The 57,671-nt window shown below is 47.4% G+C and carries 45 protein-coding genes, 2 tRNA genes and 2 rRNA genes (1 of these 49 cut by a window edge); 33 read left to right on the top strand and 16 right to left on the bottom strand.

From position 1 onward, the window contains the following. The first annotated feature begins 203 nt into the window (after positions 1–203). The 7 genes from B5G04_RS20135 to B5G04_RS02425 all read left to right on the top strand — a co-directional run bounded on the left by B5G04_RS20135 (position 204) and on the right by B5G04_RS02425 (position 7,244). On the top strand, positions 204–398 hold the full coding sequence (locus B5G04_RS20135) for a hypothetical protein (RefSeq protein ID WP_087395584.1): 195 nt from the start codon (positions 204–206) through the stop codon (positions 396–398). 105 nt (positions 399–503) lie between these two features. Further along, positions 504–2,837 (top strand): type I DNA topoisomerase, encoded by a 2,334-nt coding sequence (topA, locus tag B5G04_RS02450; RefSeq protein ID WP_087395833.1) that lies wholly within the window; start codon positions 504–506, stop codon positions 2,835–2,837. Further along, on the top strand, positions 2,834–3,367 hold the full coding sequence (locus B5G04_RS02445; protein WP_087212034.1) for a shikimate kinase: 534 nt from the start codon (positions 2,834–2,836) through the stop codon (positions 3,365–3,367). Before topA ends, B5G04_RS02445 begins: the two co-directional genes overlap by 4 nt. A gap of 91 nt (positions 3,368–3,458) precedes the next feature. Further along, the gene (speA, locus tag B5G04_RS02440) at positions 3,459–5,351 is read left to right on the top strand and encodes a biosynthetic arginine decarboxylase (RefSeq protein WP_087212031.1); all 1,893 of its coding nucleotides are present in this window, start codon (positions 3,459–3,461) and stop codon (positions 5,349–5,351) included. Between the two features lie 91 nt (positions 5,352–5,442). Continuing rightward, on the top strand, positions 5,443–6,216 hold the full coding sequence (gene argB, locus B5G04_RS02435) for an acetylglutamate kinase (protein ID WP_022038899.1): 774 nt from the start codon (positions 5,443–5,445) through the stop codon (positions 6,214–6,216). A gap of 64 nt (positions 6,217–6,280) precedes the next feature. Beyond that, positions 6,281–6,790 (top strand): RNA polymerase sigma factor, encoded by a 510-nt coding sequence (locus B5G04_RS02430; RefSeq protein ID WP_087395581.1) that lies wholly within the window; start codon positions 6,281–6,283, stop codon positions 6,788–6,790. Further along, positions 6,780–7,244 carry a hypothetical protein gene (locus B5G04_RS02425; RefSeq protein WP_022038897.1) on the top strand — a complete coding sequence of 155 codons (465 nt, stop codon included), beginning with the start codon at positions 6,780–6,782 and terminating at the stop codon, positions 7,242–7,244. The genes B5G04_RS02430 and B5G04_RS02425 overlap by 11 nt, the downstream gene beginning before the upstream one ends. 194 nt (positions 7,245–7,438) lie before the next feature. On the opposite strand, the gene B5G04_RS02420 is transcribed toward B5G04_RS02425, so the two are convergent. From B5G04_RS02420 to B5G04_RS02395, 7 genes are all read right to left on the bottom strand, one after another. Next, on the bottom strand, positions 7,439–8,578 hold the full coding sequence (locus B5G04_RS02420) for a dTDP-glucose 4,6-dehydratase (RefSeq protein ID WP_022038896.1): 1,140 nt from the start codon (positions 8,576–8,578) through the stop codon (positions 7,439–7,441). Between the two features lie 21 nt (positions 8,579–8,599). Continuing rightward, complete coding sequence (rfbD, locus tag B5G04_RS02415) at positions 8,600–9,514, bottom strand: dTDP-4-dehydrorhamnose reductase (protein ID WP_087212020.1); 915 nt, start codon at positions 9,512–9,514, stop codon at positions 8,600–8,602. Positions 9,515–9,681: 167 nt separating this feature from the next. After that, positions 9,682–10,236 carry a dTDP-4-dehydrorhamnose 3,5-epimerase gene (rfbC, locus tag B5G04_RS02410; protein ID WP_022038894.1) on the bottom strand — a complete coding sequence of 185 codons (555 nt, stop codon included), beginning with the start codon at positions 10,234–10,236 and terminating at the stop codon, positions 9,682–9,684. 107 nt (positions 10,237–10,343) lie between these two features. After that, positions 10,344–11,249, bottom strand: a complete 906-nt coding sequence (rfbA, locus tag B5G04_RS02405) for a glucose-1-phosphate thymidylyltransferase RfbA (protein WP_022038893.1) — start codon at positions 11,247–11,249, stop codon at positions 10,344–10,346. Positions 11,250–11,271: 22 nt separating this feature from the next. Then, on the bottom strand, positions 11,272–11,457 hold the full coding sequence (locus B5G04_RS19590) for a hypothetical protein (protein ID WP_158100018.1): 186 nt from the start codon (positions 11,455–11,457) through the stop codon (positions 11,272–11,274). A gap of 12 nt (positions 11,458–11,469) precedes the next feature. Then, positions 11,470–11,760 (bottom strand): hypothetical protein, encoded by a 291-nt coding sequence (locus B5G04_RS02400; RefSeq protein WP_022038618.1) that lies wholly within the window; start codon positions 11,758–11,760, stop codon positions 11,470–11,472. Between the two features lie 568 nt (positions 11,761–12,328). After that, entirely contained in the window at positions 12,329–13,552 is a 1,224-nt protein-coding gene (locus B5G04_RS02395) for an S-adenosylmethionine:tRNA ribosyltransferase-isomerase (RefSeq protein ID WP_087395831.1), read from the bottom strand. 361 nt (positions 13,553–13,913) lie between these two features. Here B5G04_RS02395 and B5G04_RS20360 point away from each other — a divergent pair, with 361 nt between their 5' ends. From B5G04_RS20360 to B5G04_RS02380, 3 genes are read left to right on the top strand one after another with little or no spacing between them, the layout of a single operon-like run. Further along, the gene (locus B5G04_RS20360) at positions 13,914–14,930 is read left to right on the top strand and encodes a glycoside hydrolase family 43 protein (protein ID WP_087407168.1); all 1,017 of its coding nucleotides are present in this window, start codon (positions 13,914–13,916) and stop codon (positions 14,928–14,930) included. A gap of 9 nt (positions 14,931–14,939) precedes the next feature. Next, entirely contained in the window at positions 14,940–16,097 is a 1,158-nt protein-coding gene (locus B5G04_RS20355) for an alpha/beta hydrolase-fold protein (protein WP_239414009.1), read from the top strand. Next, positions 16,094–17,203, top strand: a complete 1,110-nt coding sequence (locus B5G04_RS02380; protein ID WP_087395575.1) for an alpha/beta hydrolase-fold protein — start codon at positions 16,094–16,096, stop codon at positions 17,201–17,203. Before B5G04_RS20355 ends, B5G04_RS02380 begins: the two co-directional genes overlap by 4 nt. 452 nt (positions 17,204–17,655) lie before the next feature. Here B5G04_RS02380 and B5G04_RS02375 read toward each other — a convergent pair whose 3' ends face one another. From B5G04_RS02375 to B5G04_RS02370, 3 genes are all read right to left on the bottom strand, one after another. Then, positions 17,656–17,838 (bottom strand): hypothetical protein, encoded by a 183-nt coding sequence (locus B5G04_RS02375; RefSeq protein ID WP_158100017.1) that lies wholly within the window; start codon positions 17,836–17,838, stop codon positions 17,656–17,658. Continuing rightward, complete coding sequence (locus B5G04_RS19585; protein ID WP_158100016.1) at positions 17,835–18,020, bottom strand: hypothetical protein; 186 nt, start codon at positions 18,018–18,020, stop codon at positions 17,835–17,837. The genes B5G04_RS02375 and B5G04_RS19585 overlap by 4 nt, the downstream gene beginning before the upstream one ends. 144 nt (positions 18,021–18,164) lie before the next feature. Next, positions 18,165–18,527 carry a hypothetical protein gene (locus tag B5G04_RS02370; protein WP_158100015.1) on the bottom strand — a complete coding sequence of 121 codons (363 nt, stop codon included), beginning with the start codon at positions 18,525–18,527 and terminating at the stop codon, positions 18,165–18,167. Positions 18,528–18,927: 400 nt separating this feature from the next. Here B5G04_RS02370 and B5G04_RS02365 point away from each other — a divergent pair, with 400 nt between their 5' ends. The 9 genes from B5G04_RS02365 (at position 18,928) to B5G04_RS02325 (ending at position 37,450) form a co-directional block, all read left to right on the top strand. Then, positions 18,928–22,074 (top strand): TonB-dependent receptor, encoded by a 3,147-nt coding sequence (locus B5G04_RS02365; protein ID WP_239414026.1) that lies wholly within the window; start codon positions 18,928–18,930, stop codon positions 22,072–22,074. Positions 22,075–22,086: 12 nt separating this feature from the next. Then, positions 22,087–24,027, top strand: a complete 1,941-nt coding sequence (locus tag B5G04_RS02360) for a RagB/SusD family nutrient uptake outer membrane protein (protein WP_087395567.1) — start codon at positions 22,087–22,089, stop codon at positions 24,025–24,027. 42 nt (positions 24,028–24,069) lie between these two features. Then, positions 24,070–26,949 (top strand): SusC/RagA family TonB-linked outer membrane protein, encoded by a 2,880-nt coding sequence (locus B5G04_RS02355; protein WP_087395563.1) that lies wholly within the window; start codon positions 24,070–24,072, stop codon positions 26,947–26,949. Between the two features lie 21 nt (positions 26,950–26,970). Beyond that, the gene (locus B5G04_RS02350; protein ID WP_087210302.1) at positions 26,971–28,746 is read left to right on the top strand and encodes a RagB/SusD family nutrient uptake outer membrane protein; all 1,776 of its coding nucleotides are present in this window, start codon (positions 26,971–26,973) and stop codon (positions 28,744–28,746) included. Between the two features lie 166 nt (positions 28,747–28,912). Then, positions 28,913–29,944 (top strand): DUF5627 domain-containing protein, encoded by a 1,032-nt coding sequence (locus B5G04_RS02345; protein ID WP_087210299.1) that lies wholly within the window; start codon positions 28,913–28,915, stop codon positions 29,942–29,944. Between the two features lie 15 nt (positions 29,945–29,959). Next, positions 29,960–30,358, top strand: a complete 399-nt coding sequence (locus B5G04_RS02340) for a hypothetical protein (protein WP_143270417.1) — start codon at positions 29,960–29,962, stop codon at positions 30,356–30,358. Between the two features lie 15 nt (positions 30,359–30,373). Beyond that, positions 30,374–32,662 (top strand): endo-1,4-beta-xylanase, encoded by a 2,289-nt coding sequence (locus tag B5G04_RS02335; protein ID WP_239414008.1) that lies wholly within the window; start codon positions 30,374–30,376, stop codon positions 32,660–32,662. A gap of 622 nt (positions 32,663–33,284) precedes the next feature. Then, a complete protein-coding gene (locus tag B5G04_RS02330; protein ID WP_087210294.1) occupies positions 33,285–34,613 on the top strand; it encodes an AAA family ATPase in 1,329 nt (442 codons plus the stop codon). Between the two features lie 269 nt (positions 34,614–34,882). Further along, positions 34,883–37,450 (top strand): glycosyl hydrolase 115 family protein, encoded by a 2,568-nt coding sequence (locus B5G04_RS02325; protein WP_087395558.1) that lies wholly within the window; start codon positions 34,883–34,885, stop codon positions 37,448–37,450. Positions 37,451–37,589: 139 nt separating this feature from the next. Here B5G04_RS02325 and B5G04_RS02320 read toward each other — a convergent pair whose 3' ends face one another. The 5 genes from B5G04_RS02320 to B5G04_RS02300 form a co-directional block, all read right to left on the bottom strand. After that, positions 37,590–39,299, bottom strand: a complete 1,710-nt coding sequence (locus tag B5G04_RS02320; RefSeq protein WP_087395555.1) for an acyl-CoA dehydrogenase family protein — start codon at positions 39,297–39,299, stop codon at positions 37,590–37,592. A 67-nt stretch (positions 39,300–39,366) separates the two neighbouring features. Next, on the bottom strand, positions 39,367–39,738 hold the full coding sequence (locus B5G04_RS02315; protein WP_087395825.1) for a four helix bundle protein: 372 nt from the start codon (positions 39,736–39,738) through the stop codon (positions 39,367–39,369). Between the two features lie 60 nt (positions 39,739–39,798). Then, positions 39,799–40,818: an electron transfer flavoprotein subunit alpha/FixB family protein gene (locus B5G04_RS02310; protein ID WP_087395553.1), complete on the bottom strand. Its 1,020-nt coding sequence runs from the start codon at positions 40,816–40,818 to the stop codon at positions 39,799–39,801. A 4-nt stretch (positions 40,819–40,822) separates the two neighbouring features. Further along, positions 40,823–41,710 (bottom strand): electron transfer flavoprotein subunit beta/FixA family protein, encoded by an 888-nt coding sequence (locus B5G04_RS02305; protein ID WP_087210282.1) that lies wholly within the window; start codon positions 41,708–41,710, stop codon positions 40,823–40,825. Between the two features lie 152 nt (positions 41,711–41,862). Beyond that, positions 41,863–42,393 carry a redoxin family protein gene (locus tag B5G04_RS02300; protein ID WP_087395550.1) on the bottom strand — a complete coding sequence of 177 codons (531 nt, stop codon included), beginning with the start codon at positions 42,391–42,393 and terminating at the stop codon, positions 41,863–41,865. Between the two features lie 226 nt (positions 42,394–42,619). Between B5G04_RS02300 and B5G04_RS02295 the strand changes: the two genes are divergently transcribed. Together B5G04_RS02295 and B5G04_RS02290 are read left to right on the top strand one after the other, a co-directional pair. Further along, positions 42,620–43,822, top strand: coding sequence for a mechanosensitive ion channel domain-containing protein (locus B5G04_RS02295; RefSeq protein ID WP_022040097.1), 1,203 nt, complete (start codon positions 42,620–42,622; stop codon positions 43,820–43,822). A 250-nt stretch (positions 43,823–44,072) separates the two neighbouring features. Next, positions 44,073–44,441 carry a thioesterase family protein gene (locus tag B5G04_RS02290; RefSeq protein ID WP_022040096.1) on the top strand — a complete coding sequence of 123 codons (369 nt, stop codon included), beginning with the start codon at positions 44,073–44,075 and terminating at the stop codon, positions 44,439–44,441. A 234-nt stretch (positions 44,442–44,675) separates the two neighbouring features. On the opposite strand, the gene B5G04_RS02285 is transcribed toward B5G04_RS02290, so the two are convergent. Then, positions 44,676–45,353, bottom strand: a complete 678-nt coding sequence (locus tag B5G04_RS02285) for a hypothetical protein (protein WP_239414007.1) — start codon at positions 45,351–45,353, stop codon at positions 44,676–44,678. A gap of 130 nt (positions 45,354–45,483) precedes the next feature. Here B5G04_RS02285 and B5G04_RS02280 point away from each other — a divergent pair, with 130 nt between their 5' ends. The 12 genes from B5G04_RS02280 to B5G04_RS02225 all read left to right on the top strand — a co-directional run. Continuing rightward, entirely contained in the window at positions 45,484–46,944 is a 1,461-nt protein-coding gene (locus B5G04_RS02280) for a rhamnulokinase family protein (protein ID WP_087395821.1), read from the top strand. Positions 46,945–47,129: 185 nt separating this feature from the next. Next, on the top strand, positions 47,130–48,389 hold the full coding sequence (locus B5G04_RS02275) for an L-rhamnose isomerase (RefSeq protein ID WP_191762892.1): 1,260 nt from the start codon (positions 47,130–47,132) through the stop codon (positions 48,387–48,389). Positions 48,390–48,602: 213 nt separating this feature from the next. Beyond that, positions 48,603–49,637 carry an L-rhamnose/proton symporter RhaT gene (gene rhaT / locus B5G04_RS02270; protein WP_013618543.1) on the top strand — a complete coding sequence of 345 codons (1,035 nt, stop codon included), beginning with the start codon at positions 48,603–48,605 and terminating at the stop codon, positions 49,635–49,637. A 115-nt stretch (positions 49,638–49,752) separates the two neighbouring features. Then, positions 49,753–50,562: a rhamnulose-1-phosphate aldolase gene (rhaD, locus tag B5G04_RS02265; RefSeq protein WP_013618544.1), complete on the top strand. Its 810-nt coding sequence runs from the start codon at positions 49,753–49,755 to the stop codon at positions 50,560–50,562. Between the two features lie 97 nt (positions 50,563–50,659). Then, positions 50,660–51,814: a lactaldehyde reductase gene (gene fucO, locus B5G04_RS02260; RefSeq protein ID WP_013618545.1), complete on the top strand. Its 1,155-nt coding sequence runs from the start codon at positions 50,660–50,662 to the stop codon at positions 51,812–51,814. A 94-nt stretch (positions 51,815–51,908) separates the two neighbouring features. After that, the gene (locus B5G04_RS02255) at positions 51,909–52,814 is read left to right on the top strand and encodes an AraC family transcriptional regulator (RefSeq protein WP_087250127.1); all 906 of its coding nucleotides are present in this window, start codon (positions 51,909–51,911) and stop codon (positions 52,812–52,814) included. A gap of 392 nt (positions 52,815–53,206) precedes the next feature. Continuing rightward, positions 53,207–53,494, top strand: a complete 288-nt coding sequence (locus B5G04_RS02250) for a LysO family transporter (protein WP_022038609.1) — start codon at positions 53,207–53,209, stop codon at positions 53,492–53,494. After that, a complete protein-coding gene (locus B5G04_RS02245; RefSeq protein WP_022038608.1) occupies positions 53,484–54,107 on the top strand; it encodes a lysine exporter LysO family protein in 624 nt (207 codons plus the stop codon). Before B5G04_RS02250 ends, B5G04_RS02245 begins: the two co-directional genes overlap by 11 nt. A 660-nt stretch (positions 54,108–54,767) precedes the next feature. Next, positions 54,768–56,295, top strand: a 16S ribosomal RNA gene (locus B5G04_RS02240). Between the two features lie 108 nt (positions 56,296–56,403). Beyond that, a tRNA-Ile gene (locus B5G04_RS02235) sits at positions 56,404–56,477 on the top strand. 7 nt (positions 56,478–56,484) lie between these two features. Then, a tRNA-Ala gene (locus B5G04_RS02230) sits at positions 56,485–56,558 on the top strand. An 83-nt stretch (positions 56,559–56,641) separates the two neighbouring features. Then, positions 56,642–57,671 (top strand): 23S ribosomal RNA (locus B5G04_RS02225); it runs 1,855 nt beyond the window's last position. Together the 16S and 23S rRNA genes with 2 tRNA genes alongside form the textbook arrangement of a ribosomal RNA operon.

The raw sequence follows: 57,671 nt of genomic DNA, 5'->3' as shown, positions 1-57,671 counted from the left end.
AACCGTATGTTTTCGATATGGAAACCGTACGGTTTCCATATGGAGAACGTAAAAGGAAGACAGCTTGAAACAGAAACTGAACCTTTCAATCATACATTGATTCGTTTCTGCCAAACAAAATTATCGGAGAAATTAAGACACTGTTTTGAATTATCGTGCGATGATTTGGAATGAGTAAAGACGCAAAATCTTGCGTCTTTACTATGAGGAAGATAGCCGGGCTATCTGACGAAGAAGAGAAGCGGAAAGGGTCCAAAAATCGCTCAAAGCACACACGCAAACGAATACATCAAGACGAGAAAAACTTTTTTGAGAAATTCAAAACAGTTTCTTCTATGTTCCGTTACAGGTTTGCATCGGTCTTTGTGAGGTTTCAGATACATGTTTCTGCTTGCTGAACACTAAAAATGAAGAATTTTTTCAAGAAACCCACCTTATTATATCGTTTTACTTCAGGTTTTTTCATACATTTGTCCCGAAAACTTTAATAGGAATACGGAATGATGCAAAATAATCTGGTTATAGTGGAGTCTCCGGCAAAAGCTAAGACGATTGAGAAATTCCTGGGAAACGGCTATAAAGTGCTTTCCAGTTACGGCCATATCCGTGACTTGAAGGAAAAGTCGTTCAGCGTTGATGTGAAAAATCATTTCGCCCCGATATACGAGGTGCCGGCAGACAAGGTGAAACTGGTCAATGACCTGAAGAAAGAAGCTAAAAAGGCGGACATGGTGTGGCTGGCTTCCGATGAAGACCGCGAAGGAGAAGCCATATCGTGGCATCTGTATGAAGTGCTGCAATTGCAGCCGGAGCACACGAAACGGATTGTATTCCATGAAATTACTAAAACTGCCATATTGAAGGCTATCGAACATCCACGCCACATCGATATCAATCTGGTAAATGCCCAGCAGGCACGCCGGGTGCTCGATCGTATTGTGGGGTTCGAGTTGTCGCCCATTTTATGGAAGAAAATTAAGCCATCGCTTTCTGCAGGTCGTGTGCAGTCGGTGGCTGTTCGTCTCATCGTGGAGCGCGAACGTGAAGTGCAGGCCTTTGTGAGTGAGGCGTCCTATAAGGTTACGGCAATTTTTACCAATGCCGGAGGGGCAGAAATCCGTGCAGAACTGGGGCGGCGGTTTAAGACCGAAGCCGAAGCACAGGTTTTTCTCCAGTCGTGTGGGCAGGCTGTGTTTGCTATCGAAGACATTACCACCCGTCCGATGAAGAAATCGCCGGCACCTCCGTTTACCACTTCTACTCTCCAGCAGGAAGCGGCACGTAAGCTGGGGTATACGGTAGCACAGACGATGATGCTTGCCCAGCGGTTGTACGAAAACGGGTTGATAACCTATATGCGTACCGACTCGGTCAACCTGTCGGACCTGGCGTTGAGCACCAGTCAAGAAGCCATCGTATCCCGGATGGGTGAGAAGTACGTGCATATCCGCCATTTTACGACTAAGACTAAAGGTGCACAAGAAGCACATGAAGCCATCCGCCCCACCTATATGTCGAATGAGACTATAGAAGGTACGGCTCAGGAACGCCGCTTGTATGAATTGATATGGAAACGTACGTTAGCTTCGCAGATGGCGGATGCCGAGTTGGAAAAAACTACTGCCACTATCTCTATCAGCGGGCACGAAGATAAATTCATAGCAGTGGGTGAAGTGTTGACATTCGACGGATTCTTACGGGTATATAAAGAGTCGTACGATGATGAGGTGGAGCCGGAAGGTGAGATGCGTCTGCCTTCTACTCTTGAAGTGGGGCAGTCGCTTGAATACAAGGAAATTACCGCTACCGAACGTTTCACGCAGGCTCCTTTCCGTTACACTGAGGCTAGTTTGGTGCGTAAACTTGAAGAACTGGGCATTGGCCGTCCTTCCACATATGCACCTACCATATCCACCATTCAGCAGCGTGGGTATGTAGAGAAAGGCAATCGTGAGGGTACAGAGCGTCAGTATAAGATTCTTTCGTTGCAAGGTGGAAAAATGTCAGAAAGCACTAAGGTGGAATTGACCGGAAGCGAGAAGGCGAAACTTTTGCCTACGGATGTCGGCATCGTAGTGAATGATTTCTTGAAAGAATACTTTCCTCAGATCATGGACTACAATTTCACGGCAAATGTCGAAAAACAGTTCGATGAGATAGCCGAGGGAGAAAAAAAATGGACAGATGTGATGGAACTTTTTTACGAAGATTTCCATCCGCTGGTAGAGAAGACAATGTCGAGCAAGTCAGAACACAAGGTAGGCGAACGCATCTTGGGAACTGATCCCACAAGTGGCAAACAGGTTTCGGTAAAAATCGGACGTTACGGTCCTGTGGTGCAGATAGGTTCTGCCGATGATACAGAAAAGCCGCGTTTTGCTCAGTTGCAGAAAGAATATTCGCTGGAGACTATCACGTTGGAGGAAGCGCTTGGCTTGTTCCGCCTTCCGCGTGTGCTGGGTGAATCGGATGGTAAGGAAGTCTCGGTCGGTGTAGGACGTTTCGGACCTTATGTACGTTACGACAAATTGTTCGTATCCATTCCGAAAACTATGGATCCGCTTACTATTACGCTTGCAGAAGCCGAAGAGCTGATACACGAAAAACAGAATGCTGCCGCCAAGCGTGTTATCAAGACGTTCGAGGAGAATCCAGATTTGCAGATTATGAACGGGAAATACGGTCCTTACATTTCTTATGAGAAGAAAAACTACAAGATTCCCGAGAATATTGAGGCGGCAGACCTGACGCTTAATGCTTGTTTCAAGGTAATAGAACTGCAGAAGGAGAAGGCCGAAACCCGTAAAATTCGTAGTACCTCTAGACGGAAGGAATGAAACGGATTTATCTGATAGGTTATATGGGCTCAGGCAAAACAACATTGGGAAAAGCCTTTGCCTGTGCTGCCGGTATGCAGTTTATTGATCTTGACTGGTACATCGAAGAGCGGATGCACCGTACGATACGCGAACTGTTTGCCGAGCGGGGAGAAAGTGGTTTTCGCGAAGTGGAGCGCAATATGCTATACGAGGTAGGTGAATTTGAGAATGTGGTGATAGCTGCCGGAGGAGGAACTCCGTGTTTTTTCGATAATATTGCGTACATGAATCGCACGGGCGATACTGTGTTTCTGAATGCTTCACCCGAAGCTTTGTTTCGTCGGCTGAAAGTAGCAAAAGCCAAACGTCCCTTATTGGCGGATAAGACCGACGAGGAACTGATGGGCTTCATCAAAGACGGACTGGCAGGGCGTATGGCGTTTTACAGTCAGGCAAAATATCATTTCGATTCTAGCCTGCTGGAAGACCGGAGGCAGATAGGCGAATCCGTAGAGCGGTTGAGGACAATGTTGGAAGAAAAGAGTTGACCAGGTTTTTTAATAGTTCTGCTATTGGTTCTGGTACTTAGTCCCAGGTCAACTGCAAAATAATTATAAACGAAGATTTTTATGTTGTGAAATGAGAAAATGGCGTATTGAAGATTCAGAAGAACTCTACAACATTACGGGGTGGGGTGTTTCCTATTTTAGGATTAATGACAAAGGTCACGTAGAAGTGACTCCCAGAAAAGACGGTGTTGCAGTCGACTTGAAAGAATTGGTGGATGAATTGCAGCTCCGGGACGTCACAGCACCGATGCTGGTGCGTTTCCCTGATATTTTGGATAACCGTATCGAAAAAATTTCGAATTGTTTCCGACAGGCAGCGGAGGAATATGGCTACAATGCACAGAACTTCATCATTTATCCCATTAAGGTGAACCAGATGCGTCCCGTGGTAGAAGAAATCATCAGCCACGGCAAGAAGTTCAATTTGGGACTGGAAGCAGGTTCGAAACCCGAACTGCATGCCGTGATAGCCATCAATACTGACTCCGATTCGCTGATTATTTGTAACGGATACAAAGACGAGAGTTACATCGAACTGGCTTTGCTGGCACAGAAAATGGGAAAGCGCATTTTCCTGGTAGTGGAGAAGCTGAACGAGCTTCGCCTCATAGCCAAAATGGCAAAGCAACTCAATGTACGTCCCAATATCGGTATACGTATCAAGCTGGCTTCTTCTGGAAGTGGAAAATGGGAAGAAAGTGGGGGAGATGCCAGCAAGTTCGGGCTGACTTCCAGTGAACTGCTTGAGGCACTCGATTTTATCGAAGAAAAGAAAATGCAAGATTGCCTGAAGCTGATTCATTTCCATATCGGAAGTCAAGTGACTAAGATACGTCGTATCAAGACTGCATTGCGTGAGGCTTCGCAGTTTTATGTACAGCTCTACCGGATGGGATTCCCCGTAGAGTTTGTCGACATTGGAGGCGGTTTGGGTGTGGACTACGATGGTACACGCTCGTCGAATAGTGAAAGCAGCGTGAATTATTCCATTCAGGAGTATGTGAATGATTCCATATCTATTATGGTGGATGCGAGTAACAAGAATGGTATTCCGCATCCTAACATCATTACTGAAAGCGGACGCTCGCTCACGGCACATCATTCGGTGTTGATATTCGAGGTGCTTGAAACGGCTTCGCTTCCTTCGATGGACGAAGAATTTGAGGTAAGCCCAGACGATCACGAACTGGTGCACGAACTGTATGATATTTGGGATAACCTGAACCAAAGCCGGATGTTGGAAGCGTGGCATGATGCACAACAAATCCGTGAAGAGAGCCTCGACTTGTTCAGCCATGGTATTGTAGATTTGAAGACACGTGCTCAGATTGAGCGGATGTATTGGTCGGTGACCCGTGAAATCAATCAGATTGCTTCGGGGCTGAAGCATGCACCCGATGAGTTTCGTAACCTCGATAAGTTACTTGCCGACAAGTATTTCTGTAACTTCTCATTGTTTCAGTCACTTCCTGATTCATGGGCTATCGATCAGATATTTCCCATTATGCCGATTCAGCGCCTTGACGAACGTCCCGATCGTACGGCAACCTTGCAGGATATTACATGCGATTCCGATGGGAAGATTGCTAATTTCGTAACATCACGTAATGTGTCTCATGACTTGCCGGTGCATACCATCAAGGCTAAAGAGTCATATTATATCGGTGTGTTCCTGGTGGGGGCTTATCAGGAAATTTTAGGAGATATGCATAACCTCTTCGGCGATACGAACGCCGTTCATGTCAGTGTGAGCGAAAAAGGCTATACCATTGATCAGGTCATTGATGGCGAGACCGTGGCGGAAGTGCTCGACTATGTGCAATACAATCCGAAGAAGCTGGTGCGTACCCTTGAAACATGGGTTACGAAATCGGTAAAAGAAGGAAAGATTTCGCTGGAAGAAGGCAAAGAATTTCTGGCAAATTACCGTTCGGGACTGTATGGCTATACATATTTGGAATAAAATAGATAACAAGACGGCAGATTGACAAGGTCCTGGTTGTTTTCGGGAAATCCTTGTCGTCTCAACTGATACTTCGTCAAATAGAAAATATATGCAAGAAAAACTGACAATTATAAAGGTAGGTGGGAAAATCGTGGAGGAAGCCGATACACTCAATCAGCTGTTAGACGATTTTTCCGTACTGACCGGTTATAAGCTGCTGGTGCATGGAGGCGGACGTTCTGCTACGCATATGGCTTCCCGGTTGGGCATTGAAAGCACTATGGTAAACGGGCGTCGCGTAACGGATGCCGAAACTCTCAAGGTAGTCACAATGGTTTATGGAGGTCTGGTCAATAAGAACATAGTGGCAGGTCTTCAGGCAAAAGGTGTTAATGCTATTGGTTTGACCGGTGCTGATATGGATGTCATCCGTTCGGTGAAGCGTCCGGTAAAGGACATCGACTACGGGTTTGTAGGTGATGTTGAACGGGTGGATGCCGAAGCATTGGCAACACTCATCCGCCGGGGAGTGATACCGGTGATGGCTCCACTTACTCACGACGGGAAAGGGCATATCCTCAACACAAATGCTGATACGATAGCCGGTGAGACGGCAAAAGCCTTGGCTCAGATATTTGATGTGACGTTGGTCTACTGTTTTGAGAAAAAAGGTGTGCTGAGTGATGAGAATGATGATGATAGTGTCATACCTGTGCTTACCCCTAATTTATTCCGGGAATATGTGGGTAAAGGCATTATCAAGGAAGGAATGATTCCTAAGTTGGAAAATGCATTTTCTGCCCTTGAAGCTGGTGTAGGACAAGTGATAATTACCTCGGCATCAGCCATCGGAAAGGATATCGGTACAGTGATAAAAAAATAATTTCAAAAAAACGGCGGGTGAGTGTAACTTTTCAGTCACTCACCCGTCATTATTATAGAAAGCAATGCATACAATCAGTTTTCGAGAAGATATCCTGCCGCTGAAAGACAAGCTTTTCAGATTGGCACTGCGCATCACTTTCGATCGCGCGGAGGCGGAAGATATTGTTCAGGATACACTGATTAGGGTATGGAACAAGCGTGACGAATGGCAGCAGATGGCCTCGATAGAGGCGTATTGCCTTACTATAGCCCGTAATCTTGCCATTGACCGAAGCCAGAAAATGGAATCGCAAAATCTGGAATTGACTCCGGAAACGCAGGAAATGCCCGATGCAAAGATGCCCGACCAGTTGATGGAACAAAATGAACAGTTGTCCATTATACATCGGCTGATAAACGAATTACCAGAAAAACAGCGTTCTATCCTTCAGCTCCGCGATATAGAAGGCAAAAACTATAAGGAGATAGCGGTTATATTGGGACTGACGGAAGAACAGGTGAAGGTCAATCTGTTTAGGGCAAGGCAACGGATAAGATTAAAGTATAACGAGATAAACGACTATGGACTATAAGTACATCGAACAGTTATTGGAGAAATATTGGAATTGTGAGGCTTCGCTCGAAGAGGAACAAATCCTGCGTTGCTTCTTCCGTCAAGAAGAAGTGCCGGCACACTTGTCGCGCTACCGGTCCTTGTTCGCTTATCAGGATGCCGGGAAGATGCTTAAGCTGAGTGACGATTTTGATGAACGCCTGTTGGCGGAAATCGAACGTCCGGTAGTGAAAGCAAAGCGGCTCACGTTGCAGATGAGGCTGATGCCCTTATTCAAGGCTGCGGTCATCATGGGTTTCCTTTTCACGATAGGAGGGGTGGTAAAACATTCTATGAATACCGGAAAATCGGAAGTGGTTTATGTTTACGACCAGTTTGAACGGGAGCGGCAAGACCCTCAGGTGGCGTATAAGCCCGACTCGGTGAATGCATCAGTCAAGGACACTCCCCAAAAGAATGTGAACAAACAATGAGGTATGACATTTTCATTTGCTTTTAAATATATATTAGTTAGTGCTTATTAGAAAAATCATTGATGAGGCTGTGAAGTTTCAATTCTCTCAAATTAAATTACTAACTCAATAACGGAAAGGATTACCGCGTGAGCGGTAATCCTTTTTTTTAAGAAACTGTTTTTGTAGTATGGTGAAAAATCCGTTGTTGCTTGTTAACGGTTTTTATACATTTCATCATAATACATCTGATAATCCCCGCTTGTTACGTTGTCCATCCACGCCTGATTATCCAGATACCAGCGGACGGTCTTTTCGATGCCTTCCTCAAACTGCAGGCTCGGTTCCCAGCCCAGTTCACGTTGGAGTTTTCTTGAATCAATGGCGTAGCGCATGTCATGACCCTTGCGGTCGGTCACGTAGGTGATGAGGTCCATGTCTTCACCTTCCTTACGTCCCAACAGCCGGTCTACGGTTTTTATCACCACCTTAATGATATCAATGTTCTTCCATTCGTTGAAGCCGCCGATGTTGTATGTATCGGCTATTTTGCCTTTATGGAAAATCAGGTCGATGGCTCTTGCGTGGTCCTCTACATACAGCCAGTCGCGCACGTTCTCACCCTTGCCATATACGGGTAACGGTTTGCGGTGGCGGATGTTATTGATAAATAAAGGTATGAGTTTTTCAGGGAACTGGTACGGACCGTAATTGTTCGAACAATTGGTCACGATGGTCGGCATTCCGTAAGTGTCGTGGAAAGCACGGACAAAATGGTCTGAACTTGCCTTCGATGCCGAGTAAGGAGAGTGCGGGTTATACTTGGTCTCTTCGGTGAAGAACTCTGTTCCGTAGGCGTGGTGGTGCTCCGAACTTGCCTTCGTCGTGAACGGAGATTCAATGCCTTCTGGATTGGTCAGCTCCAGTGCGCCGTAAACTTCGTCTGTAGAGATGTGGTAGAAACGTTTGCCTTCATATCCTTCGGGCAGGCTTTCCCAGTATTCTTTGGCGGCTTGAAGCAATGTCAATGTGCCTATAACGTTTGTACGGGCGAAGGTGAACGGGTCTTTAATGCTCCGGTCAACGTGGCTTTCTGCCGCAAGATGTATGATTCCATCAATGTTGTACTTCTCCATCAACTCCTTCACTGTTTCATAATCGCAGATGTCCGCCTTTACGAATACATAGTTTTCCTTGTCCTCCACATCCTTCAGGTTGGCAAGATTGCCGGCATACGTCAGCTTGTCGAGGTTGATGATGCGGTATTCAGGGTATTTGTTAACGAACAGGCGTACCACATGGCTTCCGATAAAGCCTGCACCACCTGTTATGATGATATTTCTCTTGAATTCCATATCTTTATGTTTGTTTGGTTATTACTGTTGTATTGCTCCCATGTTCTTCATGCATATTTTCAGGGAGTCTGTCCAGTAAGGTATCTTCAGTCCGAAAGTTTCTTTTATTTTTGTCTTGTCAAGTACCGAGTAAGCGGGACGCTTCACGGGGCTGGGGAATTCATCGCTATGGCAAGGCTCAATGTCGCAGGCAGTGTTTCCTGCCAGTTCGGCAATTTGTTTTGTGAAGTCGAACCATGAGCATACTCCCTCGTTGCTGAAATGGTATATGCCACATTTGGAATAACCTTCCTTCGGATTTTCCTTTTCATAGTCGGCAAGCACAGCTTTGATTGCTACGGCAAGGTCGTATGCGTAGGTAGGTGTTCCAGCCTGGTCGAATACCACGTTCAGTTTCGGCTTGGTAGCTGTAAGGTTGAGCATTGTCTTGACAAAATTGCGGCCGAATTCCGAATAAAGCCAGGCTGTCCGGATGATGACGTAATCGCAGCCCATGGCTTCGATATTCTTCTCGCCTTCAAGTTTTGTTTTGCCGTAAACACCTGTAGGTGTTCCTTTTTGCTCTTCTCTGCATGGTGTGTTGTAAGGGTCTCCGCCGAAAACATAATCTGTTGAAATTTGCACGAGCATTCCTCCCGCTTCCTTCATTGCTTCGGCTAGGATTCTCGGAGCTTCGGCATTCAGTTTCCTGCAAAGAGTTTCGTCACTCTCCGCTTTGTCAACGTTAGTATAAGCGGCACAATTAACGATGCACTGTATGTTTTTTTCCTTTACCATACGTTTTACGGCATCTGTATCGGTTATGTCAAGTATTGTTGTTTCCACATCTTCAACTTCTACAACGTCGGTAAACGTGTAGCAGTCGTCTGTATCTTTGCTTATTATGCGCATCTCGTTGCCAAGCTGGCCGTTTGCGCCGGTTACAAGTATATTCATTGTTTCTTTTGTTAATAGACAAGGTATCAGCTGACCGGTTGGCAAAGTTTACTTCTGTTTTTCGTCAGGTAGCCTGCTGTAAAACATCTCAAATCGGCACACGATAAATTCGAAGCAGTTTCTAATAACGTATATCCAAACACTTTGTCAACTGGTCAACTGGTTATCTAAAAGTTAAATGGTGAATCAAAGTCTTTCAATAACGGATGTTTCGTATCCTTCTCGCTGAGTATGGCTTGTGCGGTCGGGATGCGCCAGTCTATTCCAAGGCTTCCGTCAAGAATACTTATGCCACCATCCGCTTCGGGATGGTAGAACTCATCGCATTTATACTGAAATATTGCAGTTTCGCTCAATACCGCAAAACCATGTGCAAACCCTTTCGGGATGAAGAACTGCCTGTGGTTGTCCTCGGTCAGTTCAACGGCAACGTGCTTCCCGTACGTGGGCGAGCCTTTGCGTATATCTACGGCAACGTCCAGTACTTTTCCTTTCACACATCTCACTAATTTTGCCTGCGTATATGGCGGACGCTGAAAGTGCAGCCCCCTCATTACGCCATACGAAGACATGCTTTCGTTGTCCTGTACAAATTCCACGTGTCCGACTTTTTCTTCAAACTCCCTTTTCGAAAAGCTCTCGAAGAAATATCCCCGTGCGTCTTTGAAGATGCGCGGCTCTATGATTACTACGCCTTCTATATCTGTCTTTATAACTTCCATGATTTTATATATTGTCGGTTGACTGATTTTCAGATGCCAGATATCAGGAATAAGGTTTCAAATGCTTTACTGTCTAAAACCTGGCCAATCAGTTTTTTGATTTACAGCTATTCCAGGTTCTCCCTTCCGGTTCTTGCTACCTCTTCAATTACTTTCAGCAGGTACTGTCCGTAAGGGTTCTTCAGCATCGGCTGTGCTTCTTCCCGCAGTTTGTCTGCCGTAATCCATCCTTTGCGGTAAGCGATGCCTTCCAGGCAGGCTACCTTTAATCCTTGGCGTTTTTCTATCACTTCAATGTATGTAGAAGCTTCAGCCAGAGAGTCGTGTGTACCCGTATCCAGCCAGGCAAAACCACGTCCCAACGTCTGTACCTTCAGTTCTCCGTCCGACAGGAAACGCTGGTTTACCGAAGTGATTTCCAGTTCGCCGCGTGCCGAAGGCTTGATGTTCTTGGCTATCTCCACCACCTTGTTCGGGTAGAAATACAGTCCAGTCACTGCATAATTCGATTTCGGATGTTCCGGTTTCTCTTCAATGCTCAGGCAGTTCCCGTTCCTGTCGAACTCCGCTACTCCGTAACGTTCCGGGTCGTTCACCCAGTAACCGAATACCGTAGCTTTCTTTTCTTCTTCCGCCGTGCGCACCGCCTCTTTCAGCAAGGCACTGAATCCGTTGCCATGGAAAATGTTGTCTCCCAGTACCAGGCAGGCACAGTCATTGCCGATAAACTGTTCACCAATAATGAACGCCTGCGCCAGTCCGTCGGGTGAAGGCTGTTCGGCATATTCAAAGCGTACTCCGAAATTGCTGCCGTCACCCAGCAGACGTTTGAACGAAGGCAGGTCATACGGTGTCGAGATAATCAGAATCTCTCTAATACCCGCCAGCATCAGTGTTGATACCGGGTAATAGATCATCGGCTTGTCAAAGATGGGGAGCAACTGCTTGCTCACTCCCTTGGTGATAGGGTACAACCGTGTACCGCTACCGCCGGCTAGAACAATTCCTTTCATAAATCAGCATATATTAAAATGTTTAATATTTCGCATACTTAGAAGCTGTTTTGAATTTCTCCAAAAAGTTTTTCTTGGCTTGATGTATCCGTTTTCGTGTGTGCTTTGGGCGATTTTTTGGTCCTTTTCGCTCCTGTTCTTCGTCAGATAGCCCGCTATCTTCCTCATCACAGAAGCGGAAATGCCTCAAAAACTCATCCCAAATCATCGCACGATAAATTCAAAACAGCTTCTTAACCAACTCTCCTGTTAACCTGTTCTTATCGTCTGTCAGTTTCACACAATATCCTTTAGGCAACTGCAACGGCACATGATTGCTTTTTTCATACATCGAGCAATAATGCTGATACGTGTTTGTATCGCATCCGGCAAATAGCTTTTTGAAATAGTGCAACGTGGTAAACTGTTCTCCGCAAACCAACAAATAAAGACGATAAGGAAGATTACTTTTGCCTTCCTGCAAAAGCACAAAGAAAATGAATTGACAGAGAGAGGTGTATCTTCTTTTCATTGTTTTGCGATTAGTTCACGAAACAAAGATACACAATTAACGCTTTTGTCCAAGCAGCCAGTAAAAATATTTTTCGTGTTTGTCTTTTTGGGCTTAGTTTAACCGTGAAATACATGTGTCTTCCGATAATGGCAGTACGGATATCGGGAAGAAGACAATCGGGGATATGTTGTTATCGTACAAAAAAAACGGGTAAACCCATTGAATGGTTACCCGTTTTTATAAGCACTTTTACTTTCAATTCATTTTTCATCAGAACCGGAAACGGTCGCTTTGTCCATAGATGGCATTTGCACTCCATTCCAGATTCTTCTTGATTTCTTTCAACAAACTTTTTACCCTTTTCATAATGTTATCCTTTCTGTTTAGTTAATCTGTTTTATGTTGTGATCTATGTTTTACAACACAAATGTAATGCCTTCTGTTCAAAAGAAGCGCGGATAGTGGGATGAAAATAGGGTAAAATGTCTATTTCTTGACTTGCGTCAAAAAATAAATGTGCCTTTTGTTGCCGGATTGAAACAAACTGTCAACTTGGCAGGTAATGCCGGAATAACTGGCATGCCTGTTATTCGTTTATAAGCAAAGACGAATCGCCATAACTTAGAAATCGGAAATCGTGTGACAGGGCATAATCATAAATGCGGTGCCAATCGCCTTTCACGAATGCCGAGACCAAGAGCAGCAATGTGCTTTGGGGCTGGTGAAAGTTGGTTACCATACGTTTCACTATTTTATATTCGTAGCCCGGAGCGATGATAATCTGGGTGCTGGTGTGAAGTGCCTCCAGTCCGTGCCGGTCCATATAGTCGAGGATGCATTGCAATGCTTCTACCGGAGTAAGGGTAGGATGCGTTTCGTAAGGTTGCCATTGTTTTACATGCAAGTCGGCATCATTTGCGTCCGGATGCTGGTGGAGGGTTACACCTATATAATATAGACTCTCCAGTGTACGTACCGATGTGGTACCTACGGCTATGGCTTTCCCTTGGTGTGCAATGAGCTGTCCGATGGTGTGCCTTGATACCGAAATATATTCGGTATGCATTTCGTGTCCCGATATTTCTTCGCTTTTTACAGGCTTGAAGGTACCGGCTCCCACATGAAGCGTCACTTCTTCGAGGTCGACTCCTTTGGCTTTCAGGGCATCCAGTACCCGTTGGGTGAAATGTAGTCCTGCCGTAGGTGCAGCTACCGAACCTTTTACCTTTGAATATACCGTCTGATAGGTCACTTTGTCGCTTTCCTGGGTTTCCCTATTTAAATAAGGAGGAATGGGCAGTTCGCCGAATACTTCCAGAATGTCGGCAAATGTCACGTTTGGATTATTCCACTTAAAGTCTATCCAATGGCTGGTGCCCCGTGCTTCGCCGCGTGAAGCAGTCAGGATGACGGTTTGTCCTTTTACCGTCATCTGCCGCGACAAGACACCTTCTTTCCATTTTTTCAGATTGCCTATCATGCAAAGCCATGCTACATGTCCGGTTTGCTGGAAGTTCAGTGCATAATCGTTAGGCTGGATGGGTTCCAGGCAAAATATTTCTATCAAGGCACCGGTCTCTTTCCGGAAGTGCAGCCGTGCCTGAATGACTTTGGTATTGTTGAATACCATCAGCATGCCCGATTCGATGTAGTCGGGTAAGGAGGTGAATCGGGTTTCATTGATATTCCCGTTGCGGTACACCAGCAGTTTCGATTGGTCGCGCACCGGAAGCGGAAACTTAGCGATGCGTTCTTCGGGGAGTGGATAGTTGTAGTCGCTGATGTGGATGTGTTTGGTATCTTCCATTATTATGTTATATCTTTGTAATTGGAAATTGTGTGCAAAGGTAATTATTCTCATCTGCATACGCAAGTATTCTTGCCGGCGGCTGGATATATCTGCGCACGGAAGGTGGTATATTTGCTTCTGCATCGGGGCGCAAAGGAGGAGAAATCTTCTTTTTGGGAGGATTATTTTAAAAATGATAAAAATCCACGTCCGGAAAATACCGTATCTGTTCGGTTTTTTTGTATGTTTGTTTCACGAAAAAAGTGTTGCAGGACGTTGCAGTCCGAAGGCAGCCGCGTGGATAAGTGGACGCATCCGGGCATATGCGGTACGCCCCTGCATGGGATGTTTGTGGATATTCAATTAAAAAATAGAGATGCTTATGAGAAAATTATTGGTAGCAGTAGGAATTTTGTTGCTTGCCGGTTGTGCGCAGCAAAAGACCCAGGAAGGATTTCCTGTTTTTCAGAACATGGGTAATCCGTTGATAACGGATAAGTTTACGGCAGACCCTGCTCCGATGGTGTATAACGATACTCTTTTCCTGTATGTAGGGCATGATGAGTATTATGAAGGGCAGGATACCGCTTCGGGTGGAAAGGAATTTAACATCACAGAGTGGCTGTGCTATTCTACGACGGATATGCAGACATGGACCGATTATGGTTCGGTATTGAAACCTACCGATTTCAGTTGGGCGGTAGGTGAGGCATGGGCTTCTCAGGTGATAGAAAAAAATGGTAAATTCTATTATTATACCACCGTGCAGGGAGGAGAGCCTTATGTAGGAAAGGCAATAGGGGTAGCCGTAGGTGATTCGCCTACCGGTCCTTTCAAAGATGCTATCGGCAAACCTCTGGTATGTGATACCATGACTTCCAATGGGGCACGCGGCTGGTGGAATGATATCGACCCTACTGTTTTGATTGACGGAGAGGGGCAGGCATGGATGTGCTGGGGAAACGGCACATGTTTCCTTGCCAGGCTGAAACCGAATATGACAGAGCTTGACGGCGAGATTCAAGTGGTAGATTTGCCGAAATATGTGGAAGGACCGTGGTTGCATAAGCATGGAGACCTCTATTATCTTACTTATGCTTCGATGGGGGTTGACAGGGAAGTCGTTTCGTATGCTACTGCACCTTCGGTTGCCGGTCCGTGGACTTATCAGGGGGAAGTGACCGGAATGGCGGAAAACAGTTTTACCATTCATCCGGGAATCGTTGAGTTTAAAGGGAAATGGTATCTGTTCTATCACAATGCCACGCTTACGCTGGGAGGACATGAGGGTGCCATAGGGCGTAGAAGTGTGTGTGTAGAAGAGTTGTTCTACAATTCGGACGGCACCATAAGAGTGGTGGAACAGACTAAAAAAGGAGTAAGCAACCTTTCTAAATGATTGGAAGATATGAATATGAAGAAATTATCGATTATGCTGGCATGCATTGGGGCATGGTCGGCAGTAACAGCTCAAACTTTGCCGGAAGGTACACCGGCACAAACGAATATCCCTGAAGCGGACTATCCGTGTGTAGATGCCTCATCAAGGGCTACTTTCCGTCTGGATGCTCCTGAAGCCCGAAATGTCCAGGTGGATATCTGTGGGAAAAAATGGCCGATGACGAAAAATTCGGATGGAGTGTGGAGTGTGACTACAGACCCGCTGGTAGTAGGTTTCCACTATTATTTCTTGTTGGTAGACGGAGTAGCCGTCAATGACCCGGCAAGTGAGACTTTTTTCGGGTGTGGCAAGATGGCAAGCGGCATCGAAATCCCCGAATCGCCCGAGGCAGCTGCTTATTATACGTATGACCAGTCTGTCCCTCATGGGCAGGTACGCGAATGCCATTATTATTCTTCCGTCGAACAGAAAGAGCGCAGATGCTTTGTCTATACTCCGGCAAATTATGAAACAGATGCTTCCCGCCGTTATCCGGTATTGTACCTGCAGCATGGAATGGGCGAGGACGAACGTGGCTGGAGCCAGCAGGGGAAAATGGCTGATATCCTCGATAATCAGATAGCTGCTGGAAAATGTGTGCCGATGATAGTGGTAATGGATTATGGAAATTGTGGCTATATACATGGAGCCAGACCAGGAGAGTCGCGTGAAGAATTCGGGGCATCATTCACTCCGATTTTGCTGGAAGATATTATTCCTTACATCGACAAGACTTTCCGTACATTGACCGACCGTGATAACCGTGCCATGGCGGGCTTGTCGTGGGGAGGACACCAGACTTTCCAGACCACTTTGGCACATTTGGACAAGTTTGCTTATATCGGGGCTTTCAGCGGTGCCATTTTTTTGCCTCCGGAAGCAGATATGCGTAAGGTATATAATGGAGTGTTTGCCGATGCCGATGCTTTCAACCGCAAGGTACATACATTGTTCATCGGGATGGGTTCGGAAGAAAATATGGGCAGCAGGGAGCTGAGTGAGAAACTGAGTGCCATAGGTATTAAAAATACGTATTATGAATCTCCCGGAACGCATCACGAATGGTTGACATGGCGCAGATGCCTGAATGAATTTTTGCCTTTAATCTTTAAGTCTGACAAATGATGAAAACTTTACTTGTATCTTTGTTGCTGGCAGTTGCAATGACCTTATCTGCCCAAGACAGGAGCGTCTCAGGGGGCGAACGTTCAGTGTTGAGTGTACGTGCCTCTCAGTATCCTCGTATCTCAGCCGACCATCGTGCTTCTTTTAAAGTCAAGGCACCGCATGCAAAGAGTGTGCAGATAGATTTAGGAAAGAAATATGATATGGTGCGGGACGAAAACGGGGAGTGGACCTGTACAACAGAACCTTTAGGTCCGGGTTTCCATTATTATTTTCTGGTAATTGATGGAGTGCCGGTGGCAGACCCTGCAAGCGAGTCTTTCTATGGATGTAGTATGATGACCAGCGGTATAGAGATTCCTTATCCTGAAGGTGACACTCGTTTTTCTTTAGCAGATGTACCTCATGGCGAGATTCGGATGAAGCGGTATTTCTCGAAAACGGCAAATGCATGGCGAAGGATGTTTGTTTATACACCTCCTTGCTATGAAAAGTCTTCTGTATCCTATCCGGTGCTTTATTTGCAACATGGCGGAGGAGAGGATGAACGTGGCTGGTCGCAACAGGGATTGACGGATATTATTCTGGATAATCTGATAGCTAGGGGCGAGGCTGTTCCGATGATTATCGTTATGCTGGACGGTAATACCAAAGATTTTAATTCGGAACTGTTCAACGACTGCATTCCGTTTGTGGAAAAAACGTACCGGGTAAAGGCTGACAAAGATAGCCGGGCGTTGGCAGGTTTGTCAATGGGAGGTATCCAGACTTTGAATGCATGCATTACCCATCCTGAGTGTTTTTCTTATATAGGCGTATTCAGTTCTGGCTGGTGGGTACAGTCGCGCCACGGTATGCCGGCACATGAAACCGAAAAATATTATGAGAAATTGAAAGCACATAAGGATGAGTTTAACAAGGGCTTTAAGCAGTTCTGGTTTTCGATGGGCGGAAAAGAAGACATTGCTTATCAGAATTGTCAGGCAATGTTGAAGCGTTTCGATGAGATAGGCATTCGGTATACATATTTCGAAACGCCGGGTGGGCATACATGGCCGGTTTGGCGTGAAAGTCTTTATCGCTTTGCACCATTGTTGTTTAAGTGATACTAAGAAGCTGTTTTGAATTTCTCCAAAAAGTTTTTCTTGGCTTGATGTATCTGTTTTCGTGTGTGCTTTGGGCGATTTTTTGCACGATAAATTCAAAACAGCTTCTAAGAGCCTGTTTTGAAATTCCACAAAAGTTTAATGAATGTCCGCATTAGGCAAAATGCGGACATTCATATTGGCTGTTTTGAATGACAGGCTTTGTGTGTTTGTGCATGCCTGCCAGCAGCCGGTATATACCCCTGAAAAATGAATATATACTTCATCCGCGTTTGAATATATCTTCATCCGCAGTTGAATATATACTTCATCTGCGTTTGAATATATACTTCATCTGCGTTTGAATATATACTTCATCCGCGAATGCAGTACTACTGCGTTTTCAACTTTATGAATGTTCTCATTTTGCCAAATTGCCTGTTTGCGGACATTCACTTTCAACTTCTTTATAGTCAGAAGCTGTTTTGAGAAGCTGTTTTGAATTTCTCCAAAAAGTTTTTCTTGGCTTGATGTATCCGTTTTCGTGTGTGCTTTGGGCGATTTTTTGGTCCTTTCCGCTCCTGTTCTTCGTCAGATAGCCCGCTATCTTCCTCATCACAGAAGCGAAAATGCCTCAAAAACTCATCCCAAATCATCGCACGATAAATTCAAAACAGCTTCTGAATTTCTCCAAAAAGTTTTTCTTGGCTTGATGTATCCGTTTTCGTGTGTGCTTTGGGCGATTTTTTGGTCCTTTCCGCTCCTGTTCTTCGTCAGATAGCCCGCTATCTTCCTCATCACAGAAGCGGAAATGCCTCAAAAACTCATCCCAAATCATCGCACGATAAATTCAAAACAGCTTCTCAATCAGAAATAAAATGCGAAAAAACATTTGTCATGCTGAATGAAGTGAAGCATCTCGGATGCGCCCACGTGGATGTCTACGAGATCCTTCACGTTCGTTCCCTTAGATGACAATACATCAAGAATTTTTCGCAAACCAATTTTGTTCTCCTTTAACTCCTTTAACTTCTTTAACTCCTTTAACTTCTTTAACTCCTCTAACTTCTTTAACTCCTCTAACTTCTTTAACTCCTCTAACTCCTTTAACTCCTCTAACTCCTTTAACTCCTCTAACTCCTTTAACTCCTTTAACTCCTTTAACTCCTTTAACTCCTCTAACTCCTCTAACTCCTTTAACTCCTTTAACTCCTTTAACTCCTCTAACTCCTCTAACTCCTCTAACTCCTTTAACTCCTTTAACTTCTTTAACTCCTTTAACTCCTCTAACTCCTTTAACTCCTCTAACTCCTCTAACTCCTTTAACCTCCTTAAATTTTTCCATTTTCTTCTCTTTTAATGGACTCTGATACATGCTTTACAACATAAATGTACGGTTTCTGATAAAAAATGTAACGTTCGGGTTAGTCGATGTAACATGCGTGATAATATATGTAACATAGAGAATAATCATTTTCAGACAGATTTTCTACATTTGCAATTGTGAGAATATATAATTATTATTAACTAAACATTATCAAGTTTATGAAAAGCACAATTCATTTAAAGCTTTCAAGGCTGTTGTTTTACCATGGATTATTTTGATGCTGATACGGTAATTGTTACCGTTTAATCTTCCATCTTTCTTCTTATATATTAAGGTAAGAGAGGTGTAAGCAGAGAGAAACATTTGAAAAACATTTTAATTTACTAACGTGATGAAAAACATAAGACAACAGTTCTTGATGAAACATTCCCCAGAATGGAGGAAAGTTTTGCAGGTAAGAGGAATCTTGTTCTTCTTATTGTTATGCTGCAGTCTGACAGCGACTGCACAGGGAAAGTTTGTCGTTTCGGGAAAGGTGCTCGACAACAACGATGAGCCGTTAATCGGAGCGACAATCGCACTGAAAGGAAACACCAGCGTAGGTACGGTAGCCGACTTTGACGGTAATTTCACCTTAGAGCTACCTGAAAAGAACGCCACGCTGACCGTTTCTTACATAGGCTTCCTGTCACAAGACGTGGAAGTGAAAGGCCGCAACATGATTGTCATCCGGATGCGTGAGGACTCCGAAATGCTGGATGAAGTCGTAGTCGTAGGTTACGGCCAGCAGAAAAAGGAATCCGTAGTGGGTGCCATCACCCAGACCAAAGGCGAAGTGCTGCAACGTGCCGGTGGTGTGTCTGATATCGGTGCAGCCTTGACCGGTAACCTGCCGGGTGTGATTACCACAGCCAGCTCGGGTCTGCCGGGTGAAGAAGAGCCGCAGATTGTCATCCGTGGCTCCAGTTCGTGGAACAACAGTTCGCCGCTGGTATTGGTAGACGGTATCGAACGTCCGATGAGTTCGGTCGACATCAACTCCGTAGAGTCTATCTCCGTATTAAAGGACGCATCGGCTACCGCCGTTTACGGTGTGAAAGGTGCGAACGGTGTTATCTTGATTACGACCAAACGCGGACAGGAAGGCAAGGCACAAATCGACGTGTCGGCACAAGCTACCATGAAAGTACCCTCGAAATTGCCGAACAAGCTCGATTCGTATGACGCTCTGATGATGCGCAACATCGCCGTAGAGCATGAATTGGCTGTCAGTCCTGCTTCTTGGGAGTTCATTACGCCGCAAGCGGAAATCAACAAATACCGCTACCGCACCAGCATTGCTGATATCGAACGTTACCCCAACATCGACTGGCAAGACGAATTGTTTAAAGATTACACGATGTCTTACAATGCCAGCCTAAGCGTAAGCGGCGGTACCAAATTTGTAAGATACTATGTGGGAGCGGACTTCCTACACGAAGGTGACCTGTTCGACGTAAAGGACAACGGACGCGGGTATAGTTCGGGATTCGGTTACAACCGTATCAACGTACGTAGCAACCTGGACTTTTCATTGACAAAAACCACCACTTTGAAAGTAAACATCGCCGGTTCAAATGGGGCGAAGAAAACTCCATGGGGTTATACCAATTCGTCCGACTGGGGTGTGGCACAATACTGGGCAGGTGCCTACAATACTCCGCCCGATGTGTTCATGCCGCAATATTCGGATGGTACATGGGGATACTATCCCGATAATACGAACATTTCAAACTCAGCCCGCAACTTGGCTACGGCTGGTACAATGAATACCACTACCACCCGCATCAATACCGACTTTACGTTGGAACAAGACTTGAGTTTTATTACCAAAGGTCTGCGTGCCCGTGCCATGGTGTCGTGGGACAATGTGTTTGTGGAAATCAATCGGGGTGTAAACGACTTATATAATGATCCTATTCAAAAATGGATTGATCCGGCTACAGGTGCTGTTTCTTATCGGACAGCAGAATACGATGGAAACGGTTTTGACCCACAAGATCCGATTATGTGGACGAACAGTGGCGGTGAAGTAGACAACAATGCTACCCAACGTAACATGAATTACCAAGTGCAGTTGGACTGGGCACGCGAATTTGGCGACCACAATGTAACTGCCATGGGATTGTTCAGCCGTCAGGAAACCGCTACCGGTAGCATCATCCCGAATCGTCGTGAAGACTGGGCGTTCCGCGGCACCTATAATTACGCCAACAAGTATTTCTTTGAATACAACGGTGCTTATAACGGTTCGGAGAAATTCTCTCCCGAATACCGTTTTGCCTTTTTCAATTCGGGCGCTATTGGCTGGATGATATCGGAAGAGAAATTTATGAACTTCTCGAAGAAATGGCTGGATATGCTGAAAATCCGTGCCTCGTATGGTGAAATCGGTGACGATAACGTAACCGACCGTTGGCTGTATTTAAGTACATGGGCAATGGGTGGAGGAACAAATGGTGCTACTCCGATGGCACTGAACCAAGCCATCAGCCCCTATACTTGGTATCGGGAAGCAACCGTAGGTAATCCGGATATCCACTGGGAAACGGTGAAGAAATTCAATCTCGGTATCGACTATTCATTCTTGAACGGCCTATTTGCCGGTACGGTGGAAGTTTTCCGCGACAAGCGTACCGATATCATCGTTACCTCGGGCGACCGAGCTGTCCCCTTCTATTTCGGTATGGACGCTCCGGCAGCCAACCTGGGTGAAGTAAAAACCCGTGGTTATGAATTGGAACTGCGTGTCAACAAGGTTTTCGAAAACCAGATGCGCCTGTGGGGTAACTTCAATATGACTCATGCCGAAAATGAAATCATCCGGCGCGACGATCCGTTGTTGAAACCCGCTTACCAAAAACAAGCCGGTTACAGCATTGGTCAATCGCATGCACACATCGATGCCGGCTTTATGCAAAACTACGACCAGATTTACGGTAGCCCCCAGCATGATACCAACGAAAACCAGAAATTGCCGGGCGACTATTACATTGTTGACTTCAATGCCGACGGTGTGGTTGACGCACAAGACAGTGCACCTTATGGCTATTCCAGCACTCCGCAGAACACCTACAGTGCAACAGTCGGTTTCGAATGGAAGGGATTCAGTGCTTTCGTACAGTTCTATGGAGCGACTAACGTAACCCGTGATGTAACCTTGACTAGTTTCAGTGGTCAGTTAAACACCGTATACGATACCGGTACATGGTGGTCGAAAGACGAAAGTAACCCGGAAGTAACCGTCCCTCGTTTCGTAACCACGCCGAGTTACAATACCGGTACGCAAAACCTGTATGACGGTTCGTTTATCCGCTTGAAGAATGCAGAAATCGCCTATACATTCGATGGAGGCTGGGTACAAAAGTTAGGCATCCGCAACCTGAAGGTATTCCTCAATGGCAACAACCTGTGGGTATGGACCCGTATGCCGGACGACCGTGAATCGAACTTCTCGGGAGCCAGCAACCAAGGTGCTTATCCCACCATGAAACGTTTCAATTTAGGTATCAAGTTCACATTATAAAAACAGAGACGTATGAAACAACGATATAAAACCTTATTCTATAGCAGCCTGTTCACCTTGGCGTTGGGCGTCACTTCTTGCGAGGATTATTTGGACAAAGACCCGGACACCACTGTTGATGCGACTGCGGCTTTTCAAAACTTCAATAATTTTCAAGGTTTTGTGGAAGAAATTTACAACTGCATCCCTGATAAAACCAACTGCTATTGGACAACTTCTTTCAACTGGGGAGACGATGAAATCATGAACACCAATGCAGACTGGCACATGACTCATCAAGTGGATTTGGGTAACTTTTGGGCATGGCAAGCCGGGGGTATGGGAGAAGATGGCTGCTGGCTGGATGCCAACCGTGATTGCGACCCTACCTCAAACGACCGTATGAACCATCGCTTATGGCCGCACGCTTGGTATTGCATCCGTAAGTGCAACCTGGGTCTGGCAAACTTAGACCAAATGGTAGGTGCCACTCAAGAAGAACGCGACCTGATAGCCGGACAGTTGTATTTTTTCCGTGCTTGGTGGCACTTCGAATTAATGGAGTATTTGGGAGGACTTCCCTACATCGACCAGGTTCTGGAATCGGAAGGCCTAACCCTGCCTCGTTTAAGTTTCCAAGAAGCGGCAGACAAAGCGGCAGCAGACTTCCGCCAGGCAGCAAACTTGCTCCCGATTGACTGGGAAAGCACCACAGCCGGTTCACACACAGCCGGACAAAACGACTTGCGTATCAACAAAATCATGGCATTGGGCTATTTGGGCAAGACCTATTTATGGGCAGGCAGTCCGCTGATGGAACATGGTGCGCAAACGGGAGGTGCCATGACCTACAGCTATAACACCGACTATTGCCAGAAAGCAGCCGAAGCCTTCGGTGAACTGCTGAATTTGGTAGAAAGCGGTCAGACTCAATATGCGCTGGCACAATTTGAATACGATGACATCTACAATCATGAACGTTCTGCTACCGCTACCAGTTGCTTTAGCGACATTTTCTATACAACCGGACAAAACTGGGAACTTCCTGGGTCGGTAGAAGCCATCTTCCGTGGTCCGGCATTTGGCATCAACATTTCTCCGTATCAGGCTGCCAAGACTTACGGACCGAAAGGAGGAATCGTTCCTGATGACAACATCATCCATATGCCTACCGCCAATTACGTGAACCTGTATGGCATGGCAAACGGATATCCGTTGGATGACCCGCGCAGCGGTTTCGACCCGACCCATCCGTTCCGTGACCGTGATCCGCGTTTCTATCATGACATTGTATTTGATGGTTTTGAATATATCAACGCTTCAGTTGGTGCCGATATGGCACAGTACAAATACAGCCAACTATATACAGGTGGAAACGTACGAAACGATAATACAGGAAGCCGTACGGGTTATTTCATTCAAAAACTGTCGCCTCATACAGTCAACACCTATGACAAGATGATGGACTACAACCACAGTTTACAAATGTATGTTCCTTATATGCGCTTAGGAGACATTTACCTGATGTATGCCGAAGCTTGTGCCGCCATCAACGGTGCCACCGGGAAGGCAGGCAATTGTTCCCTGACAGCCGAAGACGCTATCAACCGGTTGCGCGACCGCGTCCACATGGATCATGTACCGGCAGACTTGACGAGCAACAAAGAAACTTTTATGGATGAAGTACGTCGTGAACGTGCCGTAGAATTGTCTTTCGAAGGTTTCCGCTTCTGCGACCTCCAACGGTGGCTGCTGCTGACCGAATATCCGTACAACGTCAAGACTTCACAAGAGTTCGACCGGGTGGAAAGCGATGAATGGTACACCGAAAACGACCCGAGAGATGCCGAAGTGCGTAACTGGCGTGAAGAAGTAATCTTGACCCGCAACTTCACATCGAAGCATTATTGGTTCCCGCTGAAAAACGATGATACTTACCTGTATGAAGGACTTAACCAGAATCCGGGTTGGTAATTGTAACAGCAGAAAAATGTAGAACATTAAAAGAAGAAACAAATGAAAGTAAAAGATACACGATTCATTTTATTTGCAGCTGCCTTAGGGTTGCTTCCTGCTTACCAAAGTATTGGAGCACAGACAGCAGAAGCAAATGAGACTGACTCGCTTCAGACCACAGACCCGTCTGTACAAGTAGCGTTCCGCAAGGTGGCACAGGACGATTTGTTGGGAGGCGTTTCAGTAATCAACATGGAGCAAGTGAACGAAAAGAACTATGCCACGTATAGTCTGGATAACCTGCAAGGCTATGTCGGCGGTTGGAACGGCAACTCATTATGGGGCATGGACGGCGACAATGCCGGTTACTTGGTATTGGTAGACGGAGTACCTCGCGATGCCAATAACGTATTGCCGACCGAAATCGAACAGATAACCTTCCTGAAAAGCGCATCGGCTGTAGTGCTCTACGGAAGCCGGGCAGCGAAAGGCGTGATTTACATCACCACCAAACGTGGCAAATACCAAGAGAAACTGCAAATTGATGTACGTGCCAATACGGGATTTTATGTACCGAAAGGATATCCCAAGTATTTGGGTTCGGCAGAATACATGACCTTGTATAACGAGGCGCGTGCCAACGACGGACTGGATCCGCTATACAGTGCCGAGGATATCTACAACTACGGGTCGGGTACCAATCCGTACCGTTATCCGAGTTTGGACTATTATTCGTCGGATTACCTGAAGAAGACGTACAACCGCAGCGATGTGACCGCTGAATTTTCGGGCGGTAACAAACGGGCGCGTTTCTACTCCAACGTAGGCTATTACCGGCAGAATGACATTTTCAACTTCGGTGAAGCCGCCAAGAATTACACCAGCCGATTGAATATCCGCGGTAACGTAGACGTCACCATCAACGATGACATCAAGGCGTATGCCAATGCCAATGCTACGTTCTACGACATACGTTCGGGGCGTACCACTTACGAGACAGAAGAAGGAGAAACCTACGACTACTGGACGGAAGCAGCCAGCATGCGTCCCAACCGTTTCGCACCGCTGGTTCCGCTGAGTTACATTGACCCCAATGCCCTCTCCGCATTGGAACTGATGGGTGTAAACAGCAACATCTTCGACGGGATGTTCCTTGCTGGAAGCCAGATTGACCAACGCAATATCTTTGCCGACTACTATGCTGCCGGTTACAACAAATACACCAGCCGCCAGTTCCAGTTCGACACGGGTATTGACTTCGACCTGCATAGACTGTTGAAAGGACTTTCGTTCCACTTCCAGTTTGCGGTAGACTATGCCACCAGCTACAACACCTCGTTCAATAATACCTACCGCATCTATACCCCGACGTGGTCGGACTATAACGGCACAGGAGTCATTACCAGTTTAGGTTATGAAGGAACGGATGAAAAGACCGGTGTGCAAACCATCAGTGGCAGTACAGACAACCAGACTATCTCTATGTCTGCTCACTTTGACTACCACACCACCATCAACAAGGCGCACAACCTGTCTGCCATGCTGCTGGTGAACGGCTATCAACAGACCAATTCGACGGTTTACCACCGTACCAGCAATGCCAACTTAGGCATTCAGGTAGGCTACAACTATATGGGTAAGTATTATGCCGAGTTTAGCGGAGCTGCTGTACATTCAGCCAAACTGGCAGAAGGACACCGCAATGCTTTCTCGCCGGCACTGACCCTTGCCTGGAAACTGCATCAGGAAGATTTCTTGAAAAACTCTTCGGTAGTAGATGAATTGATGTTAGGCGTATCGGGAAGTATTTTGCACCAAGACATAGACTTGGCTAACTATTATATGTATGTAGGTAACTACAACCAATCCAATGGTGCTTGGTGGGGATGGCAAGAAACGACTAATTTGCATTCAACAAATTCATTACGTGGATCAAACGATGAATTAAGCTTTATCAAACGAAAAGAGTTGACAGTCAGTCTCCGTACTTCATTATGGAATCGGTTAATAACGGCAGATGCCAACTTCTTTGTTAATTCGACAGAAGGTCTGCCTGTTCAACCGAGTACCATTTTCCCAAGCTATTTCTCGACTTATTATCCTGAAGCTTCGTTTATTCCGTATGTAAACTTCAATAACAACAAGCGTGTAGGATTCGACTTTGCAGTAAATTTCAATAAGAAAGTAGGCGAAGCTGACCTCTCGTTAGGCGTAACCGGAACTTATTACAAGACAGAAGCTACCCAACGGGACGAAAATTACGCTTATGCATACCAGAACCGTACCGGTAAAGCTGTTGATGGTGTATGGGGACTGGAATGCGAAGGTTTTTTCCAGAATGAAGAGGATATAGCTAATTCGCCGACTCAGAATTTTGGTGGAACAGTACGTCCGGGTGACTTGAAGTACAAAGACCAGAACGGTGACGGTGTAATTGATACCAATGATGAAATTTACTTAGGACGTGGCGGCTGGTATGGCTCTCCGTTTACTTTGGGCATTAACTTCACTGCCAAATGGAAAAACTTTACCCTCTTTGCTTTGGGTACAGGCGGTTTCGGCGGTCATGCCTTTAAGAGCGATTCCTATTATTGGGTATATGGCGAAGGCAAGTATTCGGAAGTAGTCCGCGGACGCTGGACACCGGAAACAGCCGCAACGGCTACCTATCCGCGTCTGACTACCTTAGACGGAAACAACAACTTCCGCAACTCTACGTTCTGGCTCTACAAGACCAACCGCTTTGATTTGGCTAAATTACAGTTGACCTACGATTTCCCGAAACGCCTGCTGCAAAAGACCTTTTTGAAAGAAGCGTCAATCTACGTAAGCGGTTCGAACCTGCTGACCATTGCTCCCGAACGTGAACTACTGGAAAGAAATATCGGCTCTGCCCCACAGACCCGTTTCTACAATTTAGGTGTTAAGGTTACTTTCTAATCCATAAACGAAACAAGAAGTATGAAACATATATTTAAACTTTTAGTCCTGCTCCCGTTGTTCGCCGCCGTAGCTTGCGATGACTTGCTCGAACCTGCCATCGAGAACAACCGGGATATCGATGCTATGGAAAATGATCCAAGCTATGCTCTTGGCGTATTAGGTAATGCATATATTTTATTACCATATAATACTTCGCCAACCAGTGATGTGGCAACAGACGATGCTGTATCGAATGATAACAGTAATACTTGGCGTGCCATGGCTACTGGGGCTTGGACTTCGCAAAATGACCCGACCTCGCAATGGAAAAGCTGTTTTAATGCCATTCAATACATTAATCTGTTTTTAGAACATTTAGATAATGTCACCTTTGCTCTTGATGAAAATATCCAAACTATGTTTATTGATCATTATCGAGGTGAGGCTTTAGGCTTACGGGCAATCTTTATGTATTACTTATTGCGTGCTCATGGTGGAATAAGTCCTGACGGAGTATTATTAGGTGTGCCAATCAAATTAGCTTCGGAAGGCATCGGATCCGATTTTAGCCAACCTCGTAACACCTATGCTGAATGTATGGAACAATTGTTACAAGATTGTGATGATGCTATTGAATTGCTTGCTTTAGACTATAAAGTACACAGTGCAGATGAAATACCGTCTAAATATGCTAGCATGGGGGTCACAGTGTCTCATTATGATCGTGTAAACGGTGTGTTTATGGCTGGTCGTTTGAGTGGACGTATCATGGAAGCTGTTCGTGCGCAAGCAACTCTTATGGCGGCTAGTCCGGCTTTCAGTGATGGTTCGGGTATTACATGGGAAGAAGCAGCCAATAGTGCAGGTAAATTATTAAGTCGTATTGATGGACCTGCTGGTTTAGATGCGGATGGATTTACTTGGTATACCAATACATCTGAAATTGCAGGCTTAGGTAGTGGAGAAGTTCCGCCTGAAATACTTTGGAGAACCAGTTACAGTGATAGTAATACGCTGGAAGGAGATAATTTTCCGCCGAGCTTGTATGGTAATGGACGTGTCAATCCTACGCAAAACCTGGTAGACGCTTTCCCAATGGCAAACGGCTATCCCATTGATAACAGTAACTCGGGATACGATGCAAACAATCCGTATGAGAACAGAGATCCACGTTTGGCAACTTACATCATCACCAATGGAAGTACAGCGGGAAGCGCAACCATCACTACCGGGTCGTATGGAACAAACAACGATGCAATCAACCGGGAATCGGGACACTCTACTCGTACCGGTTACTACCTGCGCAAACATTTACGCTTCGATTGTAACCTGGATCCGAACTACAACACCCTACAGCGTCATTATACAGCCCGTATCCGCTATACGGAAATCTTCTTGGATTATGCGGAGGCTGCCAACGAAGCTTGGGGACCGAAAGGACAAGGCTCATTTGGATTTAGTGCTTACGATGTAATTAAAGCTCTCCGCAGCCGTGCCGGTGTAGGTACAGACAACGGTGACCCCTATCTGGAAGAATGTGCAAACAGCCAAGACCGGATGCGTGAACTGATCCGTAACGAGCGCCGTTTGGAACTTTGCTTTGAAAACATCCGCTTCTACGATTTGCGCCGTTGGAATGCCAACCTGACAGAAGCAGCTCAAGGAGTAAACATCACCCGGGCTGCCAATGGTACGCTGACTTATACACCGATCCAGGTGGAAGAAAGAAGCTACCAGTCGTACATGGTTTACGGCCCGATTCCATACAACGATGTATTGAACTTCGGCTTTGTACAGAATCAAGGATGGCAATAATAACGAACGTAATAAGACCGTAAAGAAGATTTCGGTTTGTTGAAAAACAAGCCTCAGCAGGTAAAGTCTCTTCACAGACTTTGCCTGTTAAGCCGGGTGAACCGGGTGAAGCTTCTTTATTTCTTTTTGCTTACAACCAACTATTAAAGATAAAAACAGAATCAATATGAGAAAAGCAAATTTATATTCTATACTGTTGGCAGGAATCACCGCAATGGGTATCACTTCGTGTGAAAACGGCGATGCGGAATTCCCGAACTATGATAACTCTGCCGTTTACTTTGCGCACCAGACTCCGGTACGCACCTTGGTAATGGGAGAAGATACGTATGACACCTCGCTCGACAACGCCCACAAATGCAAGATTTATGCGACCATGGGCGGGGCATACGCCGGAAGCGGGTCGACTGTCATTGATATCATGGTAGACAATGAGCTATGCGACAACCTGTACTTTGCCGATGGCGTGACTCCCGTACGTCCGATGCCTGCAAACTATTATACGTTGTCGTCGGAACAGATTACGCTGAACGAGTTTGAAAACCTGATGGGGGCCGTAGAGGTAACCTTCAACAATGAGTTCTTCGAAGACCCTGCCTCTACAGAAAACACTTATGTCATTCCGCTGCGCATGACCCACGTGGTAAATGCAGACTCTATCTTATTGGGAGTACCTAACACCCCCAATGCAGCATGGACCAATGCGGATATGTGGGACACGGCTCCGAAAAACTATGTATTGTATTGCGTGAAATACATCAATAAGTATCATGCTACTTACTTGCGTAGAGGTATTGACCAGATAACGGAAGGTGGCAACACTACGACCAATGTGCGCCATGAGTATTATGTGGAAGATGACGAAGAATGCAATGTAACGACCCGTAACCTGCATACGGCTGTTTTCCCTGTATCAACAACCATAGGAGACGAAACCGTGACTTGTGACCTGTTGTTAACCTTCAACGACAACGACGAATGTACCATTACTTCAGGAACGGAAGGATTCACGGCAAGCGGAACGGGTAAATTTGTAGTAGACGGAGAAAAACAAAGTTGGGGTAACAAAGACCGCAATGCACTCTACCTGGATTATAACATTGACTTCGGAGCCAAGCAATACAACACGAAAGATACATTGGTCGTTCAAACCCGTGGCGTGGCTTACGAAGAGTTTAGTACTGTATATAAAGAATAATAAAAATATATGTTTATGAAAAAGCTCGCTTTAATATTACTTTTGTGCATACCAAGCTTTATTTATGCAACAAATGATTACCTTCCAACAGGAACAGAAATTGAAGGGAAATATACCGTAACTGCTACAGGAGAGACACATCGATTAAGCCATTATCAAACTCTTCCGAATGTCATGGCGGCTGTCGTTATTGAATTAGATAGATTACCTGACGGTGAATATTATGAAATCTATTTGCGGTATGTAAGTGATGAAAAAGACATAAATTGGCTTGTAGAACCTGATGGATATAAATGCTATTTCAATTTGGATTTAACATCAAGATCCATAAGAATAGAAGTAACTCGAAGAAAAAATTCTAGTAATCAAGGAATTATAAATGTAAGAACATTCAGTTTTTTTGTTCCTGAATAATAAAAAAGAAAACTTATGAAAAAACATTATATCAATAAATTATTGCTGGGAGCACTTGCCATAGGCGCATTGTCCGCTTGTACGGACGACAGCATGCTGCCGTATGACGCAGGTTCGATGCCGGAAAGCCTCGTCCAGTATGAATACTTGAAACAATATGACGTGCTGAAAAACTATGTAAACCGCACCGAAAACCCGAACTTCAAGTTGGGTATTGCATTAGCCGCAGGCGAGTATACCCAAGGAGACTTAGTATACAGCATGGCTTGTTCCAACTTCGACGAAATGACGGCAGGAAATGAAATGAAATACGCCTCTATCGTCAGCAATGATGGGACAATGAACTTCTCTACCGTAACCAGCTTTGTAGATGCCGCCCGCCAAGCAGGCATGACCATTTACGGACATACCCTTGCGTGGCATTCACAACAGAACAACACGTACTTAAACAGTTTGATTGCCCCGATTGTCATTCCAGGCGAAGCTGGAAACGGAGGCTACTGCATGATACTGAAGAACGCCACAGCATCGGCCAATATTTGGGATGCGCAAACCTGGTACCAGCTCCCTACCCCCTTGCAAAGCGGCACTACCTACACGCTTAGCTTTATGGCACGGGCATCGGCAGCTTACAACGACACACAAATCTACCTGCAATGTTCGGACGGAGGCAACCAGGAATATCCCGGTGGATTCAATGTCGGCACCGAATGGCAACAAGTTGACTTCACCTTTACGCCTACCGGCGCAACGGTGGACAAGATTGCTTTCAACTTCGGTACGGCAGCCATCAATATTTATATCGACAATGTATCACTGACAGGAGGAAGTGCTACCGAAAGCTTGATTCCGAACGGCGATTTCGAAGACGGGACCATTACAGGATGGACAGGATGGACGCCTGGTAACTTTGAAACTATTTCGGAAGACGGAGAAGGATATAGCGAAGGTGGAAGCGAGCCTGCTTACGATGAAAGTGTCATTACCTCTTCTGATTTTGAGAACGGTATCGGAAGTTGGGGAGGCTGGGGAGGCTCGGCTACCCGTGGACAGTCGGCACAAGGAGGTGGTTATGAAAGTGACTACTCATTCGAAATCGTTAACCCGACAGCTTCCGCTAATGCCTGGGATGTCCAAGTGGCATGGGACTTCGCAGCTCCATTGGTACAGGGCGGTACTTACCGGCTGAACATGATGATTAAAGGTTCGGTAGAAGGCAGCATTACCGCAGGCTTGCAACGCAAATCTGATTACGCAGGTGCAGGTGACTTCCCCGCTATTCCTATCTCTACGGAATGGACAGAATATAATGCCGAAATCACTGTAAACGGAGGAGGTGCAGACTGTGCAGACCGGTTCTTATTCAGTATCGGTAATTACGCGGGAACTATTAATATTGATAACATCACGTTATGTTACCTGAATCCTGAAGGCGGTGGCGGTGGACAAACCATCGAAATGACCCCCGAAGAAAAGAAAGACACCCTGACTTGGGCCATGGATAACTGGATTAAAGGCATGATGGAAGCTTGCGGCGGCTATGTCACCACTTGGGAAGCCGCAAACGAAACCGTATCGGGAGCAGACGCAGACGGTGACGGCTGGTACGACCTGCAGTCGGCAACCAACGGTGACCCGGAAACCAACTTCTACTGGCAAGACTACCTGGGCAACGAAGACTATGTGCCTATCGTGACCAAGGCGGCCGAAAAATATTTTGCCGAATATGGAGGTAACCCGGCAGACCTGAAACTCTTCATCAACGACTACAACCTGGAATCGTGGTGGGACGGCAACCAGAAACTGAAGAGCCTTATCCACTGGATAGAAGTATGGGAAGCCAACGGTGCCAAGATTGATGGTATCGGTACGCAGATGCACGTCAGCTACATCCTGAACGAGGCAGACCAGAAAGCCCAGGAAGATGCCATTGTAAATATGTTCCAACTGATGGCTGCCACGGGCAAGCTCATCAAGATTTCAGAATTGGATATGGGCATTGTAGAAAAAGCCTTCGGCGAAGGCATCAAGACCGAAAATGTAACCTTCGACCAACAACTGAAGATGGCAGAGTTCTACCAGTTCATCATCGAAAAATATTTCGAGATTATTCCGGCAGCGCAACGGTATGGCATTACGCAATGGTGCATAACGGACAGCCCGGCTGAATCTGGCTGGAGAGGTGGTGAACCTGTAGGACTTTGGGACTTGAACTATAGCCGCAAACCTGCTTATGGCGGTTTCGCTAATGGTTTGGCTGGCGAAGTAATTGCTGAACCTTCTGCTTCTGTAAGCAATGAATGATACTTTGCATGGAACGGAAAAAGTAGATGTGTGCGTCTTTTTTCATAGCCGTGATAGTATAATTTAATTGATTCGGTTCTCTCGGCAGCGGAATTACCTGTTAAAGGATAATTCCGCTGCTTTTTATAGTAGAACAATATTGGTTTATAAAAATGTCCAAGATAACAATTCCCGTTATAATCGAATGGGCTTCCGCAGGAAATGAGTACTCAGAATGACATTACTTTTTAATTGTCGTTTTTTATTTTGAGACAGCCTCAGAAGATATTCACATGGATAAGTGGACGCATTCGGGCGTATGCGATACGCCCCTACATGGGATGTTTGCGGAATTCAATTTATTTTTTCAATATAAGATAATCCTCTTTCGGATATAGGATAATCATTTTGCATTCTTCATTTTCTTGTTTTGCCTCCGTTTTGCGACAAAAACAAGAGGATTTTGCCTCCGTTTTACAACAAAAACATATAAGTTTTGCCTCCGTTTTGCGACATTTCTTTATCTTTGTAGCTGTAAACCAATTTGTTTGAGTAAATATACAAAATGGAATGAGATTTAGAAACACAGTTTCTGAACAGGCAGATTATATAAACTGATTAGGATTAATTGTTTAGTATAGTTATGTTTAAACGGACGATATTACAACATTTGGAACAGTGGAAAACCGATACGCATCGCAAACCGCTTGTATTGAGAGGGGCACGTCAAGTAGGGAAAACGACCGTAATAAATGAGTTTGGCAAAACTTTTGATAATTATTTGTCGCTTAATCTGGAGAAACGGGAAGCTGCTGCTTTGTTTGAGATGGAAATGCCGCTGAAGGATTTGATGCCGTTGCTGTTTGCACATTGCGGTTTATCTCGTAAGCCGGGCAGTACGCTGTTGTTTATCGATGAGATTCAGAATTCTCCTAAAGCTATAGGCTTGCTGCGTTATTTTTATGAAGAGTTGCCAGAACTGCATGTAGTGGCGGCAGGTTCTTTGCTAGAGAATCTGGTAGAGGTCAACGTTTCGTTTCCGGTAGGCAGGGTGCAATACATGGCTTTACGTCCTTGTTCGTTTCGAGAGTTCCTGGGTGCTATAGGTGAAGAGGCTTTGCTACCGGTGTTGGAGCATCCGCAAGCTACGGTGCCTTTTCACGGCAGGCTGATGCAATTGTTTAACCGCTATACACTGATTGGTGGTATGCCTGAAGCTGTCCAGCTTTATGCGGAGCGGAGGGACTTGCTGGCGCTGAGTGACGTATATGAAACATTGTTGCAAGGCTACCGCGATGATGTGGAGAAATATACCAAAGGTAAGTTGCTGAAAGAGGTGGTGCGGTTTATCTTGGAAGAGGGATGGGGAAAAGCTGCACAGCCCATTACATTGGGAGGATTTGCCTCGTCTTCTTACCAGGCACGTGAAGTGGGTGAAGCTTTCCGGCTGCTGGAAAAAGCCATGTTGCTGGAATTGGTTTATCCTACCACATCGACAGAGGTGCCGGCTTTGTCGGAAACCAAGCGGACACCTAAGTTGATATGGCTGGATACCGGTTTAGTGAATTATGCGGCACAAGTGCAGAAAGAAGTCTTAGATGCTAAAGACCTGCAGGATGCGTGGCGGGGAAGGATTGCCGAACATGTTGTGGCGCAAGAACTGCTTACGCTGACTGATAAAGTGAGCCAAAAGCGAAATTTCTGGATGCGAGGAAACGATTCGTCGGCAGAAGTGGATTTTGTGTGGGTACAGCAGTCGCGGCTATATCCTATAGAAGTGAAAACAGGGCACAATGCACATCTGCGTTCTTTGCATTCGTTTATGGAACGGTCTTCACAGACGGTGGCAGTGCGTGTATGGTCGCAACCTTATTCGATAGACGAGGTGAAGACTGTAGGAGGTAAAAACTTCAGGCTGATAAACTTACCTTTTTACTTAGTGGGTAGCATTAATCGGCTATTGGCTGAATAGTGTATAAGAAGCCAAAGGCAGCCGGGAGGGTTTGTGTTACTTTTGTAAACGATTTTGGCACCTGGGTGAATGTGCTGGTACGTGGAGAAATGAATCTGATACGTTTGTTAATGGAGAAACCCTCCGTTTGTGCTATCTTTGCAAATAAGTAGATGTTGAGAATTAGTTTATGTAATGTGTCAGCTCAGAAACTGTGTTTCTGATAATATCATTCCATTTTGCACACTTACTTGGTTACTTAAAATTGAAAACATAAAACTTGAATCCTTATGAAAAAACTAAGTGCCCTTTTGGGGCTTTTGCTTGGCGTTCTTTACGCTTATGCGGCGGAACCGTTTATTACTTTCAAGAAAACAGAAGGTGCTTTTCCTGTTGTCGGCAATGGACAGCCTTGTACCATACTGGTCGACAAGAACGAGAACAGTGCCATTCTGATTGCTGTTAAAAATTTGCAGGAAGACTTCTTGCGTGTGACTGGCAAGAAAGCCGAAACCGTAAACACGCCTTCGGACGGGAGGTACATCCTGGTGGGAAGCATCGAATCGCCTTTTATCAAACAACTGTTTAAAGCAGGCAAGCTGAACAGGAAAGACCTGGAAGGGAAAAACGAAAAATATATCATTCAGACTGTAGACCAGCCGCTGGAAGGGGTAGAACAGGCATTGGTCATTGCCGGAAGTGACCGGCGCGGAACCGTTTACGGCATCTACGAACTTTCCAGACAGATGGGTGTATCGCCTTGGTACTGGTGGATGGATGTGCCTGTTACTCGTCAGACAGAAGTCTATGCCCAAGCCGGTGTGTATACCGATGGTGAACCTGCCGTGACTTACCGTGGTATCTTCCTGAACGATGAGGCTCCCTGTCTTACCACCTGGGTGAAAAATACGTATGGTACCAATTATGGCGACCATCGTTTCTATGCCCGCGTATTCGAATTGATTCTGCGACTGAAAGGGAACTTTATGTGGCCTGCCATGTGGGGATGGGCTTTCTATGCCGATGATCCGGAAAACAGCAAGACGGCTGATGAGATGGGAATCATCATGGGCACTTCGCACCACGAACCGATGGCACGTAACCATCAGGAGTATGCCCGTAACCGGGAAAAATATGGAGCTTGGAATTATGAAACCAATCCCGAGGGATTGAACCGTTTCTTCCGCGAAGGCATCGAGCGCATGAAAGATACTGAAGATGTGGTAACCATCGGTATGCGGGGTGACGGTGATACAGCCATGGGAGGTGAAGAAGGAAAAGACCATGAATATGTGCCGCAGTTTGAACGCAACAAGCGATTGATGGAAACGATTTTCAAGAACCAACGCCGGATAATCAAAGATGTCACCGGACGGCCAGCCAAGGAAACGCCACAGGTATGGGCGCTCTATAAAGAGGTGTTGGAGTATTACGACCGCGGATTGCGTGTCCCCGAAGATGTCATCATGTTGCTGTGTGACGATAACTGGGGCAATGTGCGTCGCTTGCCGAATGCTGAAGAACGTAAGCATCCCGGTGGCTGGGGCATGTATTATCACGTAGACTATGTAGGTGCGCCACGTAATTCGAAATGGATAAATGCTACCCCCATACAGAATATGTGGGAACAGTTGCAACTGACTTATGAATATGGTGTCGACAAGCTTTGGGTGCTTAACGTGGGCGACCTCAAACCGATGGAGTATCCCATTACGCTTTTCCTGGACATGGCATGGAATCCACAGGCATACAATGCCGGGACTTTGCTGCAACATACTTATGACTTTTGCAGGCAGGCATTCGGGGACACGCAGGCAGAAGAGGCGGCACGTATCCTCAACCTCTGCTGTAAATACAACGGACGGAGCACAGCCGAAATGCTGGATCATACGGTATACAACCTGGAAACTGGTGAATGGCGTCAGGTGGTAGGCGACTATGCACAATTGGAAGCTGAAGCCCTTCGTCAATACATAAGCCTGAAGCCTGAATACCGTGATGCTTACAAACAACTCATTCTGTTCCCGGTACAGGCAATGGCAAACCTGCACGAGATGTATTATGCTCAGGCTATGAACCTGAAACTGTATGCCGAAGGAAATCCTGAAGCCAACGCATGGGCGGATAAAGTGGAAAAGGCTTTTGCACGCGATAAGCAGTTGTGTGATGACTATAACCATGCTATGTCTGGAGGAAAGTGGAACGGCATGATGATTCAGAAACACATTGGATATACTAACTGGAGTGATAACTTCCCGGCAGACAAATTGCCTGAAATCCACCGAATCGGAAATCCGGAAGCTGCTACAGGAGGTTATCTGTTTACAGGAAAAGACGGGTATGTGGCAATGGAAGCCGAACATTATTTTGCCTGTACGGATGCCGGTGAGGCTAAATGGACCGTAATCCCTTATATGGGACGCACACTGAGTGGCATGTCGCTGATGCCTTACACAGTTCCGGTAAGTGGCGCGTCATTGTCTTACAAACTGAATATGCCTGAAAAAGCAGATTCGGTTACAGTACATGTCATTGTGAAGTCTACCCTGGCTTTCCATACTCCGGAAGGACATAAGTATAGCATTGGTTTTGAAGGCGGGCAAGAGGAAACCGTCAATTTCAACCGTGACCTGAATGAAGATCCTGAAAATATTTATACGGTATACTATCCTACCATTGCACGCCGTGTAGTAGAAAAACAGGTTCGCTTGAAACTCCCTGTATCGGCAGACGGGACTTATACGCTGAACTTCCGTCCGTTGGACCCGGGTATTGTGCTTGAAAAAATCGTAGTAGATTACGGAGGTTATCAACCCGCATATCTTTTCGGTAACGAATCGCCTTGCCGGCGTAAGTAATAGATAGCGGCAGGCTTTTGCGTCTGCCGGTTTAAGAAAACACAGATTTCCGCGGATTTCCGCAGATTATCAGTAATTTATCTGTTTAATCTGCGTTCATCCGCGAAAATCTGTGTTTCTTGGTTTTATGCATCTGCTTTTAAGCTTTCCGGTAGTTTTCCAATTCTTCTGCCTGGAAGTTCTGGATAAAGCTATAGTGCTTTTCCACTTCGGCTTCGGCATAATTTACATATACGTCGAGTGATTTGGCGAAAAGTTCGGGAGCCTTGTTCGCGTCTTGCAAGAGCAGGTGGCTCATCACGCAGAGGGCTGCCATTTCATACAGGCGGCGTGAGGTGAAGTCGAGCAGCTCTTGGTTTTGCGCTTCTTTCACCTTGGCGGTGCAGGCTTCCAGCTTTTCGGTCATGGCTTTCAGACGGTCCATATAGCCTTGGTATTCGGGTGCGCAAGGGATGGCTTCGTACTCGTGCAAGGTAGCGGCATACGAACCGTTGGTCACGTAACGGATAGCGGCTACGGTCTGAAGCTGGGTTGTTCCTTCGTAGATGCTGGTGATACGTGCGTCGCGGTAGATGCGCTGGCAGGCATATTCCATCATAAAGCCCGAACCTCCGTGTATCTGGATACAGTCGTAAGCGTTTTGGTTGGCGTATTCCGAGTTCATACCCTTTGCCAGCGGGGTGAAGCTATCTGCCAGTTTGGCGTAACGTTTTTGCTCCTGGCGTTCTTCGGGAGTCAACTTACGCTCGCGGGCGATGTCGTCCAATGCTTTGTAGATGTCTACATAGCGCGAAGTCTGGTAAAGCAAGGCACGTCCTGCGTCGAGTTTCGCCTTCATCGTGGCAAGCATATCGTATACGGCAGGGAATTCGATGATAGCCTTGCCGAACTGTTTGCGGTCTTTGGCGTAGGCAAGCCCTTCGTTGTATGCAGCTTGGCTCAATCCTACCGATTGGGCGGCGATACCCAGGCGGGCACCGTTCATCAGTGCCATCACGTATTTGATAAGTCCCAGTTTGCGGTCGCCGCAAAGTTCGGCTTTCGCGTTCTTGTACACCAGTTCGCAAGTGGGCGAGCCGTGGATACCCAATTTGTTTTCGATGCGGCGAACGTCTACGCCTCCGTCGTTCTTGTCGTAGATGAACATCGAGAGGCCGCGTCCGTCGTGCGTGCCTTCTTCCGAGCGTGCCAATACCAAGTGCAGGTTGGCGTCTCCGTTGGTGATGAAACGCTTCACGCCGTTCAGGCGCCAGCATTGGTTGGCTTCATCGTAAGTAGCTTTCAGCATGACGCTTTGCAGGTCACTACCGGCATCGGGTTCGGTCAGGTCCATTGACATGGTTTCTCCGGCACAGATGTGTGGGATGAAACGGCTGTGCTGGTCTTCGTTTCCGAATTCGTAGAGGGTTTCGATACAGTCTTGCAATGACCAGATGTTTCCAAAACCCGCATCAGCCTGAGCTACGATTTCAGCACACATGGTGTACGGAGTAATCGGGAAATTCAGTCCTCCGAAACGGCGCGGCATGGTCATTCCGTTCAGCCCGGCTTTCACCATGGCGTCAAGGTTCTGTTTCGTTCCTGAAGCATATTCCACACGTCCGTTGGCATGGTGCGGACCTTCCAGGTCTACGCCTTCGGCATTGGCTGCAATCACTTCTCCGGTGATTTCTCCGGTGATTTCCAACACTTTGTCGTATGAGTCCATCGCGTCGGCATAGTCTTGCGGCGCATAGTCATACTGGTCTTTGTCTCTATAATCGCGTTCTTTCAACTGACAGATACGCTCCATCATCGGGTTGTTCAAATGAAATTTGAGTTCCGGATGTTCGGTATAATAGTTTGGCATAGTTTTTATAGTTTTAGGAGTTAAGGAGTTAAGAAGTTAAGGAGTTAAGCCAATACTTTGGCTTGCCTTAATCTTCAAATTTACGTGTCGCAATGCTTTTGCAATAAGCGTTCAGTGTTTTGCTTGCCTCCTCAATGCTCCAAGTTAATTGGTTATAATCGTTTTCTGTAATATAATTCAGGTCTTTAGAGAGTAGAATATAGTATCGGCACTCTTCCAAACTGCCTTGTGCGATATTCATTAAGCGAAGCTTGTCGGCCTTTCCTATTTTTTTATACCCTTCAACAATATTGGCAGAAATGGAGACCGCCGCCCGTCGGAATTGTGAACACAATCCAAATCGTTCGTGTGCAGGAAACTTATTGGTCATTCTATAAACAGAAAGAACAAATTGATGAGCTTTCTGCCAAGCAATAATATCTTTAAAGCTTTGTGTCATAGGCATAATTGAAAGTATTGGCTTAACTCCTTAACTTCTTTACTCCTTAACTCCTGAAAATCATTTACTGTTCTTCTTATAATACTTAATCATCTTCGGAATGACCTCTTCCACCGTCCCGTTAATCACATAATCAGCAATTGTGTTGATCGGCGCGTTCGGGTCGCTGTTTACCGAGATGATGATGCCTGCGTCCTGCATGCCGGCGATGTGCTGGATTTGCCCCGAGATTCCGCAAGCGATGTAGAGTTTCGGGTGAACCGTTACACCGGTCTGACCGATTTGGCGGTCGTGGTCGCAGAAGCCTGCGTCTACGGCTGCACGGCTGGCGCCCACTTCGGCGTGAAGCTCTTTAGCCAGTTCGAAGAGCATGTCGAAGCCTTCCTTGCTTCCCATACCGTAACCTCCGGCTACTACGATAGGTGAGCCTTTCAGGTTGTGTTTCGCCTTTTCCACGTGGCGGTCGATGACCTTTACCACATAGTCGGTTTCGGGAACATATTTTGCAACATCGTGTCGGATGACTTCACCTTGATAGTTCTCGTCGAGGATTTCTTTCTTCATCACACCTTCACGCACCGTAGCCATCTGCGGACGGTGTTCGGGGTTGACGATGGTGGCAACGATGTTTCCTCCGAATGCCGGACGGATTTGGTACAACAGGTTCTTATAGGTGACACCATTCTTCTTGTCTTCGTGGTCGCCTATCTCCAGCTGGGTACAGTCGGCGGTCAGTCCGCTGGTCAGGGCAGAAGATACGCGCGGGCCCAAGTCGCGTCCGATGACCGTAGCGCCCATCAGGCAGATTTGAGGCTTTTCTTCTTTGAAAAGGTTCACCAAGATAGAGGTATGGGGCAGGGAAGTGTAAGGGTACAATCCCGGAGCGTCGAATACGTGCACACGGTCTGCGCCGTAGGGGAGCACTTGTTTTTCTACATCGTCAAGTCCGCTTCCCGCACAGATGGCTTCCACTTGGCATCCTAATTCGTTCGCCAGTTTACGGCCTTTCGTTAACAGTTCGAGGCTGACGTCGGCAACATGCGTGCCGTCCATCTCACAATATACAAATACATTATTCATAGTCTTATCCGATAGTATGGTTAGCCAACAGTTCAACAATCAGGTTTTCTACATCCGCGTCGCTTCCCGTCAGGGTCTTGCTTTCCTTTGCCTGGAAGATGATGTTCTCAATTTTCTTCACCTTCGTGGGTGAGCCCGACAGGCCGCATTGTTTCGTGTCGCCGTTCACGTCGGCTACGCTCCATTCGGTGATGTTCAGGTAAGGATGTTTCTCGTATTGGTCTGCATAGGGCAGGGAAGCTCCATCTTTGGTCAGGGCTGCTTTCTCCTGTCCGCCTAAGGCACGTTTGTATTTCATCACCAGTTTGGCGTTACGCGGGCGGCAGGGTGCCGCGCTTCCGTTTACGGTCAATACGATGGGGAGCGGGGCTTCCACGGTTTCCACGCCTCCGTCGATGTGGCGTTTCACGCGGATAGCCTTGTCGGTCACTTCTTCGATTTCTTCTACGTAAGTGACTTGCGGCAATCCTAACTTCTCTGCCACTTGCGGACCTACCTGTGCCGTATCGCCGTCGATGGCCTGCCGTCCGCCGATGATAAGGTCATACTCGCCAATCTTGCGGATAGCAGTGGCAAGGGCATACGAAGTGGCAAGCGTGTCGGCACCGGCAAAAGCACGGTCGGTCAATAAGTATCCGTTATCGGCTCCTCTGTATAAGCCTTCGCGGATGATTTCGGCTGCACGTCCGGGGCCCATGGTCAGGATGGTGACGGTAGAACCGGGATGCGTGTCTTTCAGTCGGAGTGCCTGTTCAAGGGCATTCAGGTCTTCCGGGTTGAATATCGCCGGAAGCGCCGCACGGTTGATGGTGCCGTCGGCATTCATGGCATCTTTCCCTACGCAACGCGTGTCGGGTACTTGTTTTGCCAAAACTACAATTTTCAAACTCATTTTGATTATTTATTTTGGTATTAGTAATTTAATTAGTTGCCGGCAAAGTTAATGAAACCATTCGTTTTTTCACCATGAACTGTTCACTATTAACGATTAATTTAATAGAATATTCCAATTATCCCCTACCGGTTTGGGGAAAATGCGGATGTTCATTCTTTGTTTTTCATCCTTAATGCCTCCACGTCTTCCGTAAGCTCATCCAGTCTGGCTATCGGGTCGTCCGAATACGTGCTGTAGACTTGCAGGCTCTTGTCGGATACGTACACCCGCGGGATGCCTTGCCCCGAAAACAGGTTGTACACGCTCCGGCTTTCTTGTGCCGAATAGGGGAGGGTCAGGCCATGGGCTTGCCAATAAGCTTCGATTTCCTCCGCCGCCTCTTCACGGCTGATGCAATAAATGGCGACTGAATCGTTGGCCCGGTACAAGTCGTACAGTTGCTGGATGACCGGAAGCTCCTGTTGGCAATCAGGGCATCCGGTATGGAAGAATACCAGTACCGACACCTTGCCTTGAAGGTCGGAAGTGGCAAGCATGGAGCCGTTGTCCAATTCTACCTGAAATTCAGGCAGCGTGTCGCCCGCCACAATGCCCGCCTCGCCGTATGCCGCATCATCGCGGATACAGCCGGCCAGGATGAGGCAGATTCCCCATAAAATGCAGTAATAAATGTGTGTCATAAGCGAATCTTAACAGGTTATACGTCTTTTCGTGGATAAATATATGAAAAAAGCTTCGTATATTTGCCTCGTTAAAAGCAAAAACTTACAGAAGCCCATGTAGGGGCGTATCGCATACGCCCGAATACGCCAGCTTCTTGCTTGTTACGCTGGATTTGTAATCCGGCGTGACAAGAAGAAACTTAAAAACTCAAAAACTTAAAAACTCAAAAACTCAAAAACTTATATGGAACATATAGATGAAGAAATCGCCCGTGTCTTGATGGAAATGGGCATCGACAAGTCGAATCTGGACTGGACGACACGTGTGATATTGATATTGGCTATATTGCTGGTTTCGTACATCGTGACGAAGTTATTCCGTCATGCGCTGATTCCGGCGGTGCGCAAGCTGACGGCAAAGACGAAGGCGAAATGGGACGATTACCTGTTCAACGATGACATGCTGCACAGTTTCTCCCGGATGATTCCGCCTATCATCTTTTACCTGCTGCTGCCTTTCGCTTTCGATGGCTATCCCTACGTGCTTACCATCCTGCTGAAAGCATGCCTTATTTACCTGGTGGTCACAACGCTGATGCTGGTCAACGCATTCTTGAAGTCGCTTTATGAAATTTCGAACGAGCACGAGACCTTGCGCTACCGCCCGCTGAAAGGAATTTACCAGATGGTGAGCATTCTTGCTTTTTGTGTAGGCCTGATTCTGATAATCAGCATCCTCATCGACCAGAATGCCGCTACGATTCTTGCCGGACTGGGTGCTTCGGCGGCAGTGCTGATGCTGATATTCAAAGACAGCATCCTCGGGCTGGTGGCTGGCGTACAGCTCTCGGCGAACGACATGCTGCGTCCGGGCGACTGGGTCACGATGGCGAAATACGGTGCCGACGGGTTTGTGAAAGAAGTGTCGCTCACCACGGTGAAGGTGCAGAACTTCGACAAGACCATCACCACCATTCCCCCGTATGCCTTGGTGAGCGATTCGTTCCAGAACTGGCGCGGGATGTGGGAGACGGGAGGAAGGCGCATCAAGCGTTCGCTCAATATCGATATGACCACCATCCGCTTCTGCACCGGTGATGAAATGGAGGCTTTTGCAGAAAAAGGGTGGATCGGCATGCCCGAAGAAGGGGCAGAACCGGTGGTGAACCTGGAAGTGTTCCGGAGATATGCGCTGGAATACCTCCATGCGCATCCCCGTATTCATCAGGATATGATGATTATGGTGCGCCAGATGCAGCCCACTCCCGAGGGGCTTCCGCTGGAGTTCTATTGTTTCACGCAGACAACGGAGTGGCTTGCCTATGAAGGCATTCAGAACGAGGTCTTCAACCATTTCATTGCCGTGCTGCCCCGGTTTGGCTTACGTGTGTACCAGCATCCGTCGGGAAACGATTTGGCGGGATTCATGGAGGTTATAAGGAGTTAAGGAGTTATAGGGAGTTATAGGGAGTTATAGGGAGTTAAAGGGAGTTATAGGGAGTTAAAGGGAGTTAGAAGCCAAGGAGTTAAGGAGTTAAGAAGTTAAGGAGTTAAGAAGTTAAGAAGTTAAGGAGTCAAGCCAATACTTTCATTAATGCTTTCACCAACAAAACTATTGGCTTTAACTCCTAACGGAGCGAAGCGGAGTGATAACTCCTTTTAACTCCTTAACTCCTAAAAAATAAAAAACAACAATTATGGAAAAAGGATTGGTTTATACAAGTAAAGTAAAAGTGACGCAGGCGAATACCGCCCTGGCGTTAGGTTCGGGCGATATGGAAGTGTTTGCTACGCCCGCCTTGGTAGCATTGATGGAAAATGCGGCGATGAAGGCTGTACAGCCCGAGCTTCCCGAAGGCAGCACTACGGTGGGCGCTTTTATCGAAACCACCCATGTGAAACCTTCGGCGCTGGGCGAGGAAGTGTCCGCCACGGCGGTACTGGAGAATGTGGAAGGACGGAAACTGGCTTTCAAGGTGACGGCTTCCGATACGAAAGGCGTGGTAGGCGAAGCCACCCACATCCGCTACATCGTAGACCGTGAACGGTTTATGAGCAAACTCTGAATGTTTATTCCTGTTCCCGAAGCAGCCTGTAAATTTGGTTGCAATAGGCTGTGTAATCCACATGACTTATTCATGAATGGAAAGAAGTATAATTGCGTTTTGTGTACGATTACTAATCGTACAGCAATACAATTACTAATCGTGCGGCGTGACGATTAGTAATCGTACACGGAACGCAGTTATATGTAGTAAATGAAGGAGTTGTTTTTTATTGGATTTTTTGACTGGTTCGTTTTACTTTTCCAAAGGGTAGCTCAATTCTTTATAAGCGGTGGCGGGGATGATTTTCACTTTTTCTCCGCATAAAAGGAACAGGGCGTTGCCAACTTTTCCTATTTGTTTGCCGGTTAATGTCTCGTTATTTTGATACCGGACGGTAATGTCTTTTTTCTGGGGTACGGCATTGTAAGTGTATACGCCATAAAAATAGGCTCCATAAAATATATAGGCGGTAATGACAAAGATATAGCTGGCGGGCTTATACCAGCTTCTTTCGGTCCATTTAAAACTCCATTTCTTATAGGACTTTGGAAAATGTTTTTTCCAAAGCTTGTCCATTTTCATGGTAAAGAGAACCAGCAGCATTGAGCCGAAGATGAAAAGCAGGATGTGCATGTCTTCGAATGGAGAAATCAGGAAGTCGAAGACCGAAGCATATTGGAAGATGTTCAGCCCGAAAGCTTCATATCTGAAATAGTTGAAAATCATGCCGATGATGACCATGGCAAGATAGCCCAGTGGCAGGAAACGGGATAGTTCGCCCGTTATCCGTTCATAAGTCTTTTTCTGCAGTTCGTTTTCCATATCAGAGGATAATAAATAAATGTGGCAGTAAAGATAGGTAATATTGGCGTCTTGTCCAAAACCTGCCGGATTTTGTGTGTAGGATGTGGAGAAAACTCTTCCCTTCATCTTGGTTTTCATGCTGAAAAGCATGTCAAATCATTTATATTTTCGGTCAAAATGCGCATGATAGCGTATGATTGATTCGCTTATCTTTGCAGCAAAAGAAAATTTGGTAACATTAAACTCGGAACAGGCTATGACAAAATGCTTTTTCGCCGTCGACCTCGGGGCTACCAGCGGGCGTACGATAATAGGCTCTTTCACTCAGGAAGGACTGGTAACAGAAGAAATGAACCGTTTCCCCAATCATATCATCGAGACAGGAGGACACTTCTACTGGGATATCTACGAACTTTACCGGAACATTCTGGAGGGGCTGAAACGGGCTGCGGCGCGTGAGGACATCGAAATCACTTCGATCGGCATCGATACGTGGGGCGTGGATTTCGTGTGCGTGGGCAAGGACGGAAGCCTGCTGCGCCAGCCTTATTCGTACCGCGATCCGCATACCGAGGGCGCTCCCGGGAAGTATTTCGAACGGGTGCCGCGCAGCCGGGTGTATGAGTTGACCGGCATTCAGGTGATGAACTTCAATTCCATATTCCAGCTCGACACGATGCTCCGCCACAAGGACAGTGCGCTGGAAGCGGCTGATAAGCTGCTCTTTATCCCCGACGCGCTGAGCTATATGCTTACGGGCGAGATGGTGTGCGAATATACCATTGCCTCTACCGCCCAGCTGGTGAACGCGAAGACGCGCCGCCTGGAGCCCGAGCTGCTGAAAAGCCTGATGCTGGACGAAGACAACTTCGGCCGCTTTGTCTATCCGGGCGAGACCGTGGGCACGCTTACCGAAGAGGTGCAGCGCATCACCGGGCTGGGAGCCGTGCCCGTGATAGCCGTAGCCGGACACGATACGGCATCGGCGGTGGCTGCGGTTCCTGCGCAAAACAAGAACTTCGCTTACCTGAGCAGCGGCACGTGGTCGCTGATGGGGGTGGAGACCGATGCGCCGGTCATCAACGCCGATACCGAAGCTTTGAACTTTACGAACGAAGGCGGAGTGAACGGTACCATCCGTCTGCTGAAGAATATCTGCGGCATGTGGCTCTTGGAGCGTTGCCGTGCCGGATGGGGCGAGACTTCGTATCCCGAACTGATAGCCGAGGCGAATGCCAGCGAACCGTTCCGCAACCTGATTGCGCCCGATGACCCTGTCTTCGCCAACCCTGCGGATATGGAAGAAGCCATCAAGGCGTATTGCACGGCACACAAGCAGCCTGCCATCGAGACGCGCGGGCAAATCGTGCGCTGCATCTTCGAGAGCCTTGCCCTGCGCTACCGCCAGGTGCTGGAAAACCTTCAGACGCTTTCGCCCAATCCGATAGAAGTGTTGCACGTCATAGGCGGAGGAAGCCGCAACGAGCTGCTCAACCAGTGGACGGCAAATGCCATCGGCATCCCCGTGGTTGCGGGCCCGTCGGAAGCTACTGCCGTGGGCAATATCATGATTCAGGCGCTGGCTGCCGGAAAAGCTACCGACATCCAGCTGATGCGCCGCTTCGTGAGCCAGGCGATTCCGCTCAAGACCTTCCAGCCCCAGAACAAAGAGGTATGGGACGCCGCTTATTTGCAGTTTAAGACGGTGACACAATGATATTAGGAGTTAAGAAGTTAAGGAGTTATCACTCCGCTTCGCTCCGTTAGAAGTTAAGCCAATAGTTTTGTTGGTGAAAGCATTAGTGAAGGTATTGGCTTAACTCCTTAACTCCTTAACTCCTTAACTTCATAACTCCTTAACTCCTTTGAATCAACTTATTCATTAACATAAAAAACAATACTATTATGAAAGAAGAACTCGTAAACAAAGCGTATGAAATCGCGAAAGAACGCTATGCGGCTGTAGGCGTAGACGTGGAAAAAGTAATGGAAACCATGCAGGACTTCCACCTGTCGCTGCACTGCTGGCAGGCAGACGATGTCATCGGATTCGAAACCGGAGCAGGCTCGCTGACCGGAGGTATCCAGACCACCGGAAATTATCCCGGACGTGCACGCAACATCGATGAGCTGCGCCAGGATATCCTGAAAGCCGCTTCGTACATTCCCGGTACTCACCGCTTGAACCTGCACGAAATCTACGGTGACTTCCAGGGTGAACCCGTAGACCGCGACCAGGTAGAGCCACGTCATTTCCAAAGCTGGATGGACTGGGGAAAAGAACACAACATGAAGCTCGACTTCAACTCTACTTCTTTCTCGCACCCGAAAAGCGGAAGCCTGACATTGGCTAATCCCGACGAAAGCATCCGCCGGTTCTGGATTGAGCACACCAAGCGTTGCCGTGCCGTGGCGGAAGCCATGGGCGAGGCACAGGGCGACCCCTGTATCATGAACGTATGGGTGCACGACGGAAGCAAGGACATCACCGTGAACCGCATGAAATACCGCGAACTGCTGAAGGATTCGCTCGACCAGATTTTCGCTACCGAATACAAGAACATGAAAGACTGCATCGAATCGAAAGTGTTCGGTATCGGACTGGAAAGCTATACCGTAGGCTCGAACGACTTCTACATCGGCTATGGCGTATCGCACAACAAGATGATTACGTTGGATACCGGTCACTTCCACCCGACCGAGAGCGTTGCCGACAAGGTTTCGTCGCTCCTGCTCTACGTGCCCGAACTGATGTTGCACGTGAGCCGTCCTATCCGTTGGGACTCGGACCACGTGACCATTATGGACGACCCGACACTGGAACTCTTCCAGGAAATCGTGCGTTGCGGCGCGCTCGACCGCGTGCACTACGGCCTCGATTACTTCGATGCCAGCATCAACCGCATCGGCGCGTACGTTGTGGGTAGCCGTGCGGCACAGAAATGCATGCTCCGCGCGCTTCTCGAACCGCTTGCGCAGCTCCGCCAGTACGAAGCAAACGGCCAGCTGTTCGAACGCCTCGCCCTGCTGGAAGAAGCCAAAGCGTTGCCTTGGAACGCCGTATGGGACATGTTCTGCCTGAAGAACAACGTGCCGGTAGGCGAAGAATTCATTGCCGAGGTAGAAAAATACGAGGCAGACGTGACATCGAAACGCGGTTAATCCTTGCCCGGGAGAAGTTAGAAGAAGGTAAAAAGGAGTTAAGCTTCGCTGGAGTTAAATGCCAATAGCTTTGTGGATGAAAGCGATACAAAGGTATTGGCTTCTAACTCCCTGAGCGAAGCGATAACTTCCTTTTAACTCCTGATTGATATTATTTATGAATATCCGCCGGTTTGGGGAAAATGCGGATAATTCTAAAAAACGATTCAGATAATGGATATAGTAATCGGACTATTGATTATTGCTATCGGCGCGTTCTGCCAGTCGAGCTGTTACGTGCCGATTAATCGGATAAAAGACTGGAGCTGGGAGTCGTACTGGCTGGTTCAGGGCGTGTTTGCCTGGCTGGTTTTCCCGCTGCTGGGTGCGTTGCTGGCTGTTCCTGCGGGACACAGCCTTTTTGAGTTGTTTGCCGGTGCAAGCGGGCTGGATGTGGCAATGACCATCCTTTTCGGTGTGCTGTGGGGCGTGGGCGGACTGACTTTCGGGCTTTCGATGCGCTACCTTGGCGTGGCGCTGGGACAAAGCATCTCGCTGGGCACGTGCGCCGGTCTGGGCACCATTCTGGCTCCGGTGATACTGAACGTTTTCTATCCCGAGGCGCATCATCTGGAGAAGCTGACGGCTTCGGTCATTATCGGTGTAGTGGTGACGCTTGTGGGCATTGCCATCATCGGCGTGGCGGGCAACATGAAGTCGCAGAGCCTGAGCGAAGAGGAGAAAAAGGCGGCGGTGAAGGACTTCAATTTCCCGAAAGGCATCGCCATCGCCCTGCTGGCAGGGTTTATGAGCGGTTGCTTCAATGTGGGGCTGGAGTTCGGCTCGTCTATCCACTTCGAGGAGTCGGCGGATATGTTCAAGACGCTTCCGGCAACGTTCCTCGTCACGCTGGGCGGTTTTGTGACGAATGCCGTGTATTGTTTCTTCCAGAACGGGAAGAACCGCACGTGGGGAGACTATCGTAAAGGCAATGTATGGACGAATAACCTCGTCTTCTGTGCCCTGGCTGGCGTGTTGTGGTATAGCCAGTTCTTCGGGCTGGCACTCGGCAAGGGCTTCCTCACTTCGTCGCCCGTGCTGATGACTTTCGCCTTCTGCATCCTGATGGCGCTCAACGTGGTGTTCTCGAACGTGTGGGGCATCATCCTGAAGGAATGGAAAGGCTGCTCGCCGAAAACCATTACGGTATTGGTCATCGGTCTGGCGGTGCTCATCGTGTCATCGTTCCTGCCTCAGTTGCTGGGGTAAGCTTCTTTTTTCACCACAGATTACACGGATTAGAAAATTAATTATTTAATCTGTGTAATCTGTGGTGAAGAACTCATAAACTTAAAAACGAAAGAACTTATAAACTTAAAACGATATGGAATCAATATTGAACAACCGTCCGGCACTGGCTGCCGAGATTGGTAAAGTAGCAGAAGTCGCAGGCTATCTGTGGCAGAAAGGCTGGGCTGAACGCAACGGCGGAAACATCACCATCAACATCACCGAATACGTGGACGATGCCATCCGCACGATGCCCGCTATCAGCGAAGTGAAACAAATCGGTGCGGTACTTCCCCAATTGAAGGGATGTTATTTCTATTGCAAAGGCACGCAGAAACGGATGCGCGACCTGGCACGCGACCCGATGGCAAACGGCTCGGTTATCCGCATTCTGGACGATTGTGCCAGCTATGTCATCATCGCCGACCAGCCGGTGATGCCTACTTCTGAGTTGCCTTCGCACCTGAGTGTGCACAACTACCTGCTTTCGAAGGGTATGAACTACAAGGCATCGCTCCACACTCACCCCATCGAACTGGTGGCGTTGACCCATAACCAGAAGTTTATGCAGAAGGATGTCGCTTCCAACCTCTTGTGGAGCATGATCCCGGAGACGAAGGCATTTTGTCCGCGCGGCTTGGGAATGGTTCCCTACAAATTGCCCAGCTCGGTAGAACTGGCTGAGGCGACCATCAAGGAACTGGATGACTACGATGTGGTGATGTGGGAAAAGCACGGCGTGTTTGCCGTAGATACCGACATCATGGCGGCATTCGACCAGGTGGATGTGCTCAACAAATCGGCATTGATTTACATCGCGGCGAAGAACATGGGCTTCGAACCCGAAGGCATGAGCCAGGAGCAGATGAAGGAAATGTCAGTGGCTTTCAATTTGCCGAAATGATGAGTTTTTCACCACAGATTACGCAGATTAAATAATTAATTTTCTAATCTGTGTAATCTGTGGTGAGATAAAAATAACCTTTAAACAAAACAGAACTATGTACAGAATGATTTTGAACGAAACCTCGTATTTCGGTGCGGGATGCCGCGAAAGCATTGGCACGGAAGCGCAGCGCAGAGGTTTCAAGAAAGCGTTTTTCGTGACCGACAACGATTTGATTCGTTTTCACGTAGCAGATAAAGTGATTGAAGTGTTCGACAAGAACAACATCCCTTACGAAGTGTATAGCGACGTGAAGGCAAATCCCACCATCGCCAACGTGCAGCACGGCGTGGAGGCTTATAAAGCTTCGGGAGCCGATTTCATCGTAGCATTGGGCGGAGGCTCGGCGATTGATACCGCCAAAGGCATCGGTATCGTGGTGAATAATCCCGAATTTGCCGATGTGCGTTCGTTGGAAGGGGTTGCCGATACCCGCCATAAAGCGGTTCCGACTTTTGCATTGCCTACTACGGCAGGTACGGGAGCCGAAGTGACCATCAACTATGTCATCATCGACGAGCAGGCTCAAAAGAAAATGGTATGTGTCGACCCGAATGACATCCCGTGTGTAGCGATTGTCGACCCCGAATTGATGTATTCCATGCCCAAAGGCTTGACCGCCGCTACGGGTATGGATGCCCTGACCCACGCCATCGAAAGCTACATTACGCCGGGTGCGTGGCTGATGTCGGATATGTTCGAACTGAAGGCTATCGAAATGATTGCCGGGAACCTGAAGGCTGCGGTAGATAATGGCAACGACCCGGTGGCGCGTGAAGCAATGTCGCAGGCACAATATATCGCCGGTATGGGGTTCAGCAACGTAGGGCTGGGCATCGTACACTCGATGGCTCATCCGCTGGGTGCGCATTATGACACACCTCACGGCGTGGCAAACGCATTGCTCTTGCCTTATGTGATGGAGTATAATGCCGAATCGCCGGCGGCTCCCAAGTATATCCATATCGCCAAGGCAATGGGAGTGGATACGGAAGGCATGACCGAGGCAGAAGGGGTGAAAGCAGCCATCGAGGCGGTGCGTGCCCTCTCGCTCAGCATCAACATCCCGCAGAAGCTGCACGAAATCGGTGTGCGCGAGGAAGACCTGCACCAGTTGGCAATCGATGCCTTCAACGATGTCTGCACCGGAGGCAATCCGCGTCCCACTTCGATAGAAGACATCGAAGCCCTGTATCGCAAGGCATATTGATGTCTTTTTTGTATAATTTGTATAAAATGGAGGAGGCCCGTTGTGGTCTCCTTTTTAATTTGTATATTTGCCATAATCCGTAAAATCCACACGTATGGCAAAATTATACAATGATACAGGCATGGAACTGAAATATCTTATCGTAAATGATAAAGACCGGAGCTTCGGGCTTTCAATCAATACGGTAGGTTATCAATCGATTCGTCCTAATTCTCCTTATCCGGTGCGGAATCATCCTTCCGGCTATTTCTTTAATGCGCAAAAAGGACGTGTCCTGCGTGAATATCAGTTGCTTTACATTACGAAAGGGCAAGGTTCTTTTGCATCCGATGATACTCCTGACCGGCAGGTGGGAAAAGGGCATCTGATTGTTCTTTTTCCCGGACAATGGCATACATACAAGCCGGATACGGCAACGGGATGGAATGAATATTACATTGGATTTGAAGGGACAATGGCCGACCAGCTTGTCAGGAATTCTTTTTTGACAAAAGATAACCAGGTGCTCGACATCGGACTGAATGAGGAGCTGGCCATGTTGTTTTCGCGTGCATTGGAGGTAGCTGAGGAGGATAAGACGGCGTCACAACAATATTTGGCAGGGATTGTATTGCATATGATTGGGTTGGTGCTTTCCGTATCCCGGAATAATGTGTTTGAAAAAGATAATGTGTCCGAGAAGATGGAACAGGCCAAAATTATCATGAACGAAAATCTTTGTCGGGAGATAGATCCGGAACAGTTGGCGGCACGGTTGAATCTCAGCTATTCGTGGTTTCGCAAGGCGTTTAAAGATTATACGGGATATGCTCCGGCAAAATATTTTCAGGAACTGAAAATGCGGAAAGCCAAGCAATTGTTGGTCGGAAGTACGCATTCGGTGAAGGAAATCTGCTTTATGTTGGGATATACATCTACCGAGCATTTTTCGAATTTGTTTAAGAAACATGCAGGGATTACACCATTGAAATACAGGGCATTCGGTAGAGATTTAAAATAGTATCGGAATATTTCCTGTATATATATTCTGCATTTCGGTAAAAATGCTTATCTTTGCAGCCCGTTAAATGATAGAAAGGCTATGAAGGTTTTATTACAACATATTACTCCATGTATGTGTGCGTGTCTGCAAGAGAAGACGCACAGGAGGTTTGTTGTGCATTGGTTTACGGGCTTTATCTAAATGGTCGACAAGTAGGGAAGGTACGTTCTGTACTTTCCATTCCGGTTGTTTTTATAACAATGAATATCCTTTTTTCAGCCAATACATCCTTCATACATCAAGTCAAGAATACTTTTTGTAGAGATTCAAAAACGTTTCTAAACAGGCTCTTGGGGTGATATAAGGGAATGTATTGCTCTGTTTTATTTCTAAAGCTTAATGTGTTAGTTATGTTTACGGTTTTGTTCCTGTTGTTTATAGGGATAGGAATCGGTTATGTGTTTCGTCGGGTGACTTTTTTGCATCAAGTAGAGAAGACCGTTTCCTATACCGTGTTATTGATGTTATTTGTATTCGGCATCTCCATCGGGTCGAACGATGAGTTGGTTTCAAATTTGGATAAGTTTGGTTATCAGGCGGCTTTTCTCGCTGTATTGGGAACGATGGGTAGTCTGGTAGGAGGGTATTTCGCATACCGTTTTCTATTTAAGAAAGAAAGGAGGAACGATGAAGAATAGTTTGCTTATTATTTGTGTCTTTACGCTGGGTGGTATGTTAGGGGCTCATCATTGGGTTCCTTCAGAATGGGTGAAAGGGAATACCACGATGTTGATTCTTTATGCCCTGATTCTTCAAGTTGGCATTGGTATTGGTTCTAATAAGAATTTGAAAGAGATGCTTCATGCATTGAATTTCAAGATGTTGCTTGTCCCTTTGTCTACTATTGCAGGGACTTTGCTTTTTTCTTTTTTTGCCAGTTTTTTTCTGACGCATTGGGGTACTGCCGATTGCATGGCGGTGGGAAGCGGCTTTGCCTATTATTCTCTCTCATCGGTACTGATAACCGAAATTAAGAGTGCATCGGTGGGAGTGCAGGTTGCAGCGGAATTAGGTACATTGGCTTTATTGGCAAATATCATTCGGGAAATGATTTCGTTGTTGGGAGCCCCCTTCTTTACACGGGTTTTTGGTAGGTTGGCACCTATTTCGGCTGCAGGCATCAATTCAATGGATGTAATGTTGCCGTTGGTGTATCGGTACTCGGGGAAAAATTTAGTGCCATTAGCTATTTTGCATGGAATAATTCTGGAAATGAGTGTTCCTTTACTCATATCTTTCTTTTGTCGATAAAGTAAAGGATTTTATACCAGGCACGGTATGGATTTGTGCATCTTTATGGGGCATAGATAGGCATAGACAGACATAGCTCTTGTTTTTTGTTTCTGGAATTTATGCGTCATTTTCGTAAAAAAGATGATGTGCACATTGTCTTTATATACGGTGACATATGCGAAATGTGCAAATAAATACTGCGAGAAGTATCGTTCTCTTTTTATACGCACTTATATGTACGGGTCAACGGATATATCTTCCATGCCCCCGTTCATATAGGTGCTTTTTTGTATCCTTGCCTTCGGTTTTCTGTTGTTATATATAATAAGGAGTATTGTTATTCTTACGAAGTTCTTTTTAGGTGTAAATATTTTCCTGTATATCTGTGAATATCAGCATTTTGCATATTTCACATGAAAAAAGTTTCAAAAAAAGTTCTCCAGTTTCTTGCAGTTTCGGTAAAAAGGCGTACCTTTGCACTCGCTTTCCGAAAGGGACGCCACCTGAAAAGGTTGTGTAAGTCCCTGGTGAGCAAGATCTTTGATATGATTTGGATACAGGAAACGCAGTACGAAAAGTGAATGACGTGAAGGTTAGAGAGATGTAACCGGACCTGGACAGGAAAAAATCCGCCTTGCCTTTCTTTTTTTGGGGAGGCAGGCGATGAAAAGATATTTTACAATGAAGAGTTTGATCCTGGCTCAGGATGAACGCTAGCTACAGGCCTAACACATGCAAGTCGAGGGGCAGCATGGGCTTAGCTTGCTAAGCCTGATGGCGACCGGCGCACGGGTGAGTAACGCGTATCCGACCTTCCGGCGGCCCGGGTCCAGCCTTTCGAAAGAAAGATTAATCCCCGATGGTGTCAGGCAGTTCCATGACAGCCTGACTAAAGAGTTATCGGCCGCCGATGGGGATGCGTTCCATTAGCTTGTTGGCGGGGTAACGGCCCACCAAGGCGACGATGGATAGGGGTTCTGAGAGGAAGGCCCCCCACATTGGGACTGAGACACGGCCCAAACTCCTACGGGAGGCAGCAGTGAGGAATATTGGTCAATGGGCGCGAGCCTGAACCAGCCAAGTAGCGTGGAGGATGACTGCCCTACGGGTTGTAAACTCCTTTTGCAGGGGGATAAAGTGTGCCACGTGTGGCATATTGCAGGTACCCTGCGAATAAGCATCGGCTAACTCCGTGCCAGCAGCCGCGGTAATACGGAGGATGCGAGCGTTATCCGGATTTATTGGGTTTAAAGGGAGCGCAGACGGCCCCTTAAGTCAGCTGTGAAAGTTTGCGGCTCAACCGTAAAATTGCAGTTGAAACTGTGGGGCTTGAGTACGGTCGCGGCATGCGGAATTCGTGGTGTAGCGGTGAAATGCATAGATATCACGAAGAACCCCGATTGCGAAGGCAGCATGCCAGCCCGCCACTGACGTTGAGGCTCGAAGGTGCGGGTATCAAACAGGATTAGATACCCTGGTAGTCCGCACGGTAAACGATGGACACCCGCTGTCGGCGATATACAGTCGGCGGCCAAGCGAAAGCGTTAAGTGTCCCACCTGGGGAGTACGCCGGCAACGGTGAAACTCAAAGGAATTGACGGGGGCCCGCACAAGCGGAGGAACATGTGGTTTAATTCGATGATACGCGAGGAACCTTACCCGGGCTTGAACTGCGCCTGAATGTGCCGGAAACGGTGCAGCCGCAAGGCAGGCGCGGAGGTGCTGCATGGTTGTCGTCAGCTCGTGCCGTGAGGTGTCGGCTTAAGTGCCATAACGAGCGCAACCCCTTCCGGCAGTTGCCATCAGGTGATGCTGGGTACTCTGCCGGTACTGCCATCGTAAGATGCGAGGAAGGTGGGGATGACGTCAAATCAGCACGGCCCTTACGTCCGGGGCTACACACGTGTTACAATGGGGGGTACAGAGGGCTGCCAGCCGGCGACGGCGCGCGAATCCCGAAATCCCCTCCCAGTTCGGACTGGAGCCTGCAACCCGGCTCCACGAAGCTGGATTCGCTAGTAATCGCGCATCAGCCATGGCGCGGTGAATACGTTCCCGGGCCTTGTACACACCGCCCGTCAAGCCATGAAAGCCGGGGGTACCTGAAGTGCGTAACCGCAAGGGGCGCCCTAGGGTAAAACCGGTGATTGGGGCTAAGTCGTAACAAGGTAGCCGTACCGGAAGGTGCGGCTGGAACACCTCCTTTCTGGAGCGTCCGGTCTCATGTTTCTTGCGTGGTTCCTTTCGTTTCCGTTTCCTGTACCTGACATATCCGACTCTATGGGCGTTGAATCGCACAGGGCTTGAAGATGCCAGTCCTATAGCTCAGTTGGTCAGAGCGCCACACTGATAATGTGGAGGTCGGCAGTTCAACTCTGCCTGGGACTACGGTCTTGGGGGATTAGCTCAGCTGGCTAGAGCACCTGCTTTGCAAGCAGGGGGTCAACGGTTCGAATCCGTTATTCTCCACACGAAGGAGATCTGTGACATGATGTGACAAGCAACCAATGAAACAAAGCATAAGCCTCCCGCGGCGTGTTGCCGCGGGAGTGCGCGAAAGTAGAGAAGGGCGCATGGTGGATGCCTAGGCTCCCGGAGGCGATGAAGGACGTGACAAGCTGCGAAAATCCGCGGGGAGGCGCAAGTGGCCTTTGATCCGCGGGTGTCCGAATGGGACAACCCGTCACCTTGAAGGGGTGACATCCGCCGGTGGCGGAGGCCAACGCGGGGAACTGAAACATCTTAGTACCCGCAGGAAAAGAAAATAACAATGATTCCCCCAGTAGTGGCGAGCGACCGGGGAAGAGCCCAAACCGTCCGTGTTACGGCACGGGCGGGGTTGTAGGACCGCGCCGTTGGCCCATGCCCGCGAGTGGAACCCTCTGGAAAGTGGGGCCGTAGGGCATGACAGCTGCGTACACGCAGCGGGTATGGGCCATAGCGGTATCCTGAGTAGCGCGGGACACGAGGAATCCAGCGTGAATCAGCCGGGACCATCCGGCAAGGCTAAATACTCCCGGGAGACCGATAGTGTACCAGTACCGTGAGGGAAAGGTGAAAAGAACTCCGGACAGGAGAGTGAAAGAGCCCCTGAAACCATGCGCCTACAAGCGGTCGGAGCACGCAAGTGTGACGGCGTGCCTTTTGCATAATGAACCTACGAGTTGCCGTGTCCGGCGAGGTTAAGCGGCATGATCCGCGCAGCCGGAGCGAAAGCGAGTCTGAAGAGGGCGCGCAGTCGGATGCGGCAGACGCGAAACCGAGTGATCTACCCTTGTCCAGGATGAAGTCCGGGTAACACCGGATGGAGGTCCGCACCAATAAGCGTTGAAAAGCTTCTGGATGAGGTGAGGGTAGGAGTGAAAGGCCAATCAAACTCGGAGATAGCTCGTACTCCCCGAAATGCATTTAGGTGCAGCCTCGTCGTATGATCCGGCATGAGGTAGAGCGACTGATAGGATGCGAGGGCTTCACCGCCTGTCAAGTCCTGACAAACTCCGAATGCTTGCCGGAATTAGGCGGGAGTGAGGGCGCGGGTGCTAAGGTCCGCGCCCGAGAGGAGAAGAATCCTGACCGCCGTCT

This window comes from Bacteroides sp. An51A, assembly GCF_002161565.1.
GTDB lineage: Bacteria > Bacteroidota > Bacteroidia > Bacteroidales > Bacteroidaceae > Phocaeicola > Phocaeicola intestinalis.
Note: the sequence above shows the minus strand (reverse complement) of the source record. Positions and strands in the feature narration are given on the sequence as shown.

Coding starts and splice junctions, on each gene's coding strand:
- B5G04_RS19585 (WP_158100016.1), bottom strand. CDS start 18,020: ATGATTTGGGATGAGTTTTTGAGGCATTTCCGCTTCTGTGATGAGGAA.
- rhaD (WP_013618544.1), top strand. CDS start 49,753: ATGGAATCAATATTGAACAACCGTCCGGCACTGGCTGCCGAGATTGGT.
- B5G04_RS02340 (WP_143270417.1), top strand. CDS start 29,960: ATGAAAAAGCTCGCTTTAATATTACTTTTGTGCATACCAAGCTTTATT.
- B5G04_RS02245 (WP_022038608.1), top strand. CDS start 53,484: ATGAAGAATAGTTTGCTTATTATTTGTGTCTTTACGCTGGGTGGTATG.
- rfbD (WP_087212020.1), bottom strand. CDS start 9,514: ATGAATATACTTGTAACCGGCGCAAACGGCCAGCTTGGCAACGAGATG.
- B5G04_RS02350 (WP_087210302.1), top strand. CDS start 26,971: ATGAAACATATATTTAAACTTTTAGTCCTGCTCCCGTTGTTCGCCGCC.
- B5G04_RS02310 (WP_087395553.1), bottom strand. CDS start 40,818: ATGAATAATGTATTTGTATATTGTGAGATGGACGGCACGCATGTTGCC.
- B5G04_RS02445 (WP_087212034.1), top strand. CDS start 2,834: ATGAAACGGATTTATCTGATAGGTTATATGGGCTCAGGCAAAACAACA.
- B5G04_RS02250 (WP_022038609.1), top strand. CDS start 53,207: ATGTTTACGGTTTTGTTCCTGTTGTTTATAGGGATAGGAATCGGTTAT.
- argB (WP_022038899.1), top strand. CDS start 5,443: ATGCAAGAAAAACTGACAATTATAAAGGTAGGTGGGAAAATCGTGGAG.
- B5G04_RS02430 (WP_087395581.1), top strand. CDS start 6,281: ATGCATACAATCAGTTTTCGAGAAGATATCCTGCCGCTGAAAGACAAG.
- B5G04_RS02360 (WP_087395567.1), top strand. CDS start 22,087: ATGAAACAACGATATAAAACCTTATTCTATAGCAGCCTGTTCACCTTG.
- B5G04_RS02325 (WP_087395558.1), top strand. CDS start 34,883: ATGAAAAAACTAAGTGCCCTTTTGGGGCTTTTGCTTGGCGTTCTTTAC.
- B5G04_RS20360 (WP_087407168.1), top strand. CDS start 13,914: ATGAGAAAATTATTGGTAGCAGTAGGAATTTTGTTGCTTGCCGGTTGT.
- speA (WP_087212031.1), top strand. CDS start 3,459: ATGAGAAAATGGCGTATTGAAGATTCAGAAGAACTCTACAACATTACG.
- B5G04_RS02355 (WP_087395563.1), top strand. CDS start 24,070: ATGAAAGTAAAAGATACACGATTCATTTTATTTGCAGCTGCCTTAGGG.
- rfbC (WP_022038894.1), bottom strand. CDS start 10,236: ATGGAAGTTATAAAGACAGATATAGAAGGCGTAGTAATCATAGAGCCG.
- B5G04_RS02290 (WP_022040096.1), top strand. CDS start 44,073: ATGGAAAAAGGATTGGTTTATACAAGTAAAGTAAAAGTGACGCAGGCG.
- B5G04_RS02345 (WP_087210299.1), top strand. CDS start 28,913: ATGAGAAAAGCAAATTTATATTCTATACTGTTGGCAGGAATCACCGCA.
- B5G04_RS19590 (WP_158100018.1), bottom strand. CDS start 11,457: ATGATTTGGGATGAGTTTTTGAGGCATTTCCGCTTCTGTGATGAGGAA.
- B5G04_RS02375 (WP_158100017.1), bottom strand. CDS start 17,838: ATGATTTGGGATGAGTTTTTGAGGCATTTTCGCTTCTGTGATGAGGAA.
- rfbA (WP_022038893.1), bottom strand. CDS start 11,249: ATGAAAGGAATTGTTCTAGCCGGCGGTAGCGGTACACGGTTGTACCCT.
- B5G04_RS02285 (WP_239414007.1), bottom strand. CDS start 45,353: ATGAAGGGAAGAGTTTTCTCCACATCCTACACACAAAATCCGGCAGGT.
- B5G04_RS02300 (WP_087395550.1), bottom strand. CDS start 42,393: ATGACACACATTTATTACTGCATTTTATGGGGAATCTGCCTCATCCTG.
- B5G04_RS02305 (WP_087210282.1), bottom strand. CDS start 41,710: ATGAGTTTGAAAATTGTAGTTTTGGCAAAACAAGTACCCGACACGCGT.
- B5G04_RS02370 (WP_158100015.1), bottom strand. CDS start 18,527: ATGGAAAAATTTAAGGAGGTTAAAGGAGTTAGAGGAGTTAGAGGAGTT.
- B5G04_RS02315 (WP_087395825.1), bottom strand. CDS start 39,738: ATGACACAAAGCTTTAAAGATATTATTGCTTGGCAGAAAGCTCATCAA.
- B5G04_RS02365 (WP_239414026.1), top strand. CDS start 18,928: ATGAAACATTCCCCAGAATGGAGGAAAGTTTTGCAGGTAAGAGGAATC.
- fucO (WP_013618545.1), top strand. CDS start 50,660: ATGTACAGAATGATTTTGAACGAAACCTCGTATTTCGGTGCGGGATGC.
- topA (WP_087395833.1), top strand. CDS start 504: ATGCAAAATAATCTGGTTATAGTGGAGTCTCCGGCAAAAGCTAAGACG.
- B5G04_RS02280 (WP_087395821.1), top strand. CDS start 45,484: ATGACAAAATGCTTTTTCGCCGTCGACCTCGGGGCTACCAGCGGGCGT.
- B5G04_RS02320 (WP_087395555.1), bottom strand. CDS start 39,299: ATGCCAAACTATTATACCGAACATCCGGAACTCAAATTTCATTTGAAC.
- B5G04_RS02335 (WP_239414008.1), top strand. CDS start 30,374: ATGAAAAAACATTATATCAATAAATTATTGCTGGGAGCACTTGCCATA.
- B5G04_RS20355 (WP_239414009.1), top strand. CDS start 14,940: ATGAATATGAAGAAATTATCGATTATGCTGGCATGCATTGGGGCATGG.
- B5G04_RS02420 (WP_022038896.1), bottom strand. CDS start 8,578: ATGGAATTCAAGAGAAATATCATCATAACAGGTGGTGCAGGCTTTATC.
- B5G04_RS02380 (WP_087395575.1), top strand. CDS start 16,094: ATGATGAAAACTTTACTTGTATCTTTGTTGCTGGCAGTTGCAATGACC.
- B5G04_RS02255 (WP_087250127.1), top strand. CDS start 51,909: ATGGCAAAATTATACAATGATACAGGCATGGAACTGAAATATCTTATC.
- B5G04_RS02400 (WP_022038618.1), bottom strand. CDS start 11,760: ATGAAAAGAAGATACACCTCTCTCTGTCAATTCATTTTCTTTGTGCTT.
- B5G04_RS02425 (WP_022038897.1), top strand. CDS start 6,780: ATGGACTATAAGTACATCGAACAGTTATTGGAGAAATATTGGAATTGT.
- B5G04_RS02330 (WP_087210294.1), top strand. CDS start 33,285: ATGTTTAAACGGACGATATTACAACATTTGGAACAGTGGAAAACCGAT.
- rhaT (WP_013618543.1), top strand. CDS start 48,603: ATGGATATAGTAATCGGACTATTGATTATTGCTATCGGCGCGTTCTGC.
- B5G04_RS20135 (WP_087395584.1), top strand. CDS start 204: ATGAGGAAGATAGCCGGGCTATCTGACGAAGAAGAGAAGCGGAAAGGG.
- B5G04_RS02295 (WP_022040097.1), top strand. CDS start 42,620: ATGGAACATATAGATGAAGAAATCGCCCGTGTCTTGATGGAAATGGGC.